The organism is Nocardia sp. NPDC003345, from assembly GCF_053589395.1.
Map to the genome: position 1 here is coordinate 1 of NZ_JBSFRU010000003.1, position 56483 is coordinate 56483.

52 protein-coding genes (1 of these 52 running past the window's edge) are annotated in these 56483 nt (G+C 70.5%); 28 read left to right on the forward strand and 24 right to left on the reverse strand.

Features of this window, described 5'->3' with window-relative positions:
• The coding region (aztB, locus tag ACWDU1_RS00765; RefSeq protein ID WP_449994613.1) for a zinc ABC transporter permease AztB at positions 1–1636 on the reverse strand (1636 nt) is incomplete at its 3' end.
• Positions 1637–1695: 59 nt separating this feature from the next.
• Between aztB and aztA the strand changes: the two genes are divergently transcribed.
• The 6 genes from aztA to ACWDU1_RS00795 all read left to right on the forward strand — a co-directional run bounded on the left by aztA (position 1696) and on the right by ACWDU1_RS00795 (position 9358).
• Positions 1696–2367, forward strand: coding sequence for a zinc ABC transporter ATP-binding protein AztA (aztA, locus tag ACWDU1_RS00770; RefSeq protein ID WP_449994614.1), 672 nt, complete (start codon positions 1696–1698; stop codon positions 2365–2367).
• Between the two features lie 189 nt (positions 2368–2556).
• A complete protein-coding gene (locus ACWDU1_RS00775) occupies positions 2557–2853 on the forward strand; it encodes a DUF6285 domain-containing protein (RefSeq protein WP_449994616.1) in 297 nt (98 codons plus the stop codon).
• Positions 2850–3851, forward strand: a complete 1002-nt coding sequence (locus tag ACWDU1_RS00780; RefSeq protein WP_449994618.1) for a phosphotransferase family protein — start codon at positions 2850–2852, stop codon at positions 3849–3851. The genes ACWDU1_RS00775 and ACWDU1_RS00780 overlap by 4 nt, the downstream gene beginning before the upstream one ends.
• A gap of 8 nt (positions 3852–3859) precedes the next feature.
• A complete protein-coding gene (locus ACWDU1_RS00785; protein WP_449994620.1) occupies positions 3860–5137 on the forward strand; it encodes an acyl-CoA dehydrogenase family protein in 1278 nt (425 codons plus the stop codon).
• A 115-nt stretch (positions 5138–5252) separates the two neighbouring features.
• Complete coding sequence (locus ACWDU1_RS00790; protein ID WP_449994622.1) at positions 5253–8567, forward strand: carboxyl transferase domain-containing protein; 3315 nt, start codon at positions 5253–5255, stop codon at positions 8565–8567.
• An 11-nt stretch (positions 8568–8578) separates the two neighbouring features.
• Positions 8579–9358 carry a crotonase/enoyl-CoA hydratase family protein gene (locus tag ACWDU1_RS00795; protein ID WP_449994624.1) on the forward strand — a complete coding sequence of 260 codons (780 nt, stop codon included), beginning with the start codon at positions 8579–8581 and terminating at the stop codon, positions 9356–9358.
• A 36-nt stretch (positions 9359–9394) separates the two neighbouring features.
• Here the strand turns inward: ACWDU1_RS00795 and ACWDU1_RS00800 are convergent, their stop codons facing one another.
• The 4 genes from ACWDU1_RS00800 to ACWDU1_RS00815 form a co-directional block, all read right to left on the reverse strand.
• Positions 9395–10327 (reverse strand): LLM class flavin-dependent oxidoreductase, encoded by a 933-nt coding sequence (locus ACWDU1_RS00800; RefSeq protein ID WP_449994625.1) that lies wholly within the window; start codon positions 10325–10327, stop codon positions 9395–9397.
• Positions 10328–11193: 866 nt separating this feature from the next.
• The gene (locus ACWDU1_RS00805; RefSeq protein ID WP_449994627.1) at positions 11194–12036 is read right to left on the reverse strand and encodes a helix-turn-helix domain-containing protein; all 843 of its coding nucleotides are present in this window, start codon (positions 12034–12036) and stop codon (positions 11194–11196) included.
• Positions 12033–12548 carry a DUF6879 family protein gene (locus ACWDU1_RS00810; RefSeq protein WP_449994628.1) on the reverse strand — a complete coding sequence of 172 codons (516 nt, stop codon included), beginning with the start codon at positions 12546–12548 and terminating at the stop codon, positions 12033–12035. The genes ACWDU1_RS00805 and ACWDU1_RS00810 overlap by 4 nt, the downstream gene beginning before the upstream one ends.
• Positions 12529–12960, reverse strand: a complete 432-nt coding sequence (locus tag ACWDU1_RS00815; protein WP_449994630.1) for a hypothetical protein — start codon at positions 12958–12960, stop codon at positions 12529–12531. The genes ACWDU1_RS00810 and ACWDU1_RS00815 overlap by 20 nt, the downstream gene beginning before the upstream one ends.
• Before the next feature lie 137 nt (positions 12961–13097).
• On the opposite strand from ACWDU1_RS00815, the gene ACWDU1_RS00820 reads away from it, so the two are divergent.
• Positions 13098–13376: a hypothetical protein gene (locus ACWDU1_RS00820; RefSeq protein WP_449994632.1), complete on the forward strand. Its 279-nt coding sequence runs from the start codon at positions 13098–13100 to the stop codon at positions 13374–13376.
• Entirely contained in the window at positions 13373–14242 is an 870-nt protein-coding gene (locus ACWDU1_RS00825; protein ID WP_449994634.1) for an SAM-dependent methyltransferase, read from the forward strand. Before ACWDU1_RS00820 ends, ACWDU1_RS00825 begins: the two co-directional genes overlap by 4 nt.
• A 351-nt stretch (positions 14243–14593) precedes the next feature.
• Here the strand turns inward: ACWDU1_RS00825 and ACWDU1_RS00830 are convergent, their stop codons facing one another.
• The 3 genes from ACWDU1_RS00830 to ACWDU1_RS00840 all read right to left on the reverse strand — a co-directional run bounded on the left by ACWDU1_RS00830 (position 14594) and on the right by ACWDU1_RS00840 (position 16816).
• Positions 14594–14884 carry a hypothetical protein gene (locus ACWDU1_RS00830; protein WP_449994635.1) on the reverse strand — a complete coding sequence of 97 codons (291 nt, stop codon included), beginning with the start codon at positions 14882–14884 and terminating at the stop codon, positions 14594–14596.
• A gap of 129 nt (positions 14885–15013) precedes the next feature.
• Entirely contained in the window at positions 15014–16249 is a 1236-nt protein-coding gene (locus tag ACWDU1_RS00835) for a cation:proton antiporter (RefSeq protein WP_449994637.1), read from the reverse strand.
• 96 nt (positions 16250–16345) lie between these two features.
• Positions 16346–16816, reverse strand: a complete 471-nt coding sequence (locus tag ACWDU1_RS00840) for a DUF7144 family membrane protein (RefSeq protein WP_449994639.1) — start codon at positions 16814–16816, stop codon at positions 16346–16348.
• 262 nt (positions 16817–17078) lie between these two features.
• On the opposite strand from ACWDU1_RS00840, the gene ACWDU1_RS00845 reads away from it, so the two are divergent.
• On the forward strand, positions 17079–17498 hold the full coding sequence (locus ACWDU1_RS00845; protein ID WP_449994640.1) for a YciI family protein: 420 nt from the start codon (positions 17079–17081) through the stop codon (positions 17496–17498).
• 9 nt (positions 17499–17507) lie between these two features.
• The gene (locus ACWDU1_RS00850; RefSeq protein ID WP_449994642.1) at positions 17508–18794 is read left to right on the forward strand and encodes an RNA polymerase sigma factor; all 1287 of its coding nucleotides are present in this window, start codon (positions 17508–17510) and stop codon (positions 18792–18794) included.
• A gap of 60 nt (positions 18795–18854) precedes the next feature.
• Here ACWDU1_RS00850 and ACWDU1_RS00855 read toward each other — a convergent pair whose 3' ends face one another.
• Complete coding sequence (locus ACWDU1_RS00855; protein WP_449994643.1) at positions 18855–21011, reverse strand: elongation factor G-like protein EF-G2; 2157 nt, start codon at positions 21009–21011, stop codon at positions 18855–18857.
• Positions 21012–21345: 334 nt separating this feature from the next.
• On the opposite strand from ACWDU1_RS00855, the gene ACWDU1_RS00860 reads away from it, so the two are divergent.
• Positions 21346–21843: an MmpS family transport accessory protein gene (locus ACWDU1_RS00860; protein ID WP_449994644.1), complete on the forward strand. Its 498-nt coding sequence runs from the start codon at positions 21346–21348 to the stop codon at positions 21841–21843.
• A gap of 63 nt (positions 21844–21906) precedes the next feature.
• On the opposite strand, the gene ACWDU1_RS00865 is transcribed toward ACWDU1_RS00860, so the two are convergent.
• The gene (locus tag ACWDU1_RS00865) at positions 21907–23283 is read right to left on the reverse strand and encodes an NERD domain-containing protein (protein WP_449994645.1); all 1377 of its coding nucleotides are present in this window, start codon (positions 23281–23283) and stop codon (positions 21907–21909) included.
• A gap of 235 nt (positions 23284–23518) precedes the next feature.
• Between ACWDU1_RS00865 and ACWDU1_RS00870 the strand changes: the two genes are divergently transcribed.
• The 4 genes from ACWDU1_RS00870 to ACWDU1_RS00885 all read left to right on the forward strand — a co-directional run bounded on the left by ACWDU1_RS00870 (position 23519) and on the right by ACWDU1_RS00885 (position 27584).
• On the forward strand, positions 23519–24640 hold the full coding sequence (locus tag ACWDU1_RS00870; protein ID WP_449994647.1) for an acyl-CoA dehydrogenase family protein: 1122 nt from the start codon (positions 23519–23521) through the stop codon (positions 24638–24640).
• Positions 24637–25872, forward strand: coding sequence for an acyl-CoA dehydrogenase family protein (locus ACWDU1_RS00875; RefSeq protein WP_449994648.1), 1236 nt, complete (start codon positions 24637–24639; stop codon positions 25870–25872). The genes ACWDU1_RS00870 and ACWDU1_RS00875 overlap by 4 nt, the downstream gene beginning before the upstream one ends.
• Before the next feature lie 111 nt (positions 25873–25983).
• The gene (locus ACWDU1_RS00880) at positions 25984–27162 is read left to right on the forward strand and encodes a molybdopterin-dependent oxidoreductase (protein ID WP_449994650.1); all 1179 of its coding nucleotides are present in this window, start codon (positions 25984–25986) and stop codon (positions 27160–27162) included.
• Entirely contained in the window at positions 27162–27584 is a 423-nt protein-coding gene (locus ACWDU1_RS00885) for a hypothetical protein (RefSeq protein WP_449994652.1), read from the forward strand. The genes ACWDU1_RS00880 and ACWDU1_RS00885 overlap by 1 nt, the downstream gene beginning before the upstream one ends.
• On the opposite strand, the gene ACWDU1_RS00890 is transcribed toward ACWDU1_RS00885, so the two are convergent.
• Positions 27581–28636: a phosphotransferase family protein gene (locus ACWDU1_RS00890; RefSeq protein WP_449994653.1), complete on the reverse strand. Its 1056-nt coding sequence runs from the start codon at positions 28634–28636 to the stop codon at positions 27581–27583. The two genes, ACWDU1_RS00885 and ACWDU1_RS00890, sit on opposite strands and share 4 nt — an antisense overlap.
• Positions 28637–28833: 197 nt before the next feature.
• Positions 28834–29358, reverse strand: coding sequence for a VOC family protein (locus ACWDU1_RS00895; RefSeq protein ID WP_449994655.1), 525 nt, complete (start codon positions 29356–29358; stop codon positions 28834–28836).
• Positions 29359–29559: 201 nt separating this feature from the next.
• On the opposite strand from ACWDU1_RS00895, the gene ACWDU1_RS00900 reads away from it, so the two are divergent.
• Positions 29560–31869 carry an esterase-like activity of phytase family protein gene (locus ACWDU1_RS00900; RefSeq protein ID WP_449994657.1) on the forward strand — a complete coding sequence of 770 codons (2310 nt, stop codon included), beginning with the start codon at positions 29560–29562 and terminating at the stop codon, positions 31867–31869.
• Positions 31870–31949: 80 nt separating this feature from the next.
• Complete coding sequence (locus tag ACWDU1_RS00905; RefSeq protein ID WP_449994659.1) at positions 31950–32411, forward strand: hypothetical protein; 462 nt, start codon at positions 31950–31952, stop codon at positions 32409–32411.
• Here the strand turns inward: ACWDU1_RS00905 and zapE are convergent.
• Positions 32405–33463, reverse strand: coding sequence for a cell division protein ZapE (gene zapE, locus ACWDU1_RS00910; protein WP_449994661.1), 1059 nt, complete (start codon positions 33461–33463; stop codon positions 32405–32407). The two genes, ACWDU1_RS00905 and zapE, sit on opposite strands and share 7 nt — an antisense overlap.
• A 93-nt stretch (positions 33464–33556) precedes the next feature.
• Positions 33557–35023, reverse strand: coding sequence for a flavin-containing monooxygenase (locus ACWDU1_RS00915; protein WP_449994663.1), 1467 nt, complete (start codon positions 35021–35023; stop codon positions 33557–33559).
• A 261-nt stretch (positions 35024–35284) separates the two neighbouring features.
• On the opposite strand from ACWDU1_RS00915, the gene ACWDU1_RS00920 reads away from it, so the two are divergent.
• The 4 genes from ACWDU1_RS00920 to ACWDU1_RS00935 all read left to right on the forward strand — a co-directional run bounded on the left by ACWDU1_RS00920 (position 35285) and on the right by ACWDU1_RS00935 (position 37859).
• The gene (locus tag ACWDU1_RS00920) at positions 35285–35773 is read left to right on the forward strand and encodes an FBP domain-containing protein (protein ID WP_449994665.1); all 489 of its coding nucleotides are present in this window, start codon (positions 35285–35287) and stop codon (positions 35771–35773) included.
• A gap of 212 nt (positions 35774–35985) precedes the next feature.
• Complete coding sequence (locus ACWDU1_RS00925) at positions 35986–36834, forward strand: aminoglycoside adenylyltransferase domain-containing protein (RefSeq protein ID WP_449994667.1); 849 nt, start codon at positions 35986–35988, stop codon at positions 36832–36834.
• A 112-nt stretch (positions 36835–36946) separates the two neighbouring features.
• Positions 36947–37300: an ArsR/SmtB family transcription factor gene (locus ACWDU1_RS00930; RefSeq protein ID WP_449994669.1), complete on the forward strand. Its 354-nt coding sequence runs from the start codon at positions 36947–36949 to the stop codon at positions 37298–37300.
• A gap of 1 nt (position 37301) precedes the next feature.
• On the forward strand, positions 37302–37859 hold the full coding sequence (locus ACWDU1_RS00935) for an SRPBCC domain-containing protein (protein ID WP_449994671.1): 558 nt from the start codon (positions 37302–37304) through the stop codon (positions 37857–37859).
• Positions 37860–37878: 19 nt separating this feature from the next.
• Here ACWDU1_RS00935 and ACWDU1_RS00940 read toward each other — a convergent pair whose 3' ends face one another.
• The gene (locus tag ACWDU1_RS00940) at positions 37879–38868 is read right to left on the reverse strand and encodes a zinc-binding dehydrogenase (RefSeq protein ID WP_449994673.1); all 990 of its coding nucleotides are present in this window, start codon (positions 38866–38868) and stop codon (positions 37879–37881) included.
• Positions 38869–39067: 199 nt separating this feature from the next.
• On the opposite strand from ACWDU1_RS00940, the gene ACWDU1_RS00945 reads away from it, so the two are divergent.
• Positions 39068–40114, forward strand: a complete 1047-nt coding sequence (locus ACWDU1_RS00945; RefSeq protein ID WP_449994715.1) for an NAD-dependent epimerase/dehydratase family protein — start codon at positions 39068–39070, stop codon at positions 40112–40114.
• A gap of 22 nt (positions 40115–40136) precedes the next feature.
• Here ACWDU1_RS00945 and ACWDU1_RS00950 read toward each other — a convergent pair whose 3' ends face one another.
• Genes ACWDU1_RS00950 through ACWDU1_RS00960 form a run of 3 tightly spaced genes read right to left on the reverse strand, consistent with a single transcriptional unit; the run spans position 40137 to position 43309 of the window.
• Complete coding sequence (locus ACWDU1_RS00950; protein ID WP_449994675.1) at positions 40137–41162, reverse strand: sensor histidine kinase; 1026 nt, start codon at positions 41160–41162, stop codon at positions 40137–40139.
• Positions 41155–41859 (reverse strand): response regulator transcription factor, encoded by a 705-nt coding sequence (locus ACWDU1_RS00955; protein WP_449994677.1) that lies wholly within the window; start codon positions 41857–41859, stop codon positions 41155–41157. Before ACWDU1_RS00955 ends, ACWDU1_RS00950 begins: the two co-directional genes overlap by 8 nt.
• Before the next feature lie 7 nt (positions 41860–41866).
• Positions 41867–43309 carry a hypothetical protein gene (locus ACWDU1_RS00960; protein ID WP_449994679.1) on the reverse strand — a complete coding sequence of 481 codons (1443 nt, stop codon included), beginning with the start codon at positions 43307–43309 and terminating at the stop codon, positions 41867–41869.
• A 113-nt stretch (positions 43310–43422) separates the two neighbouring features.
• On the opposite strand from ACWDU1_RS00960, the gene ACWDU1_RS00965 reads away from it, so the two are divergent.
• The 3 genes from ACWDU1_RS00965 to ACWDU1_RS00975 are packed head-to-tail and all read left to right on the forward strand — an operon-like array spanning position 43423 to position 45508.
• Positions 43423–44094: a glycosyltransferase family 2 protein gene (locus tag ACWDU1_RS00965; protein ID WP_449994681.1), complete on the forward strand. Its 672-nt coding sequence runs from the start codon at positions 43423–43425 to the stop codon at positions 44092–44094.
• Positions 44091–44798, forward strand: a complete 708-nt coding sequence (locus ACWDU1_RS00970) for a TIGR04282 family arsenosugar biosynthesis glycosyltransferase (RefSeq protein WP_449994683.1) — start codon at positions 44091–44093, stop codon at positions 44796–44798. Before ACWDU1_RS00965 ends, ACWDU1_RS00970 begins: the two co-directional genes overlap by 4 nt.
• A complete protein-coding gene (locus tag ACWDU1_RS00975; RefSeq protein WP_449994685.1) occupies positions 44795–45508 on the forward strand; it encodes a methyltransferase domain-containing protein in 714 nt (237 codons plus the stop codon). Before ACWDU1_RS00970 ends, ACWDU1_RS00975 begins: the two co-directional genes overlap by 4 nt.
• Here the strand turns inward: ACWDU1_RS00975 and ACWDU1_RS00980 are convergent.
• From ACWDU1_RS00980 to ACWDU1_RS00990, 3 genes are all read right to left on the reverse strand, one after another.
• Positions 45478–45963, reverse strand: a complete 486-nt coding sequence (locus ACWDU1_RS00980) for a nucleoside deaminase (protein ID WP_449994687.1) — start codon at positions 45961–45963, stop codon at positions 45478–45480. The two genes, ACWDU1_RS00975 and ACWDU1_RS00980, sit on opposite strands and share 31 nt — an antisense overlap.
• A 113-nt stretch (positions 45964–46076) precedes the next feature.
• Positions 46077–47807, reverse strand: coding sequence for a cutinase family protein (locus ACWDU1_RS00985; protein ID WP_449994689.1), 1731 nt, complete (start codon positions 47805–47807; stop codon positions 46077–46079).
• Positions 47808–47910: 103 nt separating this feature from the next.
• Positions 47911–49491: a putative glycoside hydrolase gene (locus ACWDU1_RS00990; RefSeq protein ID WP_449994690.1), complete on the reverse strand. Its 1581-nt coding sequence runs from the start codon at positions 49489–49491 to the stop codon at positions 47911–47913.
• A gap of 135 nt (positions 49492–49626) precedes the next feature.
• On the opposite strand from ACWDU1_RS00990, the gene ACWDU1_RS00995 reads away from it, so the two are divergent.
• Positions 49627–50622: a polysaccharide deacetylase family protein gene (locus ACWDU1_RS00995; RefSeq protein WP_449994692.1), complete on the forward strand. Its 996-nt coding sequence runs from the start codon at positions 49627–49629 to the stop codon at positions 50620–50622.
• 56 nt (positions 50623–50678) lie between these two features.
• On the opposite strand, the gene ACWDU1_RS01000 is transcribed toward ACWDU1_RS00995, so the two are convergent.
• The 3 genes from ACWDU1_RS01000 to ACWDU1_RS01010 all read right to left on the reverse strand — a co-directional run bounded on the left by ACWDU1_RS01000 (position 50679) and on the right by ACWDU1_RS01010 (position 54648).
• Positions 50679–51644: a TIGR00341 family protein gene (locus ACWDU1_RS01000; RefSeq protein ID WP_449994694.1), complete on the reverse strand. Its 966-nt coding sequence runs from the start codon at positions 51642–51644 to the stop codon at positions 50679–50681.
• A 9-nt stretch (positions 51645–51653) separates the two neighbouring features.
• On the reverse strand, positions 51654–51851 hold the full coding sequence (locus ACWDU1_RS01005) for a hypothetical protein (RefSeq protein ID WP_449994696.1): 198 nt from the start codon (positions 51849–51851) through the stop codon (positions 51654–51656).
• Positions 51852–52017: 166 nt separating this feature from the next.
• The gene (locus ACWDU1_RS01010) at positions 52018–54648 is read right to left on the reverse strand and encodes a LuxR C-terminal-related transcriptional regulator (RefSeq protein ID WP_449994698.1); all 2631 of its coding nucleotides are present in this window, start codon (positions 54646–54648) and stop codon (positions 52018–52020) included.
• Between the two features lie 260 nt (positions 54649–54908).
• Between ACWDU1_RS01010 and ACWDU1_RS01015 the strand changes: the two genes are divergently transcribed.
• Both ACWDU1_RS01015 and ACWDU1_RS01020 read left to right on the forward strand, forming a co-directional pair.
• The gene (locus ACWDU1_RS01015; protein WP_449994700.1) at positions 54909–56090 is read left to right on the forward strand and encodes an AI-2E family transporter; all 1182 of its coding nucleotides are present in this window, start codon (positions 54909–54911) and stop codon (positions 56088–56090) included.
• 83 nt (positions 56091–56173) lie between these two features.
• Positions 56174–56483 carry the 5' portion of a DUF7144 family membrane protein gene (locus ACWDU1_RS01020; RefSeq protein ID WP_449994702.1) on the forward strand. The gene runs 116 nt beyond the window's last position, so only the first 310 of its 426 coding nucleotides appear in the window; its start codon is at positions 56174–56176; the stop codon falls past the right edge of the window.

Genomic DNA, 56483 nt, shown 5'->3' on the forward strand with positions numbered 1-56483 from the left:
CGGAAGTTCCGGCGGGGTAGGGGATCTTCTCGGCGGTGAAGGTGTCGTTGTCCTCGTCGACGAGCAGTGCGCCGTCGGCGCACGCGATCACCGCGCCGCGCCGGGTCTGCGCCTGCCCGCCCGGGTCCGGGCAGGACGGCGCCAGCGTCTGGGCCGGGCCGTTGTCCCGGGGCCGGACCTCGACGCGGTCCGAACCGGGGGTGGTGACCAGGAGGCGGCCACCGTACGGGAACGCTGAGCCGTTCAGCACCGGCCCGGGGCGTAATTCGCCCTCGTCGAGCGCCGGTCGGTCGGCCAGGGCGGTGGTGCCGCCGTCCAGGACGGCGGCGGTGAGCACGGTATCGCTGTGCGCGCTGCGGGCCGCACCGTCGAGAGTGCCCGGGCGGCGCGGCTGCGCGCGGTAATAGTGCACATGATCGCCGTGATCGACCACCCAGCTGCCGCTGTCCAGGACCGTCGTCCGCCGGCCCGCGGCCAGGTAGGCGTAGCGGCCGTCGCCGGATATCCGGGTGACGCCGGGAACCGGTTCCTGTGCCAGCACCTCCTCGGTGACCAGATCCAGAATCCGCACGTCACCGGTGTTACGGTCGGCGATCACCAGCCGCGGCTGGGCGCTCGCGCTCTCCTCCGCACCGGCGATATATCCGTGCGGGGTGGGCGGGGCGGCGGTATCGGCGGCGTCGTTTCCGCACGCCGCGACCGGGATCACCAGCAGCGCCGAAACACCCGCGCGCACAGCGGTCTTCCGTGCGAAGGGCCGGCTGCGCCGGGATGTCCGGCCCGCACCCGTCTCGCCGTCGCTGCCGCCGGTGCGGTTCCGTACCGCGGTGCGGACGCGGGCCGCGAACGCGGACAGGAAGAAGATTCCCACCGCCGTCGCCGCGATGGTGGCGCCCGCGGCGGTGCGGGCATGCCAGGAGATCAGCAGGCCCGCCAGGGTGGACAGCGAGCCGAATCCGGCGGCCAGCAGCATGATTCGCGGGATGCGGTGGGTGAAATAGGTGGCGGCGGCGGCCGGGGCGATCAGCAGCCCGAACACCAGCAGGGTGCCCACGATGTGGAAGGACGCGGCGATCGCCAGCGTGAGCAGCGCCAGCAGCGCGATCTGCGCACGATGCGGATGCAGTCCCAGTGTATGCGCCGTCCGCGCGTCGAAACTGAGCGCGACGAAGGCCCGGTGCCCCAGCGTCGTGACGGCCAGTGCGATCACCAGCGCGATCGCGAGGAACATCAGATCCCGCGGGCGCGTGGCGAGTACGTCCCCGAAGAGGAATCCGGTCAGATCCACCGCGAACGATTGCGAGCGCGATACCAGGATCACCCCGGCCGCGAGCATGCCGACGAACAGCAGGCCGATCCCGGTATCGGTGGACAGCCGCCGGTTGCGGCCGAGCACCGAAACGCCGGCCGCCATGGCCGAGGCGCTGACCAGCGCGCCGAGTAGCAGATTCCCGCCGAGTAACGCGGCCACCGCGACCCCGGGCAGCATCCCGTGCGCCATGGCCTCGCCGAGGAACGCCATCCCGCGGACGACCACCCAGGTTCCGGCGAGCGCGCACAGGCACGATACGAGCAGTCCGCCCCAGAGGGCCCGTTGTACGAAGGTCACCTCGAACGGGGCGATCAGCCAATCCATGAACAGAACTGTAAACTGATAACGATTGTCATTACAAGTTGGTTTCGGGAGTTGAGCATATGCAGACGGCGGATATCGAGATCTTCGGCTTGTCCGCGGGGTACCAGGGCACACCCGTATTGCACGAGGTCTCGGCGACCGTTCCGGGCGGCGGAGTGACCGCCCTCGTGGGGCCCAACGGCTCCGGGAAATCGACCCTGCTCGCCGTGCTCGCGGGCATCATCGGCCCGGTGCGCGGGACGATCACGCGCTCCGGCGCCCGGCGCCCGGCGCTGGTGGTCCAGCAGCAGGCGATACCGCCGACATTGCCGATCACGGTCGGCGAGACCGTCGCCATGGGCCGCTGGGCCGATCGGGGACTCTGGCGCCGCCTCACCCGGTCCGACCGCGCGGTGATCGCGGAGTGCCTGGACCGGCTGGATATCGCCGATCTCGCCGGCCGTCGGCTGGATACCCTGTCCGGCGGTCAGCGCCAGCGGGTCCTGCTCGCGCGGGCCCTCGCCCAGGAATCCGATCTGCTGCTGCTCGACGAGCCGACGACCGGGCTGGACTCCGCCTCGCACGCGGCGGTCGGCGCCGCCATCCGGGAGGCCGCGGCGGCCGGGGTCACGGTCGTGCACGCCACGCATGATCGCGACGACGCCCGCTGTGCCGACCACTGTGTGCTGTTGCGTGGCGGTCGTCTCGTCGATCAGGGGATTCCGGAGACGGTCCTGGCGACCGCGGGGTGACCGCGGCCGGGTGAATCCCGCGGCCGGGCCGGACGCGGCGTCGACCTCTGGTGCGACGATGAGAACATCATCTACTGTTTGTCTCATCGCTCACCCGTGGCGACGACGAGGAGGTCGGTTCGTGGATTCTGGTCAGCTGCCCCGGCCCGCTGTGTCGTGCCGAACCGGAATCCATCGACGGGAGCCGTAGTGCAGAACCGACCGACCGCAGCCGAACTGCTGGAATCGCTCGCCGAGCTGCTGGAGGAGACCCTGCTGCCGGTGCTGCCACCCGATCTGCAGCACCGCGCGCGCGTGGGCGCCAACCTCGCGCGCATCCTGGGGCGTGAGGCCGAATACGGTCCCGCCGCCGCGGCCCGGGAGCAGGAACTGCTCGACGCGGTGCCGCCCGGGGACGAGGAGGCGCTGTGGCGGGCGCTCACCGGGGTCGTCCGCGCCGATCTGTCGATCGCCAAACCCGGCTACGACAGCTGGGAGAACTCATGACCGCCGATCCGGTCCGCGGGCTCACCGACTACCTGACCGCCGAACTCGGCGCAGCGGTCGCGATCTCCGATTTCCAGTTCCTGTCCGCGGGCGCCCGCCGCCGCAATATCGCCTTCACCGCCACCACGGGGCAGACCCCGCGCCGCATGGTGGCCACCGTGGTGCCGCCCGAGGTCGAATTGATGCCGGTGGACGCCGAGGCCGGGGTACGTGAACTGGCACGGGCGAACGGAGTCCCGGTCCCGGCGGTCGTCGCGGTCTGCACCGACACCACCCACCTGGGCGAACCGTTCCTGATTTCGGAACATATCGACGGGGAGACCGTTCCGCGCCGGGTGCTGCGCGCGCTCGCTGCGTCCGGTGCGGCCGAATCGACCGCGCGGCAGTGGGGAGCCGCGATGGCCCGGCTGCACGGTATCGATCCGGCGGCCGCCCCGGAGTCGGTACCGGCCGCGGGTGCCGATCCCGCCGCCGAGCATTTCGCCGAGGTGGAAGCGGTCGTGCGTGCGCTGCTCGCCGACCGGCCCGTTTTCACCCTCGCGCTGCGCTGGCTGGAGAAACGGCTGCCCGGCCCGCCGCCGCGCCCGGCCCTGATCCACACCGATATGCGCAACGGCAACCTCATCGTCGGCTCGGACGGATTGCGCGCGGTGCTCGATTGGGAGGGCGCCCAGCGCTTCGGCGACCCCATGCGCGATGTCGCCTGGCCCGCCCTGCGGATGTGGCGGTTCCGGGAGGACGCCTGGGAATTCGGCGGATTCGCGCACCGCGAGACCTTCGTGGACGGCTACGAGAGCGCGGGCGGCGATTTCGATCCGGACCGCTACCGCTGGTGGAAGGTCATGGGCACCCTGTACTGGGGTGCCGGGCTGGCCCAGCAGGCGGCGGCCCATCTCGACGGAACGGTCCGGGATATCGTCATGGCCGCCAGCGGGCGCCGGGTCTCGGAAATCGAATGGGATCTGCTCATGCAGATCCGGCCGCAAGCGAACGCATAGGAGTCACCGTGGATTTCGAGCTGCCCGCCGAACTGAGCGCCTACCTGGGCGAACTCGACGAATTCATCGAGCGCGAGATCGAACCCCTGGAGCAGGCCGACGACAACATCCGCTTCTTCGACCATCGGCGCGAGGACGCCCGCACCGATTGGGACCGGGGCGGCCTGCCCAGCGCGGACTGGGAGGAACTGCTGGCCGAATCGCGCCGCCGGGCCGACGCCGCCGGTCACTACCGCTACGCCTTTCCCAAGGAGTTCGGCGGCCGGGACGGGACGAATCTCGGCATGGCGGTGATCCGCGAACACCTCGCTCGGCGGGGTCTGGGCCTGCACTGCGATCTGCAGAACGAGCACGCCATCGTCGCCAACAATGTCGGCCTGCTGCTGATGCTGGAATACGGTACCGAGGAACAGAAGAAGGTCTGGGTGGACGGTCTCGCCGCCGGCACCCGGTTCTTCGCGTTCGGGATCACCGAACCCGAGCACGGCTCCGACGCCACCCATATGGAGACCACAGCGGTCCGTGACGGCGACGACTGGATCATCAACGGCACCAAGACCTGGAACACCGGGGTGCATATCGCCGACGCCGATCTCATCTTCGCGCGCACCTCGGGCGAGGCCGGCGACGGGCGCGGGATCACCGCGTTCCTGGTGCCCACCGATGCCCCGGGATTCACGGTCGAGGAATACCTGTGGACCTTCAATATGCCCACCGACCACGCCCGGGTCTCGCTCACCGATGTCCGGGTCCCGGATTCGGCGATCTTCGGACGCGAGGGCCGGGGACTCGGCGTCGTGCAGCATTTCTTCAACGAGAACCGTATCCGGCAGGCCGCGTCCAGTCTCGGTGCGGCGCAGTACTGCGTGGATCGCGCGGTCGCCTACGCCAACGAGCGCAAACCGTTCGGTAAACCGCTCTCGTCCAACCAGGCGATCCAGTTCCAGCTGGTCGAACTGCACACCCAGTGCGAGATGCTGCGCGCGCTGGTGCACAAGACCGCATGGTCGATGGACACCTACGGCACCTTCGCGGTGTCCGAGCAGGTCTCCATGTGCAACTACTGGGCCAACCGGCTGTGCTGTGAGGCGGCCGACCGCGCCATGCAGGTGCACGGCGGGCTCGGCTACTCCCGGTACACGCCGTTCGAACATATCTACCGGCACCACCGCCGGTACCGGATCACCGAGGGCGCCGAGGAGATCCAGATGCGCCGGGTCGCGGGCTACCTGTTCGGATTCATGGACCGCGCGGTCGTGAAGGGTGTGGCCGCCGGGCAGCCGTAGCCATAACAGACCGGCTGGTCTGGTACCGGCGGGCCGTGCCACGTAGGTTGGGAGCGGCGCAGGCGGCCGAGCGGTGGACCGGCCCGGCCGCCGCGCGGAAGTGGAGGTAGCACCGATGAGCGCGCAGCCGCGCACGATCCTGGTGGCCAACCGCGGCGAGATCGCGCTGCGGATCCTGCGGGCCGCGCAGTCGCTCGGGATCGCCACGGTGGGTGTGCGGTCGGCGGACGACGAGGGCGCCCTGCACGCGGACCGCTGTGACGAGCTGGTGGTGCTGCCGGGCACGGGCCCCGCGGCGTACCTGGATATCGCGGCGATCCTGACGGCGGCCGCCGAGTCCGGGGCGGAGGCGATCCACCCCGGCTACGGGTTCCTCTCCGAGAGCCCCGCCTTCGCGCGCGCCTGCCGCGAAGCCGAGATCGTTTTCGTGGGGCCGTCGGCGGAGACGCTGGAACTGTTCGGCGACAAGGGCCGCGCCCGGCAATTGGCCGTCGAGGCCGGAGTGCCGGTACTGCCCGGCACCACCGGGCCGACCACGCCGGAGGAGGCCGCCACCTTTCTGGCGGCCCAGCGGGCGCCGGTCATGATCAAGGCGCTGACCGGCGGCGGGGGCCGCGGCACCCGGGTAGTCCGGTCGGCCGAGCAGCTGCCCGAGGCGTACACGCAATGCCGGGCGGAGGCACAGACCGCCTTCGGCAACGGCGACCTCTACGTCGAGCGCGTGCTCACCGGCGCCCGGCATCTCGAGGTCCAGCTGGCCGGGGACGGCAGCGGGGTCGTCCACCTCTGGGACCGCGACTGCAGCGTCCAGCGCCGCCACCAGAAGCTGGTGGAGATCGCACCGGCGACCGCGCTCGACGCCGGATTCCGTACCCGCGTGCTGGATGCGGCCGTCGCACTGGGCCGGGCCGCCGGCCTGCACGGGGTGGCCACGGCGGAATTCCTGGTGTTACCCGACGGCACCTTCTACTTCCTCGAGGTCAATCCGCGGCTGCAGGTCGAGCACACGGTCACCGAAATGGTCACCGGAACCGATCTCGTCCTCACCCAGTTACGTCTCGCCGCGGGCGCGACGCTCGCCGATCTCGGGCTGGACCGGCCGCCCGCGCTCTCCGGGAGCGCGATCCAGGTCCGGGTGAACGCCGAAACGGTCCGGCTGGACGGCACACTGGCGCCCGCGGCCGGCACCCTCACCGGATTCGAGATGCCCGGCGGGGCGGGGGTCCGGGTGGATACCGCCGGCCGGACCGGCGCACCGGTCAACCCGCGTTTCGACACCTTGCTGGCGAAGGTCGTGACACACCACCGCGACGGGTTCGCCGCCGCGCACCGGCTCGCGGTGCGGGCGCTCGCGGAGACATCGGTGGCGGGGGTCGCCACCAACCTCGCGTTCCTGCGCGCCCTGCTGGCGGATCCGGCGTTCACCAGCGGAGAACTCGACACCACCTGGGTGGACCGCGATCTCGCCCGGCTGGCCGCCCGCGCCAGGGAGATCGAACAGGCGGCGTCCCGGCCGGGGACGTCCCGGCGCGCGGCCGGCGCGGGGGAGGGGCATTCCTCTCCGGACGCGGTATCGCGCGGTGACGATTTCGGTGACCGGGCGATCCGGACCGCCACCGCGGGAGTCGTGGTGGCGCTGGAGATCGAATCCGGGGCGACCGTCGCGGCCGGTGCGACGGTCGCCGTGGTCGAGGCCATGAAAATGCACTATCCGGTGCGCGCCGAACGCGCGGGCACGGTCGAAACGGTCCTCGCGCAGGTGGGGGACTTCCTCACCGAAGGCCATCCACTGATCCTGCTCGGTCCACCCACCGGCGACGATACGACGGCCGAGGGCGTCGTATCCGGTGTCGCTGTAGACCATATCCGCGGCGACCTGGCCGCGCTCCGGGAGCGGCGGGCCAAACTGTACGACGCCGCCCGGCCCGAGGCGGTCGCCAAGCGGCACCGTCTCGGGATGCGCACGGCCCGGGAGAACATCGACGCGCTCACCGACAGCGGGTTGCTGGTCGAATACGGCGGGCTGGCGGTGGCCGCGCAGCGGGCCCGGCGCGAGATCACCGAACTCGAGGACCGCACACCCGCGGACGGGATCGTCACCGGCCTGGGCCGCGTCAACGGCGACCTCTTCGCCGCCGATCGCAGTACCTGCGCGGTACTGGCCTACGACTACACCGTGCTCGCCGGTACCCAGGGCTTTTTCAGCCATCAGAAGACCGACCGGCTGCTGCGGATCGCCCGCGCCCAACAGTATCCGGTGGTGCTGTTCGCCGAGGGCGGCGGCGGGCGTCCCGGCGACAGCGATCCGCCGATGGTGGCGGGCCTGCACTACCCGACCTTCGCCGCGATGGGCGCGCTCAGTGGTGTGGTGCCGACGGTCGGAATCGCCGCCGGACGGTGTTTCGCCGGCAACGCCGCCCTGCTGGGCACCTGCGATGTCGTGATCGCCACCGAGAACTCCACCATCGGGATGGCGGGCCCGGCCATGATCGAAGGGGGCGGGCTGGGCGTGTACGCGCCGGAAGAGGTCGGGCCCATCGGGATGCAGCGCCACAACGGTGTGGTGGATATCGTCGTCGCCGACGAGGCGGCGGCCACCGATACCGCACGACGCTATCTGGCGTATTTCCAAGGTGCCGTTGCCGATTACGAGGCCGCTGATCAGCGGTTGCTGCGGCAGCTGGTGCCCGAGGACCGCAAACGCGTCTACGATATTCGCGCCGTGATCGACACGCTGTTCGATATCGGCTCCGTACTCGAACTCCGGCGCGATTTCGCGCCCACCGTGCTCACCGCTCTCGCCCGGGTGGACGGGCGGCCGGTCGGTGTGATCGCGAACAATCCGGCCCTGCTGGGCGGCGCGATCGACGCGCCGGGCGCCGATAAACTCGCCCGTTTCCTGCACCTGTGCGATGCCTACGGGCTGCCGGTGGTATCGCTGTGCGATACCCCGGGATTCATGGTCGGCCCCGATTCCGAACAGCAGGCCGCGGTCCGGCATTTCCCGCGCCTGTTCGTTCTCGGGGGGCATCTCACCGTTCCGCTGGTGACCGTGGTCCTGCGGAAGGGATACGGGCTCGGCGCGCTCGCGATGTCCGGTGGCGGTTTCCACCAGACCGATATGATCGTCGCCTGGCCCACCGGCGAATTCGGGGGGATGGGCCTGGAGGGCGCGGTCCACCTGGCCTCGCGGGATACGCTGGCCGCCATCGCGGATCCGGACGAACGTGCCCGCCGCTTCGACGAATTGGTGGCCCTGGCCTACCGGCAGGGCAGTGCCGTCAATACCGCCGCCCATCTGGAGATCGACGATGTGATCGATCCGGCCGATACCCGCGATGTCCTGCGCGCCGTGCTGCTGTCCCGGCCCGGCCCGCCCCGGGACGGCTGGCGCAACAGCCTGCGCCGGACCGGTATCGACACCTGGTAGGAAGGACGCTCATGACCACTGCCCCGGTTCGGGTCGAACGTGACGGCCCCGTCTACACCGTGATCCTGTCCCGGCCGCAGGCCCGCAACGCCGTGGACGGACCGACCGGCGCGGCACTGTTCGAGGCGTTCACCGAGTTCGAGGCGGACGACAGTGCCGCGGTGGCCGTGCTGTGGGGCGAAGGCGGGACATTCTGTGCCGGGGCCGATCTGAAATCGGTCGGCACCGACCGGGCCAATCCGCTCACCGCCGACGGCCGCGCGCCCATGGGCCCGACCCGGATGCGGCTGAGCAAACCCGTGATCGCCGCCGTCGCCGGGCACGCCGTGGCCGGGGGACTGGAACTGGCGATCTGGTGTGATCTGCGGGTGGCCGCCGAGGACGCGGTCTTCGGTGTGTTCTGCCGGCGCTGGGGAGTTCCGCTGGTCGACGGCGGCACCGTGCGGCTGCCGCGGCTGATCGGTACGAGTCGGGCCATGGATATGGTGCTCACCGGCCGGGCCGTCACCGCCCCCGAGGCGCTGGCCATGGGCCTGGCCAACCGGGTGGTGCCGATCGGCACCGAGCGTGCGGCGGCCGAACAACTGGCCGCCGAACTGGCCCGTTTCCCGCAGGCCTGCCAGCGGCACGACCGGCTGTCACTGCTCGAACAGGACGGCCGCTCCGAGCGGGACGCGATGGCCAACGAATGGGAACACGGCATGATCTCCTTCGCCGCCGGGGCCGCGGCGGGCGCCCGGCGATTCGCCTCGGGAGCCGGGCGCGGGGGCTCGTTCACCGATCTCGGGTAGCGCCGGATCCGCCCCCGCTGCCGGTCTCCGGCGATATCAGCCGAGCCGCGGCACGACCTCGGCGGCGAACAGTTCCATCGTGGCGGCCGCCTGTTTCGCGCCGACCATGAAGACCACGGAGTCGATCCCCTCCGCGGTGCGTGCCGACAACAGGTCCGCCACCATCGCCGGGGTGCCGACGTAGCCCTCGTCGAGGCCGAAGGCCGCGTCGCCGTAGTGCCGCCGGGCCCGCGCCCGGACCTCCGGCAATTCGGCGTCGTCGGCGGCCAGCGCCAGGACGGCCTGGTGGGAACGGCGGATCGTCGCGGGATCACGGTCGATACGGGCGCATTCGGTCTCGAGCAGCCCGGTCAGGCGCCGGTACTCGCGGAGGCCGTAGGTCGGGATATTCCAGACATCGGCGTACCGGGCGACCAGCGGAATCGTGTACTTCGGCCCGACCCCGCCGATATGGATGGGCGGACGCGGACGTTGGACCGGACCGGGCACATTGGCGATATCGCGCACCTGATAATGCGTGCCCTCGAAGGTGGTGCGCGCCCCGGCGAACATGGAGGTGATGATCGCCAGCGCTTCACCCAGCCGCTCCGAACGTTCCGCGGCCCCGCCCCACGGCAGGCCCGCCTGCCGGTGCTCCTCGGCGATCGATCCGCTACCGAGCCCGAACTCCAACCGGCCACCGGAGATCACGTCCAGGGTCGTGGCCATCCGGCCGAGGACCACCGGATGCCGGAAGTTGTTGCACAGCACCAGGGCGCCCACCCGCAATGTCGTGGTGTCGCCGAGCAGCGCGGTCGCGGTGGTCCAGGATTCCAGCGCGGGATGGTCGGGCATACCCGGCGCGGCGAGATGATCGAACAACCAGAAGCTGCCGAATCCGGTGCGTTCGGCGGTACGCGCCAGCTCACGCAGGCGGGCGTAGTCCGAAACCAGTTGTGGTACATAGATCCCGAATCCCGGCACACTCACGCCGGGGATTCTGCCAGCCGGGGGCGGTTCGTATCGCCGGGTTGCCCGGATTCCGCGAATGGGGAGAACCGGCTCGACCACCTGCCCCAACGGCCATCCCCGGGTCGCGGCCGCGCCACTGCCGACCTGGGTCGCCTGCGCACCGCCGAGGTCGACGAGGCGCTCCCCGGCCTGCTGCGAGGTCTGCGGGTACGTCGGTCAAGACCCCGCCGAGGGATGAGCACTGCACCGCGAGGAGCAGCGCGGCCACTGGGTCGACCACCAGCTAGGACCGAGGCGTACCAACCGCCCCGGTTCTCGAGGGCGGACCGGGAGTTCTGAACGCCCCCGGCCCGACACTCCAGTATGCGACCGGAACCCGCTCCGCCGCAGGAACTTCTAGCCGACGACGGACTTCTCGTACATCATTGCCCAGTGGACAGGGCTATTGCGGTCATCGGCATCGCTTTGAGCGTGGCGGGCCTTGTCGTCGCTGCGCTCCAGTACTTCCAAGTAGACCCAAAACGAGTCATCCGGGCTGTCGGCTGGTGCCTGATAGTTTTCGGGGCTGGTGTTGCTTCTATTGGCCTCATGTTCTTCATCGCTGAACCGTCCTACTGGTTGTTGTGGCTACTCATGTTCATAGGCCCAGGCGGGCTTGCTGTATGGGGGGGAATTCGCCTTACGGAAGTTTGGTGACGTGACTGGATCTGCGGGTCGGTCGATCGGAAACGTTTCGCCCGCGGACCGTCTAACCGTTCACGACACCCGAACTGCGCCCAATACCCGCATGCGAACCGAGCGCGACCACAGACCCCGGCCCGACCGAGCGGGGCCGGGGCATTCATGTCCGGAACGGGTCGGCCAGCCGAACCGCGCGGCAGAGCTTACCGATCCGTCGACCGGCGAGCGATAGCCGCCATCAGCAAGTCTCGCGCATCATGGCCGGTGACGGCCTGCTTCGCCAGCACGTCGAACGCCCGACCGTATGTAGCGACCTCGCGCGGCTGGGTGATGGTCAACTCCGCGGTCACGTTCTCCACCATCACCATCCGGTTGTCGAATATCACGAAGTTGTAACTGGGCACTCGATAGTTGGCCTCGCCCGGCACGATCCCGAATACCACGCGAGGCATCCCGAGGACGGCGAGCAGGCGGTCCAACTGCCCGGTCATGGTCCGGTCGTCGCCGACCGTCGTCCGCAGCGCCTGCTCGCCGATCACGAAGTGGAATTTGTGGTCGCGTCGGTAGAGAATCTGCTGGCGTTCCAGCCGTTTCGATACGCCCTCGTCGACGTCGTTCGGTACGCCCTGAAACTCGATTACGTTCCGCAGGATCTCCTCGGCGTACTCCGCGGTTTGCAACAGCCCAGGTATGAGGAATGGATGAAACACGCGCATGAACTCGGTTTCGGCCTCGATCCGCAACGAATGCTGCTGTCGACGCTTGGTGCCTGAGCCGAGCAGACGCCGCCACTCCAGATACGCGTACTCGATATTGCGGACCGTTGCGACCAGGTCCGCCAACTCTTGTCCAGCGTCGGTGTGTGCGCACCAGGCACGGATGTCGGTCTCTGTGGGTTTGGTCTTGCCATACTCGATCTTGGAGACCTTCGTCTGGTGCCAGCCGGCGAGACGCGCCAGCTCGGTACCGCTCAACCCGGCATCCTGGCGAAGCTCCCGGAGCCGAGCCCCGAGAGCCTCCTTCGCCTCGTCGATCGAACCCGTCACCTGTCGGCGTACTCCCGCAGCGGCACCGCCATAGACCACACGCGCTCCTTCACAGCGCGAATGTAGGCGACGATCCCCGGGTCGGTAGTGACCGCCCCGCCGACCCACCGGCCACCGGGCTCGAACACCGTGAACGAGACCGCCGAGTCATCGAACAGCCACCAGTCGTCTGTGGTCAGCGCATCGGGGGCGATGAGATGCCGCGGCAAGTAGCGGACCTCTTCGCCGGCCTCAGCATTCAGCTTCGCCACATGCATCGCGTACCGGGTGTAGTCGTTGTGTGGTACCGACACGACCCGCGCCCTGTTCACTGCCACGCCCCGCGCGGTCGTCTCCTTGACATGGTCGAGCCAGGGTTGGAACCACTCGTAGCCCTCCGCCTCGCCCGCCAGGAAACGCACGAGCGGCGGGTAGTCGGGCGGGTAGTAGTTGTCCTTCACCTCGAGGTGGAACGCTTCGCGTTCGGCCTGCCGGAACAGGTCCAGAAATGACTCATCCTGCGTCAGCAGCATGGCCGTGGAACTTCCTTTCGGTCCGAGGTACCTCGATGCAGGTCTCATCCGGCTTGATATCCATCTGGGCCAGCGTCGAAGGGTCGGTCACCGGGGCGCCGCTGAGGTGGAATGTGCCGCGGCCGGTATCGATCAGCAACGCGCCGATGTATGTGTCGGGCTGGGCGAAACCAGTGAGCAGGTGGGGGATCTCGACAGTGCCTGGTGTGTCGGTCATCCATCCCTGCACTACGTAGCTGCACTGGTCGGTCGCGTACAGGCTGGGGCAGCCGCCACCTTCTGATCCGCCTTTGCCGAGAAACTGTAACCGCATGATTTGGTCTCCGATCGGTCCATGCGTGCTTATGCTCGCCATCGTTCGACTATCCCTCAGTTTTGCTGGGTCTGCTGTGCGATGGATATTTTCAAGCATGTTGGAGCATGCTCCTAGACCCGCATAGCTGAGGTTCTTACCGTCAGTGACAGTCACCCGGAAGTCGCGTCCGTGCCACTGTCGCCGACTCTCCGGGTGGCTTCCGAACCAACCCCTGAACCCGTGAGGTGACCCGCATGGGCGAGCCCTGTCCGCCGCTGCCGCCGAGAAGCCGGGCGATGGCCGCCGCGCTGCGCTACTGGCACAGCAGCCGCGCCCGCGACCGCTCGCTACTGGGACGGCTCGCGCAGGGATTACGCGCATTACCGGACGAATTCCCGGCGTCGCACTGCCGCAGCACTGTCCCGATCCGCGGGCAGTCGCACGCCTATCAGTTGATGGCGATCCACGCCCGGCACCGCTGCGGCCGCTACACCGAGGCGGTCCGGTTCGTCGGGGCGGTGACGACGACATGATCGGAACCGAGACAGCCCGCCCGGCCGGAGTGCACGCACCGGTCGGGGTCGATTTCACCCGCCCGAGCATGGCGCGGGTCTGCAATTGGATGCTCGGCGGGAAGGACAACTACGACCAGGACCGCAATGTCGGCGAGCAACTCGACCTCGTCGCGCCGAGTCAGACCGCGGCGGCGTGGGCTTCGCGGCAGTTCCAGCAGCGTGTCCTCCGCTATTTGATCGAGCACGCGGGGCTGCGGCAGTTCCTCGATATCGGCGCCGGCCTTCCGCTCCCGGCGCCGACCGACGTCAACACGCACCAGGCGACCAGCCACATGCGCACGCTGCCGGAGGCCGACAAGCCGACCGTCGTCTACGTCGACCACGACCCGGTCTGTCTCGCGCACGGCCGGGCGCTGCTGGAAACCATCGACCAGTCCCACTACGTGCAAGGCGATCTGCTGATCCCGGACCTGACCGCTTCGGAGGCCGCGACCTACCTCGAACCGGAGAAGCCCGTCGGTGTGCTGCTGTGCGGCATTCTGCACCACGTCGACGACGAGACCGATCCGGCCGCCGTGGTACGCGGCTGGGTCGACGTGGTCCCGGCCGGTTCGCATTTCGTGATCACGCATCAGTGGAACCCTGGCGGCGGGTCGCCGTTGGCCGAGGCGGCGGCGAGGTGCCAGGACCTGTATTGCGACCTGATGGGGTCGGCCTGGTTCCGCAGCCGCGAGGAGATCTTCGCCCTCTTCGATGGCTTGGAGCTGCTCGACCCCGGCCTGGTTGTGCCGGGGGAGTGGTGGCCGAGCGGTCCGGCGCGGAAGTTCCCGACTACCGCGGAAAGTCTTGTGCTGGCCGGGGTTGCTCGGAAACCGGCTCCGTAGGTGGCTGGTCCGGGGTGGTCTGTCGGGGTTCTTCGGTAGCGTTCTCGTCCGGGTCGGGTTCCTCGCCGGCTTCCCCAGGCGCGGAAACTTCCGATTGGCGGCTCGTGGCCTTCCTGCCTCGCGGCATTTCGTCTGGAATGAGCACAAGCAGGTAGAAGTTGACCAACAGGAGGATGGCGCCGAGAGCCGCTGCGCCCATGGCCCATTGAGAGGGCTCGTTCCCGTAGATCTCACTTGTCGCGATATTGATTCCGCCCCGGGTCAGGAACCCGATCGAGGCTCCATCGAGGATGGGCAGTAACAGGAAAACCCCAGCAGTAGAAGGCTTCCGAGGTCTCTCCGTGCCTCCTCCTACAGACGTGGATCGTGCACCAGACGGAAGTCGTGCAACCGCTCATGCCGGCCTCCCGCGGCCGTGAACTCCCGGCCGACGACCTCTCCCGCCGGGATATCGCAGTCCCGGCCCATCTCGGCCGCCGACAGGACGAGCGAGTCCCTGCGCTTGTGCCACGGCGTCACGCAGTACGCCTTGTCGCCGACGGTCAATGCCACGTAGACCGGCACTCGGCCATCCGGCAGCACTTCGTAGTCGTCGCCGATCGGGGGTGCGTCCCAGTCCAGGCCGTAGAAGTCGTCGCTCACCGGTGATCCTTCCTCGTGGGCTCGATTATCGCCCCAGATCACTTGTAAAAGGCCACTGGCCGAGCGCAGTCACGGTGGCCCTCGACTCCGGTCGCTCCACCCGCACGCTGTCTCGGGCAAGGAACCGGGTCAGTCGCGGCCGGACAGGCGGCCGGTTTCGAGGCGGCGTGCCCGCCTGCCGACCATCTTGGCGATCAGCGGGAAGAGGAGGACCGTGGTCGCTCCCGCCGCGACCAGGGTGGACGCCAGTTCCGGTGTGATCAGGTCGGACCGGGTCGCCACCTGGGTCACCGCGACGATGATCGGCAGACCGGTCGCCGCGTACAACGCCAGCTGGACCCGTTCGTGCGGGTATTCGAGATTCGCCCCGTGCGGGACGAATCGTTCGCTCACCCATACCGTCGACCCGCGCGCGAGCGCGATGGCCACGACGAACACCACCCAGGTCACCGGCTTCGCGGCGACCGCGGCCGGATCGATCCCCATGCCGGAGACCACGAAGAAGATCGGGATGAGCACCCCGTATCCGATGGTCTCCAGCGATTCCTGGACACCGGGGTGGGTCTCGGCGACCAGCCGGCGCAGGATCAGGCCCGCGGCGAACGCGCCGAGCACCACGTCCAGGTCGAACACCTCGGCCACCGTCATCAGGATCAGCAGGAGCAGGAACACCAGCCGCACCGGCAACTGGGTGGTCCCCGTGGCCAGTGCGGCGATCAGGCGTTCGGCGCCGGGCCGGCGGGCCAGCATCCGCTGCGGAACCCAGGCCAGCACCGCCGCGGCGATCGCGAACAACAGCAGGACCACCAGCGCGGCGACCGGGCTGTGCCCGGACAGCAGCAGCGACATCGCCAGCACCGGACCCAGTTCGCCGACCGCGCCGTGCGCCAGGACCGCGCGGCCCAGCGGTTGTTCCAGAATCCCGTCCTGTTTGACGATGGGCAGCAGCGTGCCCAGAGCCGTCGACGTCAGAGCGATGGCGACCGCGATCAGCGCCGTGAAACCGGCGTCGGGGGCGGCGAACCACACCAGCAGCAACGCCAGCACCAACCCGGCCAGCCAGGTGAACCACGCGGTGCGGCCCGGCCGGCCGCGTAGCAGCCGCGGGTCCAGTTCGTATCCCGCCAGCAGGAACAGCATGCCGAGCCCGAGTTCGCTCAGCAGTTCGACCCCGCCCGCCGTACCCGCCAGGCCCGCCGCGTACGGACCCAGCAGGATTCCGGCCCCGAGCAGGAGCACCACATCGGGCACCAGCCCGCGCAGCAACCGGGACAGCAGCGGCGCGGTGACCGCGACGGCCGCGATCCAGCACAGCGAGACGATCGCCGGCGGTCCGGTGTCCACGGGGGCCGCCGCCAGCGTCATCGGCTCATGGTCGCATCCGGCGGATCACCCGGTGCGCGCCGACACGGTCGCGAAACGATCCCGTTCCCGTGCCGGCGCCGCGTTACGCCGCGCGGATCAGCTCCGGGCGGGATCCCAGGTCGCCAGCGCCCAGATGATCACCACATCGAGCGCGATGATCAGGATCGACCACAGCGGGTAATGCGGCAGCCACAGGAAATTGGCGACGATCGACAGGCAGGCCAGGCCGATGGCGACGATCTTCGCCCAGGTGGCACCGGTCATCAGGGCCAGCGAGGTGAGGATCAGCAGGATGCCGAACACGATATGAACCCAGCCCCAGCTGGTGAGGTCGAGTTCGTAGACATATTCGGGTCCGGCGACGAAGACCTCGTCCTCGGCCAGGGCGGCGATCCCCTGGAAAAGGGTGATGATGCCGGCCGTGAGCAGCAGGGCGGCCGCCGCGATGGAGGCGCCGGTCGCCACGGCCTGTTTGGTCGTATCGTCGGCGGGGGCCGCGTGGGCGCCGGTGGTGGCGCCGGGGACGGTGGATCTGCCGGCGCCGGGCGCGGCGGGCTGGGTGGTCATAACAGCTCCCTTCAGGATGGGAGGGGCCACACCGGACCCTGAGAACTGATCGCCGGCGACGCCCTCATACGCCACACTTCGATTCCCTTGTTCAGACCGTAAATTATGCCACTGTCCTGGTGTTTCTCCCAGAATGGAGCCGCGGCCGGGCCGCGTCGGAATTTCCGCGAGGATTTTTTCGCGGAGCTGTCGATCCGGCGGGCGGCCTGTTCGACCTATGGGTGAAAGGGTCACCCGGACCCCGCCGAAACGAGGAGACACGATGAAATACATGCTGATCATGCGCGCGACCGATGAAGCTTTCGCGCAGATGGGCGAGATCGATTTCGACGAAATGCTGGCAACCGTGGGTAAGTTCAACGACGAACTGATCCGGGCCGGCGTACTGCTCGCCGCCGAGGGCCTCGAGGACGCCGCCGAAGGTGTGGTCGTCGATTACTCCTCGGCGGACCCGGTGGTCACCGACGGCCCCTACGGCGAGACCAAGGAACTGTTCAACGGGTTCTACATCCTCAATGTCGCCTCCAAGGAGGAGGCGGTCGAATGGGCCAAGCGGATGCCGGTGACCGGCCCCGGCTTCAAAACCGAGATCCGCCGGGTCCCGGTGATCGACGAATTCCCGCAGGACAACGTCTGGATCCAGAAGGAGCGGGCGTGGCGCGAGGCCACCGGCCAGCTCTGATCGCCGGCGGTGGCACACTACGAAGGCCGTGAGGCCGTGGCCGCGGTGTGGCGGATCGAATCGGCGCGTATCGTCGGCGCCCTCGCCCGCTACACCGGCGATTTCCCCCTCGCCGAGGACCTGGCCCAGGAGGCACTGGCCGAGGCGCTGGTGACCTGGCCGCGCGAGGGGGTACCGCGAAATCCGGCCGGCTGGCTGCTCACCGTCGGCCGGCGGCGCGCCATCGACGGCTTCCGGCGCCGCGCCGCCCTCGACGACCGCTATGCCGCCTTCGCCCGGGAACTGGGCGAAGGCGGCATAGCCGCGGGCGGCGCACCCGCCGGTGCGGACGAGGAGGTCCTGTGGGATCCGGACCGTATCGACGACGACGTCCTCGCCCTGATGTTCCTGTCCTGCCATCCGGTGCTGGCACCCGAAGCGCGGGTGGCCCTCACACTGCGGGTGATCGGCGGTCTGACCAGCGATGAGATCGCCCGGGCGTTCCTGGTGCCGACCGCCACGGTGCAGGCCCGGATCACCCGCGCGAAGAAAACCCTGGCCGCGGCCCGGGTTCCGTTCGAGATCCCGCCGGTGGCCGATCGCGCCGACCGGCTGGTCTCGGTGCTGCGGGTGGTCTACGTGATCTTCACCGAGGGGTCGTCGGCCAGTTCCGGAACCGATCTCATCCGTTTCGACCTGGCCGCCGAGGCCCAGCGGCTGGCCCGGGTCCTGGCCCGGCTGGTGCCCGACGAACCGGAGGCACACAGCCTGCTGGCGCTGCTGGAGCTGACCGCGGCCCGGTTCCCGGCCCGCACCGGTGCCGACGGCGAGCCGATCCTGCTGGAGAACCAGGACCGGCGGCGCTGGGATCGGGCCGCGATCGCCCGGGGTCGCGCCGCCCTCGCCCGGGCGGAGCGGGCCCGGCGGGGGCTGGGAATCTACGGGCTGCAGGCGGCGATCGCCGAATGTCATGCCGTGGCACCCTCGGTGGCCGAGACCGACTGGGCGCGGATCGTGATCCTCTACGAGGCCCTGGGGCGGCTGGCCCCGTCGCCGGTGGTGGAGCTCAACCGGGCCGTCGCGGTCGCCATGGCGCAGGGGCCGGGCGCGGCGCTGGTGCTCGTCGACGAACTGGCGGCCACCGGCGCGCTCGCGAATTCCCATCTGCTGCCGAGCGTGCGGGGGGAACTGCTGTCGCGGCTCGGCCGCGATACCGAGGCCCGTGCGGAATTGACCGAGGCGGTGGCCCGCTGCGGTAACGACCGGGAGCGGGCGGTACTGGAACGCAAGGTCGAATCGCTCGGGCGGCGACTGTGACCACGGGTCCGTCCGGTGACGCCGTGCTTCGGAGCACGCGCCGGATCCGGACGGCCCGGATCAGCCCGCCGCGGCCGCGGTCTCCCGGCGAACCTGCTCGGCCAGATGCGCGGGCATGCGGTCGTGCCGGAGGTAGGCGCGGGTGAACCGGGCGACGCCGTGGGTCAGCGCGCGCAGTTCCACGGTGTAGCGGGTGAGCTCGGACTCCGGTACCTCCGCGTGGATCGCGCTGCGGCCCGTCTCGGCGGGTTCGGTGCCCAGGATGCGGGCCCGATGCGCGGAGAGATCGGTCAGCACCGCGCCCAGGTGTTCGTCCGGTGCCCGCACCCGGACCCGGGCGATCGGTTCCAGCAGGTCGATCCGGGCGCCCGAGGCGGCATCGCGCAATGCGAGCGCGCCCGCGGTCTGGAAGGCGGCGTCGGAGGAGTCCACCGAGTGGGCTTTCCCGTCGAGAAGCGTGACGCGCACGTCCACCAGCGGATTTCCCGTCGCCACTCCGCGCGCGGCCTGCGCCCGGACCCCCTTCTCCACCGAGGTGACGAACTGGCGCGGCACCGCGCCACCCACGACCTTGTCCACGAACTCGATTCCCGATCCCTCCGGCAGCGGTTCCACCTCGATCTCGCAGACCGCGTACTGGCCGTGCCCGCCGGACTGTTTCACATGACGGCCCCGCCCGGCGGCCCGGCTCGCGAACGTCTCCCGCAACGCGACCCGGCACCGCTGTAGTTCCACATCGACGCCGAACCGGTCGCGCAGCCGCTCCAGTGCGACGTCGCGCTGTGCCTCACCGAGACTCCACAGCACCAGCTGTCCGGTGTGGTCGTTGTTCTCCACCCGCAGTGCGCGGTCCTCGGCCACCAGGCGCGCCAGGCCCTGCGGCAGTTTGTCCTCATCGGCCTTGGTGCGGGCGCGGACCGCGGTGGGCAGCAGCGGTTCCGGTACCCGCCACGGCTCGATCAGCAGCGGCGACCCGGTGCCGGAGAGCGTGTCCCCGGTTTCGGCGTGGCCGAGTTTGGTGACGTTGGCGATATCACCGGCCACCGCCTCGTTCAACGGCCGCTGTTCCCGGCCGAACGGCGCGGTGATACCGCCGACGCGTTCGTCACCGGAATCCCGGCCGGGGCCGCTGATATGGACCGTATCGTCGGCGTGCAGGGTCCCGGAGAACACCCGGACCAGCGATACCCGGCCGACGTAGGGGTCCGCGGAGGTGCGAATCACCTCGGCGGCCAGTTCCGCCGCCGGGTCGCACCGCAAGACCGAAGGCCGCTGCCCGTTACCCGGGCGTACGGCCGCCACCTCGTGTTCGGCCGGGGTGGGGAAGCCCGCGGTGACGAGCTCCAGGAGTTCGACGGTGCCCAGGCCCTGGCGGCCGGAACCGGTGGCCGGCGCCGCGAAGAGCACCGGATGGAAGCTGCCGCGTGCCACCGCCCGCTCGAGATCCGCGACCAGGGTGGCGAGTTCGACGGGTTCCCCGCTCAGGTACCGGTCCATCAGGGTTTCGTCTTCGCTCTCGGCGATGATGCCCTCGATGAGCCGCTCCCGTGCCCGGTCGAAGAGCGTGTCGTCGCCCGGGGCGGTATCCGCCCATATCCGCTCGCCGGTCGAATAGTCGGCGGTGCGCTGTTCGAGCAGTTCGATCAGCCCGGTCGCCGGGCGGTGCCCGTCGGCGCTCGCGGGCCCGTACACCGGCAGATGCAACGGGAGGACGTTCTCGGACCCGCCGCCGCCCAGCAACTCCTGGCAGGTCCGGGTCATCTCGTCGAACCCGGCCCGGGCGGTATCCAGGTGGGTGAGCACGATGGCCCGTGGCATCCCGGCGCTCGCGCATTCCTCCCAGAGTGCCCGCGACACCCCGCCAACCCCCTCGATCCCCTCGGCCGCCGACACCACGAACAACGCGGCATCCGCCGCCCGCAACCCGGCCCGCACCTCGCCCAGGAAATCCGCGTATCCGGGAGTGTCGATCAGGTTGACCTTCACCCCGCCCCAGTGCACCGGCACCACCGACAGTTGCACGGACCGGTGCCGCCGCCGCTCGATCTCGTCGTAGTCCGACAGCGATGTCCCGTCCTCGACCCGGCCCACCCGGTTCACCGCTCCGGTGGCCAGCGCGAGGGTGTCCACGAGAGTGGTTTTACCGGCCCCGCTGCCGCCGACGAACACCACGTTCCGGATGTCCGCCGGGCGCCGGGCGCCATTCGCCTTCTCCACCGTGACTCACCGTCCTCGGCCTGTCGCAAGGGGTACGGGGTTGCCCGTCCATGGGCGGACTCCGGGTACGCGGATGGACGCGGAACCTGTGCAACGCGGTCTGCTTCGAGCTTCCCACTCGGGACCGCGGGGGTCTACGGATCGCGGGATTCCGATTGGGGTCACGGCAGTGACTCGAGAGCGGGCCCGGGGGAGTCGTGCGCTACGGGTAGCCGTATCCCGCTCCGGGCTGTAGCCTCCTGAACAGCAAAAATAGCTGTGTAACATCAATTGGCCGAGTTGTGATCTACCTCCAGTGATGCGATGAGTCATGTCTTCGACCCGAGGAGTCACCTTGACCCACCCTCCCGGCGACCAGATCGCGCACCGCGGACCGCGAGAGCATCCGGGCCGGTCCGCCGGGGACGAATCGCCGGGGCGGCCGCCGAAGAGACCGAGATGGCCCTGGGCCGCCGGCGCCGCCGTGCTGCTGTTCGGTGTCCTGGCGGGCGCCGGTCCGGCGGTACAGGGCCTGCGGCACCTGGTCGTCCGGGACGCGGCGCCGGCGCTGACGGTGACCTATCGGGTCGAGGGAACGGGCAGCGGAGTTTCCATCAGCTATCTGGGCCACGACCTCGGCATGGCGCGGGAGATCGCGGCCGCCGTGCCGTGGACCAAGGACGTACCCGTGCTCGACCTCGGCAAGATCGTCTCGCTGACCGCCACGAACAGCGCGCACGGCGGTGACATCACCTGCCGCATCCTGGTCGCGGGGCGGGTGCTCTCCGAACAGACCTCCACCGGCCCCTACGCGTCCGCCGGCTGCTCGGGCGACGCCGACAGCCCGGGATAGTCACGGCCCTGTCGTCGCCTAACGCTCATCGGCGGCACCACGCGCGGGCAGGCCGCGCAACCGTCAGCAGTTGGGCTGGAATGGGAAGCAGGCCCGGGCCGGGGGCGGGGCGGGCGCCGGTGCCCGCGGCGGGACGGCGGGTGGTGGCGCGGCCGGCTGTTCGGCGACGGAGCTGATCTGCGGCGGCGGATTCGTCTCCCCGGGTGCGCTGTCCCCGCCGGCGGACCGGCCGAGCAGCCACAATCCGGCGCCGAGGACGGCGATCACCGCGAAGGCGGCCGCGGTCTGGTAGTGGGCGCGCCGGCGGTCGGCGGAGTGCGGCTCGGGGGATTCCGCGGTGGTGCCCGGCGTGGGACGGTCCGGTGTGTCCGGCCCGGGATCGGTCCCGTGGGGCGCGCCGGTGGAATCGCCGGTCGCTCCCGGTGGCGCAGCCGGGGCGGAATCCCGGGGCGAGGCGGGCACGGGGGACACGGGATCCGAGGGGCCCGCAGCGTCCGGAGCGGGGGCGCGGGAGGTGCCGCGAAGCGGGCGCACGGGTGCGGCGGCGTCCGGACGGTGCGGGGCGCGGTCCGGTGGCGGCGGGCCCGGGGGTTCCGGAGTGTGCGCGGGGGCGGGCGGAGTGGGCGCGGTGTTCGGAATCGGCACGAGCGTCTGGGGTACCGAGATCGGGTTCGGTGTGGGAGCGCGGGACGCGGGGGCGGCGGATCGTGCCGGTGCCGCGCCGGCCGCGGGTGCGCGGACCGCGGGCGCCCCGGTTTCGGGCTCCGGCACCGAGGGCGCGGGCGCCGGCGCGCCGGGCGCCGCCGAGGGCGCGGGGAGGGCCGATTCCAACGGGAAGCCTTCGTCGGCGAGCGCGGCGACCGTGGTCCGGCCGCCGTACTCCAAGGCGTCCACCAGCGCGTACGCCTGCTCCGCGGTCCACACCACGGCACTGCGGTGATGGGCGCGATGGAACCAGGCGCGCAGTGGATTCTGGGTGCCGCACAACAGCACATCGCAGCCCTGCGGCGGGGTGGATTTCTTCTCCAGCCGCAGCGTCGTCCCGCGCGGCGGCACCACCACCACGAGCCCCTTGACGAACCCGCCGCCGTCGAGCTGCCCGGCCGCCGCCTTGAGTTTGAACACACCGTCGCGGACCTGGTCGTAGGGCGTCGTATCGTCGTCGCGTGTTCCCACCGGATCGCCTTCGAATTCCGGTACCCGCCACGGGCTGTTGGTGGTGCACTGCAGCACACCGCCGGTGACGCGCGGATCGACGCCCTTGATCTCACCCACCACCGTGGAATACGGCGTGACCACCACCAGATCGACTTCCTGCCCGGCCAGGTAGCAGTTCATGATCGCGACGCCGGGAACCCGGTAGTCCCCCTCCCAGCGCCGCAGCCATCCGGCCACCCGTTTTTCCGCGCCCGATCTGAGCTTGTCGGCGATGACGAGCATCGCGACCACCCCTCCCTGTCGCCGGTGTTGGGGACACGATATCCGTCACCACCGGCGCGCGAACGAATCCCCTTGCCCACCTGCGCCGTTGCCGCCCGCTATTGCGGAAACGGCATACCGTGCGGTATTCGAATTAGGGGAGCGCCATCGGAGGCTGCGCCGATTCGTCGGCTTCGTGCCGTCGCGGTGTTCGCCGCCGCACAGCGGCCGAGGACGAGGCCCATCGGAGGACCACATGCTGTTCGATATCACGCCTGAACAGGAGTTCTTCCGTTCCACCACGGCGAAGTTCCTGAGCGCTCGGGCGCCGGCCGCCCAGTTGCGCGAACTCCGCTACGACGAGCACGGGTTCGAGGCGCAGTACTGGAGCCGCGGCGCCGAACTCGGCTGGACCGCGTTGCTGGCGGGCGAGGATTCGATCAGCGGGCGGCCGGTCGTGGACCTCACGCTCGTCGCCTACGAGTTCGGCCGCCATGCCGCGCCCGGGCCGCTGGCCCCGGCGAATATCGTGGCGGCCGCCCTGTACGCCACCGGTGGGCATCCGGAGGTGCTCGCCGAGCTGGTGTCCGGTGCCGCCGTCGCCACCTGGTGCCATGCCGAACCCGCGCCGCGGCACGCGCTCGGCGCGGTCGGACTGCAGATCCGCACCGACGGCGCGGATCTGCTGCTGGACGGCGTCAAACAACCGGTGGAATCGGCCGGGGCGGCCCGCTACCTCCTGGTCACGGGACGGTGCGAAGGCCGGCTGACCCAGGTCCTGGTTCCCGCGGGCACCGAAGGGGTGTCGCTGACCCCGCTGCGCTCGCCCGATATCACCCGCCGGTTCTCGGCGGTCACCTTCGACGGTGTCCGGGTGCCCCGCACCGCGCTGGTGGGGGAACTCGGCACGGCGCAGCGGCAGATCGAGCGCCAGCAGGAACTCGCGGTGGCCGTGCAGTGCGCGGAAACCACCGGGGCCGTGCAGACGGGATTCGAGATGGCGCTCGACTGGGTCTCCGACCGCTATTCGTTCGGGCGGCCACTCGCGTCGTATCAGGCGCTGAAACACCGGATCGCGGATCTGAAATCGTGGCTGGAAGCGGGGCACGCCATCGCCGACAGCGCCGCCGCCGCGGTCGACGCGGGCAGTCCGGCCGCGGCCGCGCTGACCGGCGCCGCGCAGGCGTTCCTCGGCCACCACGGCCCGGAACTGCTCCAGGACTGCGTGCAACTGCACGGCGGGATCGGCCTGACCTTCGAACACGATCTGCATCTGTTCCTGCGCCGCGCCACCGTCAACCGCATGCTGTACGGGACACCGGCCGAGCACCGTCGCCGCCTCGCCGACCTTCGCATCGAACAGGAGCCGACGGTATGACCACCGAAACCGTAGCGGATTTCCGGCTGCGGGCCCGCGCCTGGATCCGGGCCGAACTCGGTCCCTATCGCGCCGAAGCCGTCTCCGGGCTGCGGAAAACGGCCCGCGCCGACGAACTGGCGGCCGTCGCCTACGACCGGCGACTCCAGCGCAGGTTCCACGACGCCGGATTCGCCGGTATCGCCGTCCCGGCCGAATACGGTGGCCAGGGGCTCACCGTCGCCCACCAGCGCGCGTTCACCGAAGAGCTCGCCGGTTACGAGTATCCGTCCCGCTGCCAGGTGCCCACGATGTCGCCATGCGCGGCGGTGCTGCTCGATTTCGGCACCGAGGAGCAGAAGCGCCGCCATCTCCCGGCGATACTGCGCGGTGAGGAGATCTGGATGCAGTTCCTCTCCGAACCCAGCGGCGGCTCCGATGTGGCGGGCGCGGTGACCACCGCGGTCCGCGACGGCGACGACTGGGTGCTCAACGGCGCCAAGATCTGGACCACCGGTGCCTGGTATTCGGATTGGGCGCTGTGCCTGGCCCGCACCAACTGGGATGTCCCCAAACATCGCGGTCTCACCGTGTTCATGCTGCCGATCCAGCAGCCGGGTATCGCGGTGCACCAGATCGAGATGCTCAACGGCGCCCAGGACTTCTGCCAGGAATTCCTCACCGATGTGCGGGTGCCCGATACCGACCGGATCGGCGCGGTGGACGACGGCTGGACGGTCGGGACCCGCTGGATGTTCCATGAACGCCTGCTTTCGGAGTCGCCGTACACCACCGTGCCCGAGAAACCCGCCATCTCCGATCGCACCCCGGTGGAGATCGCCCGGCACGCGGGCACCCTGGACGATCCGGCGGTCCGCGACCTCATCGGCGAATCGGAGATGCTCGATATCGTCGGCACCGAATTACAGCGGCGGCTCGGTGCCGGGATGGTCTCGGGGACGATATCCGATCATTCGGCCGCCATCGGCCGCCTGTTCCGTGGCCTCGCCGAATCACGCCGGGCCACCATCGAATTCGAGATCGCGAACTCCGGCGGCGCGGTGTGGACCGAGGAACTGGGCGATATCGGCGATACGTTCCTGATGCGGCAGGTGAGCTGTATCGGTGGCGGAACCACGGAGATGGCGCGCAATGTCATCAGTGAACGCGTGCTCGGGATGCCGCGGGAGGCGCGCTCCGATCACAATATTCCGTTCCGGGATGTGCCGCGCGGCGGTCGCCGCGACGCCTGACTTCCCCGATGCGGGTGAGCACACGGCCCACCGATGCACAGGAATGACCATTCGGTGACGTGACCTCGTGTCGGCCATCGGGTTCGGTGGTCCGCGCATAGCGTGACGACCATGACCTCGGATCGGAACGAGACCCACCGGCCGCCCGGCCGCCCGCGGCGGGAGGGTGTGCCACCGCCCGCGCGGGCGGTGCCCGCGGTGAGCGGCCGAGGACCGGAGGTCGCCGCGCGGGTCGGCCGGTGGCTGGGCGCCGCGATCGCCGTCTGTTTTCTCACCGGACTGCTCAGCCATCTGATCCAGCATCCACCCGAATGGTTCCGGTGGCCCGCGAACCCGGTGTGGGTGTACCGGGTCACCCAGGGCGTCCACGTGCTGTCCGGTATCGCCGCGATCCCGCTGGTGCTGGTCAAGTTGTGGGCTGTCTACCCGCGACTGTTCGCGCGCCCGATCCTGGGCGGGCCGCGCCGGGCTCTCGAACGGCTGTCGATCGCCGTACTGGTGGGGTCGATCCTGTTCCAGCTCGCCACCGGTCTGTCCAATATCGCGCAGTTCTACTGGTGGGATTTCTATTTCCCGTCGGCCCATTACGCGATGGCCTACATCGCGCTGGGGGCGCTGGCCGTTCATCTCGCCGTGAAACTTCCCGTGATCCGCGCCGCCCTGCGCGCACGCCCGGCCCCGCCGCCGGATTCCGCGACGGCCCTGTCACGCCGCGCGGCTCTGGCCGGCGCCGGGGTCGCGGCCGTCGCGGCGGTCCTCTCCGTCGCCGGCCAGTCGGCCGGGTTCCTCCGGCCGCTCGCGGTGCTGGCACCGCGCAGCGGGCAGGGTCCGCAGGGACTTCCGGTCAATCGGACCGCGGCCCGCGCCGGTATCGAACAACCGGCCCGCGACCCCGCCTACCGCTTGACGGTGGTCGTCGGCGGCCGGCGCCGGGAGTTCACCCGCGCCGAACTCGGCGCGCTCCCGCAGACCGCCGTCCGGCTTCCCGTCGCCTGTGTCGAGGGCTGGAGCGCCACCGCCGACTGGACCGGGATCCGCCTCCGCGACCTTCTCGCGGTGGTAGGCGAGGCGCCGCCCGGTGACGTCCGTTTCGAATCGCTGGAACCGGCCGGACCGTACCGGGTCTCGCGGCTGCCACACCCGCACGTTGTGGACGACCGCACCCTGGTGGCGCTCACCGTCAACGGGGAGACACTCGATCTCGACCACGGTTACCCCTGCCGTCTGATCGCCCCCAACCGCCCCGGTGTACTACAGACGAAATGGCTGTCCCGGATCGAGGTTCTGTGATGACAACACTGCGGATCCTGTTGCTGCTCGCCGGCCTGGCCCTCGGCGGATACGGCGTCACACTGCTGGCGGATCTGGGCCCGGAGGTCGTCCGGGAGATCGCCCTGTGGTCCGTGGTCGCGATCCTCGCGCACGACGCGGTGTTCGCACCGCTGTGCGCGGCCGCGGGCTACGGGGTCGGACGGCTGGTCCCCGCCACCCGGTGGGGCGTCCTCACCTGCGGCGCGGTCTGCACCGTCGCGCTGCTGCTGGTCGCGTTGCCGATGCTGGCGTCACCGGCCACCGGGAACCCGAGCCTGCTGGACCGGAACTACCCCGCCGGGCTGGCCGTGGCGGTGGGGGTCTGCTGGATCGCGGCGGTCTGTGGACACCTGCTGTACCGGCGCCGGGCCCGCCCGGCGACACCGGCGGGCCCGCCCTAACCGGCCGTGCCGCCCTTCGCCAGGATCTCGCGGGCAGCCTCGGCGAGGCGTGCCGGGCGCCGGGAGAGTTCCTCGACGTCGACATCCTGTTCGCCCATCACCCCGGCGCGGAAACGCGCCGCCACACCTTCCGCGATGGCGGCCAGCCGCCACAGCGCGAAGGCCTGGTAGTAGGGCAGATCGTCGAGAGCGCGACCGGTGGCGTCGGCATAGCGGGAGAGCACGGCATCGAGGTCCAGATATCCCTCGGCGGGTTCGGGGGCCCACCCGAACACCTCCGCCGAGGACCAGGACGCGGCGAGCCAGCCGATATCGGCCATCACATCGCCGACGGTCCACAGCTCCCAGTCCAGTACGGCGCGGACCGTACCGTCGGTCCCGATCAGGAGATTGCCCGGCCGGAAGTCGCCGTGGGCGATCCCGCTCCACCGTTCGGCGGGCATGCTCCGGGTGAGCAGTTCGTGGACCTCCCACAGCGGGCCCGGCCCGACGCCGCCGGAGGTGAGCTGGCGCTGCCAGCGGCGCAGCTGACGTTCCAGATAGCTGCCGGGTTTACGGAGTTCGGCCAGCGGGCCGGTGGTCGTATCCACGGCATGGATGGCCGCGAGGGTGTCGACGATATTGCGGGACGCGGCGGCGCGGCTCGCGCGCGGGATCCCGGCGGCGGATTCGGCGTCGTCGGGGACGACACCGTCCACATGCTCCATGACATAGAAATCCGCTCCGGTCACGGCGTGGTCGGTGCAGCAGCCGAGGACCGGCGGTACCGGGACCGGGCTGCCGGCGAGCAGATCCAGGATCCGGAATTCCCGGACGACATCGTGCGCGGAGGCCAGCACGTGCCCGGTGGGCGGGCGGCGCAGTACCCAGCGGCCGCCGGAGCCGTCGTGGACGCGATAGGTGAGATTGGACCGGCCGCCGGTGATCAGGCCGAAATCCAGCGGCGGCGTCACCGCGGGAACATGCTGGGTGAACCAGGTGGTGACGCCCTCGATATCGATACCGGCGGGAGTGGGCCGGGAGGTCGTGTCGTCGTTCTCGTCGGGGGGCATCGATACGTCATCTCCTCGGGTCCTGCCACCGCGTGCCGCGGTCCGTCCAACGAGGCCAGTCTTCTATAAATGAGACGTTTTCCGCCAGTGTTGCATAGTTGACGGATGGGCGACCTCGGGTACCGGGCCGCGAGCGGATCGGGGCGAAGCGCTGCTGCGAGGTGACCGATCGAGATCCGGCTGCCGCCGGCGGCGGCTCAGGGCCGGATGCCGTGACGGGCGAAGAGGTGGCGGTCGGTGCGGGGGCCGCCGGGGGTGTGGGCGCCGTAGCGGGCGATTTCGGCGTCCAGGTCCAGCGGCCGGGTCGGTGGGACGTCCGGGCCGAGTTCGGCGGCGACCAGGTGGTCGGGGACCAGCCAGGTGACCTCGAATTCGATACCGTCGGGATCGCGCCCGTAGAGGGCCTTGGTGGCGGCGTGGTTCGCCGCGCCGGTCAGCGCGTCCGCTTCGGCGAGCCGGGTCCGGGCCTCGGCGAGGGCGGTGAGGGTTTCCACCTCCCAGGCCAGGTGGTAGAGGCCGACCGAGCCGTCGGGGGCGCGTTCGCCGCGCGCCTGGAACAGCCCGAGGTCGTGGTCGTTCGCGGAGGCGGTGCCGCGCAGGAAGGCGGCGCCCGGGAAATCGGCGGCAAGGCGCTCGAAGCCCAGTACCCGGATGTAGAAGCCGACGCTGCGCTCGACATCGGAGACGAACAGCACCGCGTGATTGAGGCTACGGATCGACATTCGGTTCTCCTGGGGGCCGGCTCGGTGGCGGATGGTTCCGACACTACGTGCCGGCGCGCCGGATGGGCGGACGGTTCCCGGCGGGTGGGCGCTGTTGTTGGACGCTTGTCCGTATCCCCCGCTTCACCGAACCACCCCCGGCAGCTCACCTGACGGCGTCAAGCTCACTCGACCAACCGGTGGAGCGGAATACGAGGACCTATGACGACGGCGAAGACGAGTCGAGTGCTGGCGGTGGCCGCAGCCGTGGCCCTGCTCGCGGCGGGTTGCTCCGATGACGGCGACGATATGGCCGGCTCCGCCATCGAGTGGAAACTGCCGGACGCCCAGAGCTACCACCGGGCCGCGACCTATCCGGTGTACCTGAACCGGCCGGCCGGGGAGTCGCCCGAAACCGAGACGGTGGCGGAGATCTCGACCGTCACCCCGGACGGCAACACCGTCATCTACACCGACGCCGCCGCCAAACGCATCGGCTTCCTGGACATCCGGGACCCGGCGAAACCCGCCGGTCTGGGCACGCTGTCACTGAAGGAACTCGGGCACGCCGACGATCAGCCGACCTCGGTGGTGGCGTACGGGGGGTATGTGCTGGTGGTGGTCGACACCACCGGTGGTGATTTCGCGAAACCCTCGGGCCGCCTCGATATCGTGCGCGTCGCCGACCGCGCCCGCGTGCGCAGTATCGATCTCGGCGGACAGCCGGATTCGATCGCCGTGAGCCCGGACGGCTCCTTCGCCGCGATCGCGATGGAGAATCAGCGCGACGAGGAATTCGCGCCGGAGGGCGGCGAAGCGGGCGATCTGCCGCAGCCGCCCGCCGGGTTCGTCCAGCTCATCGGCCTGGCGGGGGTGCCGGACGGCTGGACGGCCCGCAAGGTCGAATTCGATGTGGCGGCGGCCCGGGCCGCGGGCCTGGACACTCCCGAGGACCTCGAGCCCGAGTATGTGAGCATCAACTCGCGCGGTCAGGTCGCGGTGACCCTGCAGGAGAACAACGGGATCGCCGTGATCGACGGTGCCACCGCCACAGTCACCTCTGTCTTCGACGCCGGATCGGTCGCGGTCACCGGTATCGATACCGCCGAGGACGGCGCGCTCGAACAGACCGGCTCGATACCGGAGACACCCCGCGAACCCGATGCCATCGGCTGGATCGGCGACGATCACCTGGCCACCGCCAACGAAGGCGATTGGCGGGGCGGTACCCGCGGCTGGTCGATCTTCGATGCCGCGACCGGTGCGGTCGTCTGGGACGCCGGTAACTCGTTCGAGCGGCTCGCGGTGCGGACCGGGCTGCACAACGAAGGACGCGCCGAGGCGAAGGGCCCGGAGCCGGAGGGGCTCGCGATCACCGAGATCGGGGGCCGGCCGGTGGCGCTGGTCGCATCGGAACGCAGTAATTTCGTCGCGGTCTACGATCTCGCCGATGTGACCGCGCCGGAGTTCGTCCAGATCCTGCCGACCACTCCGGGGCCGGAGGGGATCGTGCCCGTGCCGCAACGCGATCTGCTGGTGATCGCGTCGGAAACCGATGACGCCGAGTCCCGGGTGCGCGCCGCGGTGAATATCTACGGATTCGGCGACGCGTTCGCCGCGGGCGGTGGCGCACCGGGCTTCCCGTCCATCGTCGCCGCCGAGGTCGGCGGCACGCCGATCGGGTGGGGTGCGCTCGGTGCGCTGTCCGCCGATCCGGCCGCCGCGGACCGGCTCTACACCGCCACCGATATCGCCTACGGTCCGGCGCGGATCCTCGGAGTGGACGTGCGGAACTCGCCCGCGGTCATCGACCGGGAACTCGCGATCACCGAGAACGGCGCTCCGGTCACCTTGGATATCGAAGGGTTGTCGGCCCGGCCCGACGGTGGGTTCGTGCTGGCGGTCGAAGGGAAAGAGGGGCCCGGCAACGAACTGGTCACCGTCGCGGCCGACGGCGCGATCGAACGGCGGGTGGCACTACCGGCCGATATCGCGGCCGGGCTGGGTGGGCAGGGACTCGAAGGCGTCGCGGTCGACGGGGACGCGATCTGGGTGGTACTGCAGCGGGAACTCGAGGGCGACCCGAAGGGCGTGGCCCGGATCGGCCGCTACACCCCGGCCGACGGCCGCTGGGAATGGTTCGGCTACCGGCTGGAGAAGACCGCCGCGAAGGGCGACTGGATCGGGCTGTCCGAGATCACCGTGTACGAGGGCGGATTGCTGCTCGTCGAACGGGACAAACTCAACGGTCCGGATGCGGCTCTTAAAGCGATCTACCGGGTGGATATCCCAACGACGGCCGGTGTGACCGGGGCCGGTACACCGCCGCGGGTACTGCCGAAGCAGCAGGTGCGCGATCTGCTGCCGGATCTGCGGGCCACCGGCGGTTTCGTGCAGGAGAAGGTCGAGGGGCTCACCGTGGGCGGTGACGGGAAACTGTTCGTGGTCACCGATAACGACGGCCTCGACGACGCGAACGGCGAAACGGTGTTCCTCGATCTCGGCCCGGCCGGCGCCGCGCTCGGACAATGACGGAGTACATGGCGGCCGGCCGGGCGGGAGTCCGCCGTTTGCGGACGCGCCCGCGCCACGCAGGCTCTAGGCTCTGACGCATGGGACTCGACGTGTATGCGGTCCGGCCCAGTCAGGGGCGGGTGACCGATATGGCGGCCTTTCAGCAGTTGCAGGCCACACCGGAAGAGGAGCGGGGGGAGTTCGGATGGTTGCATCCGGCCGATCTCACCCCCTTCCACGATCTGCCGCGGGATTTCTCCGCGGGCGGCCTCTTCTGGCCGTCGGACGGCGACCCCACCGGTTTCCGGGGGCAGGTGTACGAGAAATGGGTGTCCGACGAGTTCCGGCTGAGCCTCTACGAGCTGTTGGACCCGGACGACGTGCGAGTGCTGCTGGAACGTATGGAGGAATGGTTCGAGCGCGCGGAGTCCGGAGACGCGCAGATCCCGTTGTTCGGCCACGACAGCGATGACGGGCACGCGCTGGAGCGGGTGCGGGCGTTCGCGGCGTTCGTGCGGGTCACCGCCGAACAGGATCTCTGGTTCTTCCCGGACTACTGATCCGCCGCGGCGGCGGAGACGCCCCGGAGCAGCGCCAGCCGGCTGGCGGTGCGGTGGATATCCGGGGGCAGGCCGTCGCCGGTGAGACATTCGCTGAGCGGCGCCGACGCGATGAGGTCGGTGGTGATATCGCGATCGCAGAGGACGTCGACCAGGTTGGCGAAACGCTGGGCGGCATCGCGGCCACCGGCGGACAGCACCGGGATCGCCGCGACCGTCCAGTGGCGGAAACGATCGGCCAGGGCCAGGTAGTCGATGGTGGAGTGCGGCCGGTCGCAGAGTTCGGCGAAATCGAACCAGACCGACTCGCCGCGAACGGCACGTGCGAGGACGGTGTGGGTGCCGACCGTCAGGGGTCGCCGTTCGGACGGCAGCGGGGGACGCAGACCGGCGGCGGCCATCCGTTCGCCGGTACCGGGCCACAGGTAGCGGCCGGCCCGGAAACCGGCCGTCGCATCGTGGTGGGTGCGGCGGTAGTCGTGCGGGCCGGCGACGGGCACGATATCGAGACCTCGTTCCAGCGCGGCCGCGACGGGTTCGATCAGATGGTGGAAAAGCGGATTGGGCAGCAGGCCCGACGGCGGATAGTTCGAAGTGGCGACCAGCGTGATCCGCTGCGCGAACAGTGAACTCAGCACCCGGCCGATGATGGTGGCATCGCCCGGGTCGTGCACATGGAATTCGTCGAAACACACCAGCCGGTAGTCGCCGAGCAGATCCCGCACCGCCCGGTCGCACGCGTCTCCGGTACCGCGATGAATCGCGTAGCGGGCGTGGAACTCCCGGAAGAACTCGTGGAAGTGCACCCGGTGTTTGCGGCCGGGAGCGGCATCGTAGAAGGTATCGGCGAGCCAGCTCTTACCGCGGCCCACCGGTCCCCAGAGGTAGACACCGCGCGGCGCCGCCCGGGAAAAGACCCGGCGCCGCGATATTTCGGTACCGAGACGGGAGAGCCGGGTCGCGGCGGCGCGTTGTGGATCATCGAGGGTGAAACCGCGCCGCCGCGCCGCCGTGTCGAAGACATCCGGCGCCCATACAGTCGATTCCCGCACTGCCGGTACCTCCTCCGGGTTCGGCACCAGCCTGGCAGGCAGGTGCCGCCGAGCCCAGAGACGAGCCGCACATGTGAGGATCGTCGCGGCGGATCAGGCGGCGGGGGTGAGGGTGTAGTCGTCCGGGTCGAGGTTGCGGACCCGGCGCCGGTAGCTGGTAACGGTGCCGGGCCAGTTGTTGGTGATCTTGCCGGCCGCGTTGCGGTACCAGCTCGAGCAGAAGTTCCACGGCGTGCGGTCGAGACGTTTCTGCAGTTCGTCGTTGAACGCCCGCTCGGTCGCGGCGCGGACCTCGAGGGTATGGCCGGGCTTGCTCGCGAGCAGCTGTACCGCCTGGCGGATATAGCGTGATTGCGATTCGATCATGTAGATGATCGAGCCGACCCCGAGATTGGTGTTGGGCCCGTACACCATGAACAGATTCGGGAACTCGGGCACCGTGATCCCGTAGTAGGCGTGCGCGCCGTCGGTCCAGGTCTCGGACAGTTCCCGGCCTCCGCGCCCGCGAATGCGCATGGGCCACAGGAATTCCGTGCCCTTGAATCCGGTGCCGTAGATGATCACATCGGCTTCGTGCAGAATTCCGTCGCCGGTGCGGACGCCCTGCGCGGTGATCTCGGTGACGGCCGCGGTGGTGACCTCCACGTTCGGCTGGGTGAGCGCGGGGTAGTAGTCGCTGGAGAAAAGGGTGCGTTTACAGGCGATCGGGTAGTCGGGGGTCAGTTTCGCGCGCAGTCCGGGGTCCTCGACGTTCTTGGTGAGGTTGCGGGCGGCGAGCCGCGAGACCAGCCGGCTGATGATCGGCAGTTCCACCAGCCCCAGCGACGAGACCTCGGCGGTGAGCCACCAGCCCAGCCGCTCCAGCAGCAGCATGCCCGGGATCTTCGCGAAGAGTTTGTGCTGGACGGGGGAGTAGTCGGTATCGAATTTGGGCAACACCCAGGCGGCGGTGCGCTGGAACAGGGTCAGCTGCGCCACCTGCGGCTGGATCGCCGGAACGTACTGGATGGCGCTGGCGCCGGTGCCGATGCACGCGACCCGTTTACCGGTGAGATCCACGTCGTGGTCCCACAGCGCCGAGTGGAACGCGGGTCCGGTGAAGCTCCCGATCCCCGGGATATCCGGGAGCTGCGGCCGCGACAGCTGGCCGACCGCGGAGATCAGGACATCGGCGACCCGGGCGGCGCCGTCGGCGCTGTGCACGGTCCAGCGGCCCGACTGCTCGTCGAAGACGGCGTCGGTGACCTCCACCCCGAACTCGATCCGGTCGAGCAGCCCGTGCCGTTCGGTGACACCGCGCAGGTATTCGTGGATGGCGGCCTGGCCCGAGTACCGCTGCGGCCAGTCCGGCTTCTGTTCGAAGGAGTACGAGTACAGCGGTGAGGGCACATCACAGGCCGCACCGGGATAGGTGTTCTCCCGCCACACGCCGCCCAGGTCGGCGGCCTTCTCCAGAATGGTGATGTCGTCGAACCCGTGGCGGCGTAGTTCGATCGCTACGCCGATCCCGCCGAATCCGGCGCCGATGACGAGTACCGACACCGGGCGTCCCGCGCTCATATGCACTCCTGTTCTTCATGTGGTCTACCTCACTCTAGGACGCCGACGGCGAGCTGGATCGATACTTTCGGCCAAAGATCGGCAGGCCCGCCCGCAGGGGTTCGGCACGGCGGGCGTGGGAGATTCGCCGGCCGGCCCGGGCGGTGCGTCCGGTGCGAGTGCCACTTCCCGGAGTCCGGGGTCGTGGAAATGCGATTGCTCCGGAGGGCGATCACCCGATAGGTTGTCGCGGTTTGTCCATTACACGGAAGGAGACACCCCGTGCAACCCCTGACCGAGCCCGAGATCAGAGCCTCGTTCGTGAACTGTTCGAAGGGTGACGCCAAACGCCTGAGCCTGCCCGCCGACCTGGCCGACCGCCCCTGGGCGGATCTGGATTTCCTGGGCTGGTCCGATCCCGGACTCCCCGGGCGCGCCTATCTGGTGCTGCCCGAGGGTGACGGGCTCGCCGGTATCGCGCTGCGCTACGAGACCGGCGGGCCGCGACGTTCGCAGATGTGCACGATCTGTTCCACCACTCATGCCAACGGCGGAGTCGTCCTGATGACGGCGCGCAAGGCCGGCGAGGCCGGGCGGCGGGGCAACTCGACGGGCACCTATATCTGCGATGACCTGGCCTGTTCGCTGTACGCCCGGCGGAAGAAGACCCCGGCGATGGGTCGCGCCTACCGCGACGATTTCGATTCCGAGGACCGGATCCGGCAGGTGCGGGAGAACGTGACCGCGTTCCTGGCCCGCGTCCGCGGCTGATCGTCACCTGAAAGTCCGACAGTGAGGAAAGGGGTCGAGGCATATGTGCCGACACTCGAGACCTGTACCGGGTGTTCCGGACTCCCCGCATCGTGGGAATCCGGAACCCCACGCTCCCTCCCCGGCCGGGGTGGCCCGCGATGCGGGTCGTGCCGGTCGGGGAGGGCGCGCGGAGCCGTTCCGGCGCCGGCCATCGGATTAGCCTGGGCGCCGTGAACCGATACGACGGCCATCGGGCGGCGTCCGGACGGCACGCGGCACCGACGGGAACGAATGTCGCGGGAGACCGCTCGGTACCGCCGGTGGTGCGGGACCACCTCGGTGCGCTCGTGGCCCGGACCACCGAGGTGTACGGCCGGTACACGGTCGGGGTGTACGCGGTGGGGTCGCTGGCGCTGGGCGATTACCGGCACGGTCGCAGCGATATCGATATCGCGGTGATCGTGTCGCCGGAGGCGTCCGGGGAATCGGCCCGCGAGCTGGCCCGGGTACTCACCCATCCGGTACTTCCCTGCCCCGCGGCCGGTCTCGAACTGGTCGTTTACGACGCGGATTTCGCTGCCACGCCCTCGCCCCGGGCCGGATACCTGCTGAATCTGAACACCGGCGCGGATCTGCCGTCCGTCGCGGATTTCGATGCCGGGCGGGCCGCGGATTTCTGGTTCGTCCTCGATCGCGCGGTCGCGCACCGGTGCGGTCTGGCGCTCACCGGGCCGCCCGTCCGGAATGTGCTCGCGGCGCCCCGGCCGGAGCACGTGCTCGCGGCGATCGCGGATTCGGTGCGCGAACATGCCACCGGGCCCGGTCATCTGGCGGACAACCGGGTTCTCAACGGTTGCCGGGCGGTGGTGTTCTGCCGTACCGGGCGGTGGACGGCCAAACGAGCGGCCGGACGCGCGATCGCGGCCGCGGAACCACGGTTCCGGCCGCTGGTCCGGGCGGCGCTGCGCAGCTTCGACCGGCCGCGGTGCGCGGCGGAGGCCCTTCCGGGCGACGCGGTCCGCGACTTTTCCGCGTGGGTGGCCGGGGTCGTGGAAACCGCGCGGTCCGCGAACGGCTGAGCGGCGGATCGCGGGCGGGGGCATGCCCCGACGCGCGTCTCCGGCCGCGGGGATCGGGAGCGGTTTTGAGTATGCCTTGACAGGCATATTCCTCAAGAGGAATGATAGGTCCGTGGCACGCGATGTATTCGAAGTTCTGGCCGACCCCACCCGGCGGCGGATCCTCGACCTGCTCCGGGACGGCGAGCGCACCGTCGGCGATCTGGTGGCCGCGCTCGGCACCGCGCAGCCCAATGTGTCGAAGCATCTGCGGATGCTCGACGCGGCGGCCCTGGTGCGGGTGCGAGTGGACGGCCCGCGCCGGCATTACGGTCTCGACCCGGACCGGCTCCGGGAGCTCGACGCGTGGCTGGCCCCGTTCCGGGAGATCTGGGCCGACCGCCTCGACGAATTCGAGCGGTATCTGGACGCGATGCCCGGCCGAGGAACTGCCCCGAACACCCCCAACAGCGATAACGAGGAGTGACATGACCGAAGCGACCGAACGGCTCGGCGAGGTACTGCGCGACGGCGACCGGCTGGGCGTCCGCTACGAACGCCGGCTGGCACATCCGCCGGCCGTGGTCTGGCGGGCACTGACCGAATCCGAGCATCTGCGGGCCTGGTTCCCGGCCGATATCGTCGGCGAACGCCGTACCGGTGCGGAGGTCCGGGTGCGGTTCTGGCCGGAGTCGGTGGAACGGTCCGGCACCGAGATCGGCGAGGCCGGGCTGGATCTCGACGATCCGGAACTGCCCGGCCGCATCCTGACCTGGGATCCGCCCCGGGTCTTCGAATTCCTGTGGGACGACGAACATCTGCGATTCGACGTGTTCGAGGACGGCACGGGCACCCGGCTGCTCTGCACGGTCCGGTTCGGCCGGCCGGGGCCGCGCGGCCATTCCGGCACCGCCGCCGGATACCACGTCTGCCTGGACGCGCTGGAGGCCGCGCTCGGCGCGGGGCCGGGTGGGAGTCCCGACCCCGCGCAGGTGATGGCGCTCGAGGGCCGCTACGGCGAGCTCGTCGAGCGGGCCTCGTCCTGAATCCGCCGCGCGGCGGCCGTCATCGCGTGACGAGCACGGTGCGGCCCAGCGCGGAGCGGTTCTCGATCGCGGTATGCGCCCGGGTGGCCTCCGCGAGCGGATAGGTACCGCCGATCACGACCTCCACCCGCCCGGCCGCGACCTCGGCGAGCATCCGGGTGGCATAGACGGACCGGTGATCACCGCCGATCTGGAGGTCGTGCAGGCTCAGCACCTCGACACCGCGTTCCCGGGCGGTTTCCGCACCGGCGGTGGCGAATTCACCGGCCGCCGCGCCGTAGCCGATGAACCTGCCCTTGTCGGCGGTGATCGCCAGCGCGGCCTCGCCGGGCTGCCCGCCGGCGCCGTCGAACACCACATCCGGTCCGCGCCCGCCGGTCGCGGTCCGGACCCGTTCCGTCCAGCCGGTCTCGGCGTAATCGATCGCGGTCGCGGCCCCGAGCCTGCGGGTGAGCGCGAGTTTGGCCTCACCCCGGGCCGCGGTGATGACCTCGGCACCGGCCTGCCGGGCCAGCTGGGTCAGCAGCGTGCCGAGCCCGCCCGCGGCGGCGGTGATCAGCACGGTTTCGCCGGGGCGGATCGCGGCGCGGTCGAAGGCCGCGGACGCGGTGTGGCCGTCGTGCACCAGGGCGGTGGCCTGCGCGACGGTCACCTCGGCGGGAATCTCGGTGAGTGCCGCGAGTTCGGTCAGCGCGGATTCGGCGTAGCCGCCGATGGGCAGGCCGCGGCCGATACCGCTGGCGGCCGTGCGGGCGGCGACCCGGGTGCCCAGGACGGCCGGATCCACACCCGCTCCCACAGCGGTGACGACGCCGCCGATCGCGCCGCCGGGCACATAGGGCGGCCGCACGGGAAAGAAATCGGTTCCCCACCCCGAACGCAACCGGGCGTCGAGGAACATGACATCGGCCGCCTCGACCGCCACCAGGACCTGGCCGGCCGCGGGCTCCGGGTCCGGTAGTTCGTGTAGTTCCAGGACCTCCGGCCCGCCGAATTCCCTGACCTGCACCGCTCGCACGATGAACCTCCTCCGGTTCGTTTCCGTCGAATCCACACCAGTTTCGGACCTGAAGTTCGGTTCAGGTCAAGGGCGGGCCCGGCGCCGGGCGTGCGCCGGTTCGCGGCCCGCGGCGACGAGGTATGACGAATCCGTGACATCGGCGTCCGCGTCCCACCACCGGCACGTGGTGGCGGGCAGGATCGGCGGGATGCGAGTACTGCTGACCGGCGCGGCCGGGTTCATCGGATCCCATCTCCACACCGCACTGCTCGCGGCCGGGCACGAGGTGGTGGCCGCGGACCTGATGCTGCCCGCCGCCCACGGCCCGGACGCCGACCCGCCCCGCGGCGTCGCCCGTATCGATATCCGCGACCCGGCCGCCCTGGACGCGGCGCTGCGCGGGGTGGAGGTGGTCTGCCATCAGGCCGCGGTGGTGGGCGCCGGGGTGGACACCCAGGACGCGCCCGCCTACGCCGGGCACAACGACTACGGGACGGCGGTCCTGGTGGCCGCGATGGACCGGGCGGGCTGCGCCCGGCTGGTACTCGCCTCGTCGATGGTGGTCTACGGGGAGGGGCTGTACCGCGGACGCGACGGTGTGGTTGCGGTGGGGCCGCGCAGCGGCGCCGATCTCGCGGCGGGCCGGTACGAGCACCGGTACGAAGGTGAGGAACTGGACTGGGCCCCCGTACCCGAGGACACGCCGTCACGGCCCCGCAGCCTGTACGCCGCCAGCAAGGTGGCGCAGGAGAACTACGCGGCGGCCTGGGTCGCGGCCACGGGTTCGGCCGTCACCGCGCTGCGCTACCACAATGTGTATGGGCCCGGAATGCCCAGGGACACACCGTATTCCGGGGTGGCGGCGATATTCCGTTCGGCGCTGGCGGCGGGACGGGCGCCGGAGGTGTTCGAGGACGGCGGCCAGACCCGGGATTTCGTGCACGTCTCCGATATCGCCGCCGCGAATCTGGCCGCCGTCGAAGCCGGACTGCCCGGGTTCGTGCCGTTGAACATCTGCTCCGGGCAGCCGATCACCATCGGCGCCGTCGCCCGCATCCTGGCCGCCGCGCACGGCGGGCCCGATCCGGTGATCACCGGCGGGGCGCGGCCCGGCGATGTCCGGCATATCGTCGCCGATCCGGCCCGCGCCCGCCGGACGCTCGGTTTCACCGCCCGGGTGCGGCCGGACGAGGGGCTGGTCGAATTCGCCTCGGCGCCGCTACGCGATCGCGCGGCGAGCGCGCCGATCGGATGACCGGTTCCCGCCGCCGCCGGCGCTAACCCGGCCCGGCGGGCAGGCGGATCTCGAAGCGGCAGCCAACATCCCGGTTGGCGGCCGTGATCGCGCCCCGATGCGCCTCGACCAGGCCCGCCGCGATGGCCAGGCCCATACCGCTGCCGGTCGGCACACCGTTGTCGGCGACCGGCGAGCGGGCGGCGGTACCGCGATAGGCCACTTCGAAGATCCGGGGCAGATCGCTGGCGGCGATACCGGGGCCGGAATCGTCGACCCTGGTCCACACCTGGCCGTCGGTATGCCCGGCGGTGATCACCACCTCGCCACCGGGTGGCGTATGCGCGATGGCGTTGGACACCAGATTCGCCAGCACCCGCCCCAGCGCGTGATCGTCGGCGGCGACCGGGAGCGGGGCCGCGGGCTGGCGGGCGGTGAACCCCACGCCCGCCCGATCGGCGGTGGCCCGGTGGGCGGAATAGATCTCGTCGATCAGTTCGCGCAGATCCAGGGGTTCCAGTTCCAGGCGCAGCGCGCCCGCGGAGATCTTGGACATCTCGAACAGATCGTCGACCATCCGGGAGAGGCGATGGGTCTCCCGGCCGATCTGATCGGCGTACCGGGCGATATCGGCCGGATCGTTCACCACGCCGTCCGACAGCGCCTCGGTCATCGCGCGGATACCGGCCAGCGGGGTGCGCAGATCATGGCTCACCCAGGCCACCAGTTCCCGGCGGGACTGTTCGGCCGCTCGCTCCTGCTCTCGGATCTGCTTCTCCCACACCGTTTTACGTGCCTGCTCGCGGCCCAGCAGGATGGCCGCCGGAACGGTCACCGCGGCCACCAGCAGCAGCACCAGCGAGGTGCGCCGGAACTCGGCGGTGAACATCAAACCGCTGACACCGGTGATCCCGGCCAGGGTCGCCAGCGTCGGGATGAGCACGAGCACCGCCATACTCGCGGTGAGCGAGCGGTCCCGCAGGGCGCGCAGGGCCAGTGCGCCCGCCAGGACCACCGGCAGTGAACACGCCAGGGTGTAGCCGATGATCTCCAGCAGATCCTCAGGCATCGGCGGGCTCCGCGGTGAGATCGTCACGCCCCCAGGCGTAGCCGCGACCCCACACGGTGTCGATGCGGTGCGCCGCACCCAGTTTGGCCCGCAGCCGTTTGATATGCACGGTCACCGTGGACAGATCGCCGAAATCCCAGCCCCACACCCGGTCCAGCAGTTCCTCCCGGCTGTAGACCCGGCCCGGATTGCGCAGCAGGAAGGCCAGCAGGTCGAATTCGCGCGGCGTGAGCCGCAGCGGCCGCTCGCCGGCGAAGGCCAGCTGCGCGGCCGGATCCACCGTCACCGGACCGTCGCGCAGGACCCGCCGGTCGATGGCGGGGCCGCGGTGCGAGCGGCGCAGCACCGAGGCGACCCGCAAAGCCAGTTCGCGGGGGCTGAACGGTTTGGTGACGTAGTCGTCGGCGCCGGCCTCCAGGCCCAGCACGCGGTCGTCCTCGTCGCCGAGCGCGGTCAGCAGGATGACCGGGGTATCCGGGTGATCGCCCGAACGGATGGTGCGGCACAGGTCGATCCCGGTGGGCGCCGGCATCATCACGTCGAGGACGGCCAGTTCCACCTCGCCGGCGGTCCGGGTCAGCGCCTCGTGGGCGGTGCGGCCGTCGCCGGTCTCCACGACGATGCGGCCGTCGCGTTCGAGATAGCGGCGCACCACTTCCCGGACCACCGGGTCGTCGTCGGCTACGAGTATGCACATGGGCGCCTCACCAATTCGTCTTCAGCAGATGGACCAGGACCAGGGCACCGGCGGCCTGCACCGCCAGCCAGGGGCGGGTGCGCGCGGCCGGCAGGAAGGCGGTCGCGACGAGCAGCCACATATCGAACGGTAACCAGATCCGCTCGGTTTCGGCTTTGCTGAGCCCGCTGATATCGGCGGCGGCGATCGCGCACAGCGCGGCGGCCACCAGCAGCGAGCCCGGTTCCAGCGTGCGGAGCCGGGCGGGCGAGAGCGTGGCTGCCAGCCCGGCCGCGGTCGCGAGTCCGACGGCGCAGACCGTGGCGGCCAGGTTGCCCCACCACCAGTACCCGTAGGGCCGTTCCATGGCGATCCCCTGGTAGTAGCGCTCGACGACCAGGTGATATCCGTCGAACCACCAGAAACCGGCGATCGTGAACGCGGCCACCACGAGCAGCGCTCCCAGGACCGCGGGGATCAGCGGCCGCGCGGTCCGCGCCGCGACCAGGACCGCCACCGCGAGAAACCCCATCAGCACCAGGCCGTAGTTCAGGTACATCCCCAGGGCGAACAACAGGCCCGCCGCGACCGCCGTGAGTTGCCACCGGCCGGTATTCGGGAAAACGGTGGCCGCCGGCGGCGTATCGCCCCCGGCCCCGGATACGACAGCCGGAACCGTTGCCGCGGTGCCGTGTTCGGAGTGGGCCCGGGCCCGGCCCGCCGCCACCGCCAGCAGGGCGACGGCCCACGCGGTGACACCGGTGAACACCGCGTCGGCGGAGACCGCGATCCAGATGGCGGCGGGGGCGAGCACCAGGAAGGGCAGGACGGCCCGGGCGCGCCGCTCGCTGCCCAGGGCCCGCAGGGCCACCGCCACCGCCAGCGGCGCGGTACTCCCGATGAGGACGCAGACGACTGCCGCCCAGGCCGGCCCGCCCAGGCCGAGACGGTCCAGCCCCACGAAGAACAGCAGTGCGCCGGGCGGATGCCCGGACACATGGGTCGTCCAGGAATCGGGTTGCCCGTCCAGGATCCGGTCGGTGAATCCGCGCAGCACGGCGGGTATATCGGTGACACCCGGAACCTCGGCGAGGTATTCGTGGCCGTCGGCCAGGCGCGAGGTGATGCCGCGTTTCCAGCCGTCCACCAACGCCAGGGCGAAGGCCCACGTCAACGCGGCCAGATAGCTCGCGCCCAACAACCGCCGCCAGGGCAGCCGCCGCGCCAATGCCGGGCCCCATCCGACCACGGCCACGGCCAGGACCACGGCGGGGACGGTACCCCAGCCGAACCGGGGGGACCAGTGCCCGAAGATCGGGGCGGCCGCGGCGAAGATATCGCGCCGCCATGATTCGCTGGCCAGTTGCGGGACGAGGAACGCCACCGCCACCAGCGTGGCGGCGAGCCCCGCGCCGAGCAGTTCGCCGCGGACCCGGGTCCGGGATGTCGTGAGGTCGATCAGATCCGGCACAGAGGCCACCCTATGCCGGTCGGGGCGGTGAACAGCGGATTCATCGCGACCCGGGACACGACGTCATGCTTTTGTCACAGGTTTCCGGCCGATTCCGGCCTAGCGTGACACCTATGGCGACAGACCCTCCCGACCCGGCCGGTGTGACCGTCGTGATCCCGTGCCGCAACGAAGCCGAAGCATTGCCGGGCGTCCTGGCCGCACTACCGCCCGGCTACCGGCCGATCGTGGTGGACAACGGCTCCACCGATGCCACGGCCGCCGTCGCCGCCGCCTGCGGTGCCCGGGTGATCACCGAGACGCGCCCCGGCTACGGCGCCGCGGTGCAGGCCGGGATCGCGGCGGCGGGTACCGGTCTCGTGGCCGTCCTCGACGGTGACGGATCGATGGATCCCGCGGAACTGCCGCTCCTGGTGGCCGCGGTGCACGAGGGCGCGGATCTCGCGGTCGGGCGGCGCCGCCCGGTGGCGCGCGGAGTGTGGCCGTGGCATACCCGCCTCGGGAACCGGGTCGTCGCGCACCGGCTGCGCCGCCGCTACGGATTACCGGTGCACGATATCGGCGCGATGCGGGTCGCGGGACGTGAGCGGCTGGAATCGCTGGGCCGGCTGCACGACCGATTCGGATATCCGCTGGAATTGCTGGTCCGGGCGGCGGACGCGCACTGGCGGGTCCGCGAGATCGATATCAGCTACCACCCCCGGGCCGGCGGTACGTCGAAGGTGTCCGGATCGGCGCGGGGTTCACTGCGGGCCACCCGGGATTTCCTGGCGGTCCTGCGATGACCCGCACCGGAACCGGCGACCGCGGCTCGGCGGTACTGCCGGCCACCGTGCTGATCGTCGCCAAGGCGCCGGTGGCGGGTTTCGCGAAAACCCGGCTGACCCCGCCGCTGTCGCCGGTGCAGGCGGCCCGGCTGGCGGCCGCCGCGCTACTGGACACCGTGACCGCGGTCCGGGACTGCCCGCTCGCGCACCGGATGGTCACACTCACCGGAGATCTGGGTGCCGCCGAGCGTGGCGACGAGATCGCCGCCGCCCTGGCGGGCTTCGAAGTGCGGCCGCAGCGCGGCGGCGGCTTCGGGGAGCGCCTGGCCAACGCGCACGCCGATGCCGCCCGGGCCGGACTGCCGGTACTGCAGATCGGGATGGACACCCCGCAGCTCACCTCCCGCATGCTGACCGAGGCGGCCCGCGCACTGGTGTCCGGCGGCGACGCCCTCCTCGGCCCGGCCGCCGACGGTGGGTGGTGGGGACTGGGACTGCCGGATCCGCGGGCCGCGCGCCTGCTCGCCGAAGTTCCGATGTCCACCCCGGAAACCGGTGAGCGCACCCGGCGGGCGCTACGGTCCTGCGGTTACCGCGTCGGACCCCTTCCGCTGCTCACCGATGTCGACAACTACGACGACGCGCTGCGGGTCGCGGGTGAATGCACGGGCCGGTTCGCGGCGGAGATGGTCACGCTGACGGCCGGGCAGGCGGCCAGGTGATCGGGCGGTTCGATCCGGCCCTCACCGGTGGCGAGTGCTGGATCCGGAGCGCCGACGGCGACCGGACCCCGCTGCCGACCCGGCGGTGGCTCGGCGGCGGACGCACCACCGCGGCCGACCGGCAGGTGGATTCGGCACTGGTCGGCTGCTGCGACGGGCCGACCGTCGATCTCGGCTGCGGGCCCGGCCGGCTGGTCACCGCGCTGTGCCGGCGCGGGGTGATGGCGCTGGGCGTGGATATCTCGCCGGTCGCGATCGCGGTCACCCGGCATCGCGGTGCGCCCGCGGTGGCCCGCGACGTCTTCGGCCCGCTGCCGGGGGACGGACGCTGGCACTACGCATTGCTCGCCGACGGCAATATCGGGATCGGTGGCGACCCGCGCCGCCTACTGGGGCGGGTCGCGCGGCTGCTCCGGCCCGACGGCCTCGCCGTGGTCGAATTCGACTGTCCGGGAAAGGGAATCGTGGTCCGGCAGATCCGGCTGGAAACCCGGGACCATGCCGGTGACTGGTTTCCCTGGGCCGAGGCCGGGATCGACCGCGCGGACGCGCTCGCCGCCGAGACCGGCTTCGAACTGCTCACCGTCGCCGAGATATCCGGGCGGCACCTCGCCTGGCTACGCCGGACCGGCGCGGGCCCGGCCGATACGCCACCCGGGCCCGGACCTGCCGCCGCGGGTCACCGGGCCGGTGCGAAACAGGCGCGGTAGAGCGATTCCATCTCCGCGGTGAGCTCGGGCGCCGGGCCGTCGGTGACCGCACCCGGTATCACCTCGCCGATCGCCAGGGTCGCGACCGGGGAAGCGGGTGCGCCCCAGGTGTGCAACCAGTCCGCGAGCTGACGGCCCGAGGCGGCGTACACGATGCGGCCGAGGCCCACCCAGCCGTGGCTCGCCGAGCACATCACGCAGTGTTCGCCCGAGGTGTAGACGGTGGCCGCGGCGCGCTGTTCCGGGTTCAGGTGGGCGGCGGCCCAGCGCGATATCTCGAATTCCGGATGCCGGGTCGGATCGCCCCCGGAGACCCGGTTGCGATCCTCGAAGAGCACCGTGCCGTCGACGTCGGCGAGCAGCGACCCGAACGGCTGGTCGCCGGCGGCGAGCGCCTCCCGCGCCAGCTCGACGCAGCGGCGGAGATACCCGAGATCGTGCGAGGTGATCGTCATGAACGCATCCTCGCCTACGAACCACCCGCGGGCGGTGACCCGGGGTGGGTCACCGCCCGCGCGGCGGAGGGCCGGGCCCGGGCGGATGGGCCCGGCCGGGTTCGTCTACCGGATCAGCGCGCCGTTTCGGCCGGTGCTCCCGTCGTCGAGGTCGCGGCGGGCTCGGTGGTGCGGGAGGGTTGCGCGTCCGTCGAGGTCGGCGCGGCGGAGGTGGACGGGACGGCCGGTTCGGTACTGCTCGGCGGTGTGGCCGGCGCCGGGGCGGGCGCGGCGACCTCCGACGGCGCGTTCGTGCCCGGGGTGGTCGCGGGTGCGGTGCCCGTGGGCGCCGTCCCGGCGGGTGCCCCGGTGGTGGTGCCCGCCGGTGCCGTGGTGGTCGTAGTGCCGGCCGGCGCGGTCGTGGATGTCGCGGCCGCGGCGGTGGTGGAGGTGGCCGCCGCCGCGCGATAGGCGTCGTCGAGGTCTTCGGCGGTGGGCGTCGACTTCGTATTCACCGGTTCACCGGCCTGCGCCTGCTTGGCCAGATGGGTGAGCCACGCCGCCGCGTACTCGGCCGAGGTCAGCGGTTTGCCGTTGTTCGGGTCGGCATCACGCCAGTAGTCGAAATGGTGTCCGGTGGCGTTCGGCCCGAGGGTGAGTTTGTAGGGATCGGACAGGATCACCGGGATGGTGTTCTGGTTGGTGACGATCAGCCCGACGATCTCGTTGAGCACCTTCTGCGGCAGGTACGCCAGCGGCGAGATCTCGTCGGTGGAGATGGACTCCGCCGGCTGCTCGGGCGCGGGTTTCGCGGCGGCGGGATCGTAGGCCGGATCGGAGACCCGCAGCAGCACCTCCAGGAAGGTTTCGTCACTGGCCATCCAGTTCGGCTGCGACCGGATATCGCCCAGCGCCAGCAGCGCGACGCGGCTGAGGGCCACCGCGACATCCTGCCCGGTGGCCGGGGTCAGGCCTTCGCGTTCCAGGGCGTCGGCGTTCACCTGGCGCGCCACATTGACCACGAGTTGCAGCAGCGCGATATTGTCCGGCGCCGCGCAGGTGAGGTCGCCGTCGGAGCAGAACGAGGCGATCTTGCCGTTCAGCGATCCGAAATCACCGGAGGTTCCGGGCAGCGCGCCCTGCCCCGGGACCGGGGTCTTGCCGTTCTGATAGACCTGATCGAAGCCGTCCGGGTTGCCGAACGGGTTCTCCGCCCCGGGGAACGGTCCGTCCCCGGCGGTCCGGCCGCCGTCGGCCAGGATCACCACACCGGTCACCTTGTCCGGGTCGACGATCGCGTAGCCGCCGTCGGTCTGCTCCTGATGGCCGACCTCCATGGCGACCCGGCGCACCACATCGGCGCCCTCGCTGTAGCCGACGATCGCGAACCGGGTGTCCGGGCAGGCCTGCGCGATCTCCCGCATCACCTGCTTGGTGTTGGCCGCACCGGTGTTGACGGCATCCTCGTAGGTCGCCATATTCGCCGGATAGGCGATATAGACCGCGGCGTACGAGCCGGGGGCGACATCGTCGGCGGGTGCGTTGACCACCGGGTCGACCCATTCGCTGCTGTGGTCGCCGGACAGGGCCGCGGGCAGCGGGTTCCCGTTGGCGTCGACCAGCAGTTTGGTCGTCCCCGCGGCCGGGGTGTCACCACGGCCGGCCACCGAGATGGTGACCATATCGTGGCATTCGGTGACCGAGGCCCGCAGCTGCGTATCCACCTGCTGCGGGGCGGTCACCGAGTAGGCGGCGCCCACGGCCGCGACCACGCCCAGCGTGGCCGGTGCCGCGATCGCCGCGGCGAGACGGTGCTGCGCGAGATAATCGCGACAGCGCACGAGGTAACCACTCCGGAAAGCCATGTCCCCAGCTCCATTCCACAACCCGATAAATGGACGGGCCGGCCCCCCGACGGGCCATTACGTCACCGGAGACGTCGCCGCGCGGGTCCGCGGCGTTACGGTGTCACTTCACCGGCAGGGCTCCGCCGTGGTAGGTCACCGACGGGCTCCACAGGAAGAAACTATCGATCCCCACCTTCGCGGCGGCATCGATCTGGGCTCTGACCTGCGCATCTCCATACTCGACGCCGAGGCTGAAATCTTGCAGCCAGGGCACCACCCGGGCGCCGGTACCCTCGGTCACGGTTTGGAAGTCCCGGAGTGAGGCCGCCACGATGTCGTAGGGCTGGGAGTTCGGGTCGGCCACTCCGTACTCGCCGGGACCCCAGTGCGACGGATAGATCATCGGCGCCACATAGTCCACCTGCCGGGCGATGAGGCCGATGTCCTGGGCGATCTGATCGGGGCGGGTGGCGGCGATCCCGTAGACCGCGGCGCTCTGATGGGCGCCGGCGGCCTGCACCGGGGTCCGGCTCTGCCGCAGGAATTCCGCCACCGCGACCGTCGCGGGCCCCTTCAGCCCGGGGAACCGCATACTGCTCAGCGGGCCGTCCGGGCGGCGGACGTAGTCGTACATGACACCGTCGAAACCGAGTTCGGCGGCCTCCACGGCGAGCGCGATGTTGTAGCCGCGCACCTCGGGGTGGGCGAAATTGGTGAACGCGATCGCGCCGTAGTGGCTGGAGTACGGCTGCCGGGCCGGATTCTGGATCACCCAGTCCGGCCGGCCGTGATGCCAGGCCCATTCGGCCAGCGCCGGATCGCGGAAGGCGACGATCCGCCCCACGACCTGCACGCCCATATCGTGCAGCTGCCGCAGCGCGGCCCGGGCGTCGTAGATGGGGGTCGCGGCACCGGTGCTGCGGGCCAGCGGTACCGCGGAGTCGTAGCCGACCACCCCGTCCTCGTCCTTGATGTCGAGCTGCACGGTATCGATGCGGCCCTGCCGGGCCAGGTCCAGGACCGCCTCCCGCATCCCGTCGTGCGACCAGGCGTGCGCGGTGACATGCACGGCGCGCATCCGCGGCAGGTCGATACCGGTGGTGAGTGCCGCGGTGGTGGCATTGCCCGCGGCGTCCACCGCGACCACTTCCGAACCACCCGGGCTGTGCGGCAGTTCGGTTTCGAAGCTGCCGTCGGGGCCGGGGGCCACCGCGTGTTCGCCGATCGACACCCGGGTGGCGTCGGAGGCGCGGCCGCGGATCGTCACCGGATCGCGATAGGACCCGACGGCCTCGGGTTTCGCGACCTCCAGTGCGGGGGCCGCGGTATCGACGGTGAAGGTCGCCGACGCCGCGGGGTCGCGGCGCAGCCACCCGGACGGGATCTCCGCGGTGAAGGTGTGCTCCCCGTCGGTGAGGTTCTCCGGGTGGTAGAGCACGGTGTGGCCCTCGACCCGGCCGTCGACGGGCGCACCGTCGAGGGTCAGCCGGACCGACCCGGGATCGTGTCCGGCGGCATCGACGCGCAGGGTCAGATCCGGTAGCGCCGCCGCGCCCACCGGGCCGGGCGGTAGCCCGCTCAGCGGGAGTTGTTCGACCGGCTGCCGGGCGGCGCCGACCCCCACCGACACCAGGACGACCGCGAGGACGACACCGAAAACCAGGACCGCCGACCGTTTCCGGCCGAGGGCCCGTACCCGCATGAGCACAGCACACCAACTTCCACGAACACCATTCCCGGACAGGATGGCCAGTGCGCCGTGTCACCAATCCGTTTCGCGGAGATGAACCGTAAATCGTTGTCGGCACGTAACATTCGTCCGATGGTTCGATACCCGGTGAGTATTGTTCGGGTCGTCGTGGCGGCTCTCTGCGCGATCGGTGCCGCGGCCTGCGGCGGCGCGGCCGAGACCGCGCCCGCCCCGGCGCCGCCGCCCCCGCCGGTGGCGACCACCACCCCGCCACCGGATCCCGCGGCGGTCGGCGCCGACGAACTGGGACTGGTTCCCGTCCTGATGTACCACCAGCTGGCCGCGCGGCCGGCCGGTGAGTACGACCAGACACCGGCCGAGTTCCGCGGCGAGCTGGACCGGCTGTACCAGGAGGGCTACCGGCCGGTCACCGCGGCCCAGTACATCGCCGGTGCCATCGATATCCCCGCCGGGACCCACCCGGTGGTGCTCACCTTCGACGATTCGACCACGAGCCAGCTGCGATTCGGACCCGACGGCCGGCCCGCCCGCGACTGCGCCGTCGCGATCCTGGAGGAATTCGCCGCCGCCCATCCGGATTTCCCGGCCCGGGCGACCTTCTACGTCACCAACGACGCCTTCGGCGGCGATCCGCGCGCGCTGCCCTATCTGACCGGTAAGGGTTACGAGATCGGCTCGCATACCGCGAGCCACGCGAATCTCGCGGCCGCCGACGCCGCCGGTATCCAGCACGAACTGGCGTCGAACGTGGCCGCCATCACCGCCGCGGCACCGGGCGCGGCGGTGACCACGATGGCACTGCCACTCGGTATGGCGCCCGGCGACCCGGCCCTGGCACGCGCGGGCCGTGCCGGGGGTACCTCCTACCGGTTCGACGCGGTCATGCTGGTCGGTGCGAATCCGGCGCCGTCACCGTTCGGCGCGGTCGACCCCGGCGCGGTACCCCGGATCAGGTCCGGCCTGGGTGCCGTCCCGTTCGACAGCGCGTACTGGCTGGACCGGCTGGCCGCCGAACCGGGCAGCCGCTACACCTCCGACGGCGACCCGGATCGCATCTCCTTTCCCCGGGATTCGGCGGACCGGCCGGCCGCCGGATGGGCGGGGCGGGCCCGGCCCTACTGACGCCGCCCGGCGGTGACTGCTCGGCGAACCTCGATCCGGCCCGCGGGCCGGGCCGATCAGTCGGTGACCCGCGACCCGACGGTATGCACGATGACGACCTCCGGGTTCCACGGCACCAGTGCATCGACCGATCCCTTCAGTTCGTCGACGGGCGGCAGTTCCTCGGGTGCCCGGATCTCGATGGTCGCGGTATCGCTGTGCAACGTCACATCGGTGACCTGCGCGCCCGGGATATCGCGTAACCACTGCCGGGTCGCGTCGGCGATCTGATCGGCCCACAGCGAGGTGAGGGAATTGACCACCATCGGTATCGCGACCACCACCAGTGCCGCGGCCAGTACGGCGTAGGCGCGCCCGCGCCGCGCGGCACCCGCGCCGGCCTCGTGGGCGTAGCCGGTGAATACCAGGACCACCGCGGCGGTGATCATCATGGCGACCATATTGGAGGCGAAGAGTACGAGCGCGCCGAGCCCGAGCGCCGGTGCTCCCGACCCCAGGCAGACCCCCACCACCGCGAGCGGCGGCACCAGGGAGATGGCGATCGCGACACCCGGCAGCACATCACCCACATCGCGGCGGGTGACGGCGACCGCGCCGACCAAGCCGGTGGCCAGGGCGGCGGAGAGGTCGACGATCCGGGGCGAGGTCCGGCCGAGGACCTGGGAGTTGCCGAGGACGTCGGTCGGTATCGGCAGTAGCTGCGCCACCAGGAATCCCAGCAGGATCACCGCGGCGGCACCGGCCGCGACCAGCAGCAGGCTCCGGGCCACCAGCCGGGCATCGCTGGTGGCGATACCCAGGCCGACGCCGAGGATCGGCACCGACAGCGGCGCCACGATCATCGCGCCGATCACGGTCGCGGTCGAATCGCCCACCACACCGGATACCGCGATGACCCCGGAGAGCACGAGCATGATCCAGAACGCCGAGCGTTTCGCGCGCGAGTCTCCGGCCGACAGGTTCAGCCGTTCGGCGACCTCGTCGAGGCCGCGGCGTTGACTCGCGGGAACCAGCAGCGACATCCCGGGGCCTTAGTCCGGCAGCCGGTGCATCTCGACCACGGTGAGACCCAGATTGTCGATGCGGGCGAGAATCGTGCGGACACCGGTGGAATCGGTGACCGGCCCGGACAGGACCGTGGTGCCCCGGTCCCGGTTCCCGGTGAGTTCGGGGAAGGCGGCGAGGGCCCGCTCGGAGAGTTCGCCGTCGATGGTGAACTGGTATCGCATCGCCATCTCCTGCTGGTCGCGGCTCGGGTCGGCGGCGTCCGGGCGGGAGAAAGCGGTCCGGTGCCGGATACGAGTGTCGCCCGGAACCCGGGGCGCGCACCTCGTCCGCATCGGGTGAAAGACGGCCGCGGTGCGGGGATCCCGGCTCCGCGGCCGCCCGGGGCCGTCAGAGCAGTCCGGCGCGGCGGGCCGCCTCCAGTGTTTCCATCCGCGAACTCGTGCCCAGTTTGGCGTAGATCCCGCGCAGATGGGTTTTCACCGTATTGATGGACACTCCGAGATCGTCGGCGATGTGCTGGGTGGTGCGGCCCGAGGGCAATTGGCGCAGGATGGTCGCCTCGGTCGCGGTGAGCGGCGGATGGTCGGCCCGGCGGTGCGCGTGCCGGCTGGCCCGCACGGTATCGGCGAACACACTGTGGTGGCCGAAGCATCCGGCGTAGTAGTCGAGCAGTTCGACCGCGCCCGGTACGTCGAAGAACGGCCGGGTGATCTGGTGGGTGGCGGCGAGCCGCAAGCCCTGCTCCACGGCCTCCCGGGATTTGGGATCGTTGCCGAGTTGGTGGTGGGCGCGGGCGTCCAGCAGTAGCGCGGTCAGCCGGCTGACCGGATGGGCCGCGGGGGTGGTCGTCAGCAGCGGTTCCACCTGGGTCACCACCGCCTGGTGGTTGCCGGCGAACGCGGCCAATGCCGCCCCGGCCAGTACGGTGTCGGGTGTCCGGCCCAGGACCGCCCGGGCCCGTTCGACGAGCCGCTGCGCGGTCGGTGCCTCGTTCACGCTCAACAGCGTCCACACCGCGGCGCCGAGCAGGCCACCGCTGAGCGCGGGCGGGGGGTCGGCGTCGAGGACCCGGCCGATACTGCGGCGCAGCCGGTCGGTGGCGGTGGCCCGGTCGGTGGCGCACTGGCAGTGCAGCAGCGTGCCCACGGTATGCGGTAGCCAGCCCGCGACCGGGCCCGGCGTCCCGTCGCGCCGGATCCGTTCGGCGCACAGGATCTCGATCCGGCCCGGTTGCGGATCGGTGCCCTGGAGGTAGGCGCCGTAGGCCTCCAGCGCGGTGGCGTGCACGGCCTCGGGCAGATCCAGCAGATCGTGATCGCGGGCGATGGCCCTGGCCCGTTCGGCCCGCTGCCGCATGGTGGTGATCGAACCGGCGAGACCGGCGGTGACGGCCAGCCGGGTCACCGCGATCAGGCGCAGTCTCGGATGGCAGCGGGACCTGGTGCGGGTCAGCGCCACCCGGAGCCGCTCCTCGCCGCGGGCGAGTTCGCCGCGCAGGACCAGCACCGTTCCGGTGGTGACCGCGAGATAGCCGTCCAGGTCCGGCCGGTCGGCCGGTGGCAGCCGCTCCGGTAGCGGAGTCGATTCCGGTGCGGCGCCGGTGGTGACCGCGAGTTCGGCGTCCACCGCCGCGCCCAGCGATTCGAGCCGGTACGGGCCCGCCAGCGAAACCGGTTCGTCGTCGGCCCGCAACCGGGTGCTGTCCCGGTAGGCCTGCGCGGATCCGCTGTCGCCGTGCAGCAGCGCGTCGGTGGCTTGCAGCAACCGCAGGAACGGGTCGGCCAGCACCTCGGGGGCGGCCTCGGCCAGTGCGTCGAACAACGCCTCGCCGTGGTCGGCCAAGATCAGCGCCAGCGCGTGATCGGCCAGGAACGAGGCCAGCGGACGCCGGTCCGGCACGGCCAGCAGATGCCGCAGTGCCGCCCACAACTCGCCCGTGGCCATCAGCTGCCGGGCTGCGCGCAGACGCAGGTCCGCGCACAGATCCTGGCCGAGCCGGTTGGCCTCGGCCAGGAAGTAGGCCCGCAGCATCGGGTGATAGGAGAAGCGGACGGTCCCCCCGCGCGCGAGTGAGGTCATCGGGAAGTTGAGCCGGTTCAGCTCGTAGATCTGATGCGCGGCACCACCGCCGACCAGATCGTCGGCGAGTTGTTCGGTGAACTCCTCCGGGATGCTGGTGCAGGTCAGGAACTGGCGCAGCGCGGGGGAGAGGGTGTCGATGAGTTCGCCGACGAGGATATCGGCGAACGCGTGCGGGGGCCGGGCCAGCGCGGCCAGGGCGTCGGCGTGCTCGGCGGTGTGGGCGCTCAGATAGATCGCGGCGATCCGCACCAGCGCGGCCCAGCCCTCGGTCAGCGACATGAGGGTCGCGAGATCGTCGGCGCCGAGTTCGCATTCGTGGCCGTCGCAGAGCCGGGCGGCCTCCGCGGCGGACAACGCGAGATCCGGAGCACTCCAACGGGTCAGCCGGGAGTGCAGGTCGAGCAGATGCCAGCGGATCGGTGGATCGAAGCGGGCACAGAGGACGATGGTCACCGAATCGGGCGCGTTCTGCAGGAAGTATTCCAGTCCGGCCAGCGCCAGCGGGTCGGTGATCAGATGCGCGTCGTCGATGATCAGGACGGTCGGAGTGCGCTGGGCGGCGAGGGCTTCCAGGAGCGCTTCCGCTTCACCGATTCCCGCCGCCGGGGCCCCGGCGGCGCACCGCAGCTGGAGACGGCCGCGCAGTTCCGCCCACAGCGACATCTGGTCGCGCACGGTGACCCACGCCGTGCGGGTGTCCGGGTGGCTGCGCGGCAACTGCCGCGCGGCCCAATCGGCGACCGTCACGGTCTTGCCGATCCCGACCGCCCCGCAGATCAGCAGCACTCCGCCGGAACCGCGATCGAGCACCGAGTCCAGCGCGGTATGCAATCGATGGCGGGAGACCGGGGTGAACGGGAAGACCGGGATATGTGACCGCGCCCGAGCTCGCGATACCGGGCGGCCCGTCGGATCCAGTGTTTGCGAAGTGGTCACGGTGCCTCCCGACGAAGATGTCCGAAACAGCACTAGCACGCACTCAGCGGGAGCCTACCCGAGGCCGGACCTGGGACGACCGGTCCTGAACCAACCTGTTACCAGGGCGTATCCGGCCGGATTCATCCGTGGTGGGTGAACCGGAAGCCCGTGCGCGAGACATACCGTGGCGGCTGTCGCCGCGCGCGGGGACCCCTGTAGCCGAAGCGAACGAGGTGGGCCATGTCGTGCCGGGAAGCCAACGAGTCCGGGGCCCGGTCGTGACCGAGCCGGCCGCGGGTGCCGCGGGATCGTCGTGGTCCATACCGCGCGGTCTCATCGTGCTGCTGGCCACGGCCGCCGCGGTTGTGGCGATCGGCGGTACGAAGATCTTCTCCGGGGTACTGGGCCCGGTATTCCTGGCGCTCATGCTGGCCGTCGCGGTGCAGCCCATCCAGACCCGGCTCCAGCGCCGTGGGGTGCCGCCCTGGCTGGGCATGCTGGCGGCTCTGGTCGTGGTGTACCTGGTCCTGCTGGGATTGGTGGCGGCACTGGCGGTATCGGTGGCCCAGCTGGCCACCTCGCTGCCGGATTACACCGACCGCTTCGCCGATCTGCTCGACCAGATCCGCACTCTGCTGCACAACTTCGATATCGACAAGGAACGTATCGAGCACGCCCTGAGCGGTTTCGATTTCGGCAAGGCGGTCGATCTGCTCGAAACGCTGCTGGTGGGGCTCAGCGGCATCTTCTCCGATCTGGTCTTCATCCTGGCGTTGCTGCTGTTCATGGCCTTCGACGGGATGAGTATCGGCCGCCGCACCGGGGTGCTGGCCACCATGCGGCCCGATATCGCCCGGGCGCTGAACGCGTTCGCCGCGGGCACCCGCAAGTACCTCATCGTGTCCACCGTGTTCGGGCTGATCGTCGCGGTGCTCGACGGTGTCGCCCTGTGGCTGCTGGCGGTACCGTTCCCGCTGCTGTGGGCGCTGCTGTCGTTCATCACCAACTACATCCCGAATATCGGGTTCGTGGTCGGCCTGGTGCCGCCGGCGCTGCTGGCTCTGCTGGACGGCGGATTCACCAAGATGGTGTGGGTGATCGTGCTGTACTGCGTGTTCAACGTCGTGGTGCAATCGGTGATCCAGCCCAAATTCGTCGGTGACGCCGTCGGTCTCAGCGTGACGGTGACCTTCCTGTCCCTGGTGTTCTGGACCTGGGTGCTGGGCGCGCTGGGCGCGTTACTGGCCATCCCGCTGACCCTGCTGGCCAAGGCGGTGCTGATCGATATCGATCCGTCGACCCGCTGGCTGACCGTGCTCATCAGCGACCGCGCCCCCGACGAACCGGTGCCCGGTGAACCGGGTGTCGAGGATTCCGGGCGGATGGGCCCGGCGGGTCCCGAACGAGAAGGTGGTGCGGACCCGCGGCCCGGAACCACCGGCGCCGGTCCGGGCACCTGACCGGATTCACCCGCCCCGGGTGAGGCGCGGTGGCTTCGGCGCGCGCGAGAGTCGTGCCACACCTGCGCTCGGAAGGAGTGGAGATGACAACCGCACCGGACCAGAGGGCACGCACCTCCGTCGAATCGCCGCTCCGGCAGGGGGTAGCCGCCGGTACCTCGATCGGAGCCGCGATCCTGCTGCTCACCGTCGGCGTGCTCTCGCTGCTGCAAGGTATCGCGGCACTCGCCGACAACGGGCTGTTCGTGGTCGGGACCGATTACATCTACGAATTCGACCTGAACACCTGGGGCTGGATCCATATCGCGCTCGGCGCGGTCCTGATCGTCAGCGCGCTCGGGCTGATGACCGGTACGGCCTGGGGGCGCGGTCTGGCGATCGGCATTCTCGCGC

What these genes read in the sequence shown, in the direction of transcription:
- aztA (WP_449994614.1), top strand. Translation starts at nt 1,696, where the DNA reads ATGCAGACGGCGGATATCGAGATCTTCGGCTTGTCCGCGGGGTACCAG.
- ACWDU1_RS00780 (WP_449994618.1), top strand. Translation starts at nt 2,850, where the DNA reads ATGACCGCCGATCCGGTCCGCGGGCTCACCGACTACCTGACCGCCGAA.
- ACWDU1_RS00790 (WP_449994622.1), top strand. Translation starts at nt 5,253, where the DNA reads ATGAGCGCGCAGCCGCGCACGATCCTGGTGGCCAACCGCGGCGAGATC.
- ACWDU1_RS00795 (WP_449994624.1), top strand. Translation starts at nt 8,579, where the DNA reads ATGACCACTGCCCCGGTTCGGGTCGAACGTGACGGCCCCGTCTACACC.
- ACWDU1_RS00810 (WP_449994628.1), bottom strand. Translation starts at nt 12,548, where the DNA reads ATGCTGCTGACGCAGGATGAGTCATTTCTGGACCTGTTCCGGCAGGCC.
- ACWDU1_RS00815 (WP_449994630.1), bottom strand. Translation starts at nt 12,960, where the DNA reads ATGCTTGAAAATATCCATCGCACAGCAGACCCAGCAAAACTGAGGGAT.
- ACWDU1_RS00820 (WP_449994632.1), top strand. Translation starts at nt 13,098, where the DNA reads ATGGGCGAGCCCTGTCCGCCGCTGCCGCCGAGAAGCCGGGCGATGGCC.
- ACWDU1_RS00825 (WP_449994634.1), top strand. Translation starts at nt 13,373, where the DNA reads ATGATCGGAACCGAGACAGCCCGCCCGGCCGGAGTGCACGCACCGGTC.
- ACWDU1_RS00835 (WP_449994637.1), bottom strand. Translation starts at nt 16,249, where the DNA reads ATGACGCTGGCGGCGGCCCCCGTGGACACCGGACCGCCGGCGATCGTC.
- ACWDU1_RS00840 (WP_449994639.1), bottom strand. Translation starts at nt 16,816, where the DNA reads ATGACCACCCAGCCCGCCGCGCCCGGCGCCGGCAGATCCACCGTCCCC.
- ACWDU1_RS00845 (WP_449994640.1), top strand. Translation starts at nt 17,079, where the DNA reads ATGAAATACATGCTGATCATGCGCGCGACCGATGAAGCTTTCGCGCAG.
- ACWDU1_RS00865 (WP_449994645.1), bottom strand. Translation starts at nt 23,283, where the DNA reads ATGCTCGTCATCGCCGACAAGCTCAGATCGGGCGCGGAAAAACGGGTG.
- ACWDU1_RS00870 (WP_449994647.1), top strand. Translation starts at nt 23,519, where the DNA reads ATGCTGTTCGATATCACGCCTGAACAGGAGTTCTTCCGTTCCACCACG.
- ACWDU1_RS00875 (WP_449994648.1), top strand. Translation starts at nt 24,637, where the DNA reads ATGACCACCGAAACCGTAGCGGATTTCCGGCTGCGGGCCCGCGCCTGG.
- ACWDU1_RS00880 (WP_449994650.1), top strand. Translation starts at nt 25,984, where the DNA reads ATGACCTCGGATCGGAACGAGACCCACCGGCCGCCCGGCCGCCCGCGG.
- ACWDU1_RS00885 (WP_449994652.1), top strand. Translation starts at nt 27,162, where the DNA reads ATGACAACACTGCGGATCCTGTTGCTGCTCGCCGGCCTGGCCCTCGGC.
- ACWDU1_RS00890 (WP_449994653.1), bottom strand. Translation starts at nt 28,636, where the DNA reads ATGCCCCCCGACGAGAACGACGACACGACCTCCCGGCCCACTCCCGCC.
- ACWDU1_RS00895 (WP_449994655.1), bottom strand. Translation starts at nt 29,358, where the DNA reads ATGTCGATCCGTAGCCTCAATCACGCGGTGCTGTTCGTCTCCGATGTC.
- ACWDU1_RS00900 (WP_449994657.1), top strand. Translation starts at nt 29,560, where the DNA reads ATGACGACGGCGAAGACGAGTCGAGTGCTGGCGGTGGCCGCAGCCGTG.
- ACWDU1_RS00905 (WP_449994659.1), top strand. Translation starts at nt 31,950, where the DNA reads ATGGGACTCGACGTGTATGCGGTCCGGCCCAGTCAGGGGCGGGTGACC.
- ACWDU1_RS00915 (WP_449994663.1), bottom strand. Translation starts at nt 35,023, where the DNA reads ATGAGCGCGGGACGCCCGGTGTCGGTACTCGTCATCGGCGCCGGATTC.
- ACWDU1_RS00935 (WP_449994671.1), top strand. Translation starts at nt 37,302, where the DNA reads ATGACCGAAGCGACCGAACGGCTCGGCGAGGTACTGCGCGACGGCGAC.
- ACWDU1_RS00945 (WP_449994715.1), top strand. Translation starts at nt 39,068, where the DNA reads ATGCGAGTACTGCTGACCGGCGCGGCCGGGTTCATCGGATCCCATCTC.
- ACWDU1_RS00950 (WP_449994675.1), bottom strand. Translation starts at nt 41,162, where the DNA reads ATGCCTGAGGATCTGCTGGAGATCATCGGCTACACCCTGGCGTGTTCA.
- ACWDU1_RS00955 (WP_449994677.1), bottom strand. Translation starts at nt 41,859, where the DNA reads ATGTGCATACTCGTAGCCGACGACGACCCGGTGGTCCGGGAAGTGGTG.
- ACWDU1_RS00965 (WP_449994681.1), top strand. Translation starts at nt 43,423, where the DNA reads ATGGCGACAGACCCTCCCGACCCGGCCGGTGTGACCGTCGTGATCCCG.
- ACWDU1_RS00970 (WP_449994683.1), top strand. Translation starts at nt 44,091, where the DNA reads ATGACCCGCACCGGAACCGGCGACCGCGGCTCGGCGGTACTGCCGGCC.
- ACWDU1_RS00980 (WP_449994687.1), bottom strand. Translation starts at nt 45,963, where the DNA reads ATGACGATCACCTCGCACGATCTCGGGTATCTCCGCCGCTGCGTCGAG.
- ACWDU1_RS00985 (WP_449994689.1), bottom strand. Translation starts at nt 47,807, where the DNA reads ATGGCTTTCCGGAGTGGTTACCTCGTGCGCTGTCGCGATTATCTCGCG.
- ACWDU1_RS00990 (WP_449994690.1), bottom strand. Translation starts at nt 49,491, where the DNA reads ATGCGGGTACGGGCCCTCGGCCGGAAACGGTCGGCGGTCCTGGTTTTC.
- ACWDU1_RS01000 (WP_449994694.1), bottom strand. Translation starts at nt 51,644, where the DNA reads ATGTCGCTGCTGGTTCCCGCGAGTCAACGCCGCGGCCTCGACGAGGTC.
- ACWDU1_RS01005 (WP_449994696.1), bottom strand. Translation starts at nt 51,851, where the DNA reads ATGCGATACCAGTTCACCATCGACGGCGAACTCTCCGAGCGGGCCCTC.